The 57,671-nt window shown below is 32.7% G+C and carries 48 protein-coding genes (1 of these 48 running past the window's edge); 25 read left to right on the forward strand and 23 right to left on the reverse strand.

Annotated elements, in window-relative coordinates; translation table 11 throughout:
• Nucleotides 1-2,711: PKD domain-containing protein (locus Q0822_RS15425; RefSeq protein ID WP_299125317.1), on the reverse strand; the 2,711-nt coding region annotated here is incomplete at its 3' end.
• Between the two features lie 10 nt (nucleotides 2,712-2,721).
• Nucleotides 2,722-3,183, reverse strand: coding sequence for a hypothetical protein (locus Q0822_RS15430; RefSeq protein WP_299125318.1), 462 nt, complete (start codon nucleotides 3,181-3,183; stop codon nucleotides 2,722-2,724).
• A gap of 194 nt (nucleotides 3,184-3,377) precedes the next feature.
• Here Q0822_RS15430 and folE point away from each other — a divergent pair, with 194 nt between their 5' ends.
• From folE to Q0822_RS15455, 5 genes are all read left to right on the forward strand, one after another.
• On the forward strand, nucleotides 3,378-4,055 hold the full coding sequence (gene folE / locus Q0822_RS15435; RefSeq protein ID WP_299125320.1) for a GTP cyclohydrolase I FolE: 678 nt from the start codon (nucleotides 3,378-3,380) through the stop codon (nucleotides 4,053-4,055).
• A gap of 57 nt (nucleotides 4,056-4,112) precedes the next feature.
• Complete coding sequence (gene cysS, locus Q0822_RS15440) at nucleotides 4,113-5,594, forward strand: cysteine--tRNA ligase (RefSeq protein WP_299125322.1); 1,482 nt, start codon at nucleotides 4,113-4,115, stop codon at nucleotides 5,592-5,594.
• A gap of 2 nt (nucleotides 5,595-5,596) precedes the next feature.
• On the forward strand, nucleotides 5,597-5,830 hold the full coding sequence (yidD, locus tag Q0822_RS15445; RefSeq protein ID WP_299125324.1) for a membrane protein insertion efficiency factor YidD: 234 nt from the start codon (nucleotides 5,597-5,599) through the stop codon (nucleotides 5,828-5,830).
• Between the two features lie 65 nt (nucleotides 5,831-5,895).
• A complete protein-coding gene (lgt, locus tag Q0822_RS15450) occupies nucleotides 5,896-6,720 on the forward strand; it encodes a prolipoprotein diacylglyceryl transferase (protein ID WP_299125326.1) in 825 nt (274 codons plus the stop codon).
• Nucleotides 6,720-7,220, forward strand: a complete 501-nt coding sequence (locus tag Q0822_RS15455; RefSeq protein WP_299125328.1) for a DUF192 domain-containing protein — start codon at nucleotides 6,720-6,722, stop codon at nucleotides 7,218-7,220. The genes lgt and Q0822_RS15455 overlap by 1 nt, the downstream gene beginning before the upstream one ends.
• A 71-nt stretch (nucleotides 7,221-7,291) precedes the next feature.
• Here the strand turns inward: Q0822_RS15455 and Q0822_RS15460 are convergent, their stop codons facing one another.
• From Q0822_RS15460 to Q0822_RS15490, 7 genes are all read right to left on the reverse strand, one after another.
• Nucleotides 7,292-9,304, reverse strand: coding sequence for a PKD domain-containing protein (locus Q0822_RS15460; RefSeq protein WP_299125330.1), 2,013 nt, complete (start codon nucleotides 9,302-9,304; stop codon nucleotides 7,292-7,294).
• A 232-nt stretch (nucleotides 9,305-9,536) separates the two neighbouring features.
• Nucleotides 9,537-12,575 carry a protein translocase subunit SecDF gene (gene secDF / locus Q0822_RS15465; protein WP_299125332.1) on the reverse strand — a complete coding sequence of 1,013 codons (3,039 nt, stop codon included), beginning with the start codon at nucleotides 12,573-12,575 and terminating at the stop codon, nucleotides 9,537-9,539.
• Nucleotides 12,576-12,728: 153 nt separating this feature from the next.
• The gene (locus tag Q0822_RS15470; protein ID WP_299125336.1) at nucleotides 12,729-13,340 is read right to left on the reverse strand and encodes a hypothetical protein; all 612 of its coding nucleotides are present in this window, start codon (nucleotides 13,338-13,340) and stop codon (nucleotides 12,729-12,731) included.
• A gap of 72 nt (nucleotides 13,341-13,412) precedes the next feature.
• The gene (locus tag Q0822_RS15475) at nucleotides 13,413-14,339 is read right to left on the reverse strand and encodes a malate dehydrogenase (protein WP_299125340.1); all 927 of its coding nucleotides are present in this window, start codon (nucleotides 14,337-14,339) and stop codon (nucleotides 13,413-13,415) included.
• A 130-nt stretch (nucleotides 14,340-14,469) separates the two neighbouring features.
• On the reverse strand, nucleotides 14,470-15,486 hold the full coding sequence (locus tag Q0822_RS15480) for a DUF6588 family protein (protein ID WP_299125342.1): 1,017 nt from the start codon (nucleotides 15,484-15,486) through the stop codon (nucleotides 14,470-14,472).
• A 155-nt stretch (nucleotides 15,487-15,641) separates the two neighbouring features.
• Nucleotides 15,642-17,591 carry a DNA topoisomerase (ATP-hydrolyzing) subunit B gene (gene gyrB, locus Q0822_RS15485; protein ID WP_299125344.1) on the reverse strand — a complete coding sequence of 650 codons (1,950 nt, stop codon included), beginning with the start codon at nucleotides 17,589-17,591 and terminating at the stop codon, nucleotides 15,642-15,644.
• 258 nt (nucleotides 17,592-17,849) lie between these two features.
• A complete protein-coding gene (locus Q0822_RS15490) occupies nucleotides 17,850-18,512 on the reverse strand; it encodes a hypothetical protein (protein WP_299125346.1) in 663 nt (220 codons plus the stop codon).
• A gap of 183 nt (nucleotides 18,513-18,695) precedes the next feature.
• On the opposite strand from Q0822_RS15490, the gene Q0822_RS15495 reads away from it, so the two are divergent.
• Together Q0822_RS15495 and Q0822_RS15500 are read left to right on the forward strand one after the other, a co-directional pair.
• Nucleotides 18,696-19,670, forward strand: coding sequence for a helix-turn-helix transcriptional regulator (locus Q0822_RS15495; RefSeq protein ID WP_299125348.1), 975 nt, complete (start codon nucleotides 18,696-18,698; stop codon nucleotides 19,668-19,670).
• 193 nt (nucleotides 19,671-19,863) lie between these two features.
• Nucleotides 19,864-22,332, forward strand: coding sequence for a T9SS type A sorting domain-containing protein (locus Q0822_RS15500; RefSeq protein WP_299125350.1), 2,469 nt, complete (start codon nucleotides 19,864-19,866; stop codon nucleotides 22,330-22,332).
• 53 nt (nucleotides 22,333-22,385) lie between these two features.
• On the opposite strand, the gene asnB is transcribed toward Q0822_RS15500, so the two are convergent.
• A complete protein-coding gene (gene asnB / locus Q0822_RS15505) occupies nucleotides 22,386-24,047 on the reverse strand; it encodes an asparagine synthase B (RefSeq protein WP_299125352.1) in 1,662 nt (553 codons plus the stop codon).
• Nucleotides 24,048-24,283: 236 nt separating this feature from the next.
• Between asnB and Q0822_RS15510 the strand changes: the two genes are divergently transcribed.
• Complete coding sequence (locus Q0822_RS15510) at nucleotides 24,284-24,829, forward strand: DUF2911 domain-containing protein (protein WP_299125354.1); 546 nt, start codon at nucleotides 24,284-24,286, stop codon at nucleotides 24,827-24,829.
• A 52-nt stretch (nucleotides 24,830-24,881) separates the two neighbouring features.
• Here Q0822_RS15510 and Q0822_RS15515 read toward each other — a convergent pair whose 3' ends face one another.
• Nucleotides 24,882-25,514, reverse strand: a complete 633-nt coding sequence (locus Q0822_RS15515; RefSeq protein WP_299125356.1) for a 7-carboxy-7-deazaguanine synthase QueE — start codon at nucleotides 25,512-25,514, stop codon at nucleotides 24,882-24,884.
• A 38-nt stretch (nucleotides 25,515-25,552) separates the two neighbouring features.
• Nucleotides 25,553-25,999: a Rid family detoxifying hydrolase gene (locus Q0822_RS15520; RefSeq protein ID WP_299125358.1), complete on the reverse strand. Its 447-nt coding sequence runs from the start codon at nucleotides 25,997-25,999 to the stop codon at nucleotides 25,553-25,555.
• A gap of 61 nt (nucleotides 26,000-26,060) precedes the next feature.
• Here Q0822_RS15520 and Q0822_RS15525 point away from each other — a divergent pair, with 61 nt between their 5' ends.
• The 7 genes from Q0822_RS15525 (at nucleotide 26,061) to Q0822_RS15555 (ending at nucleotide 31,653) form a co-directional block, all read left to right on the forward strand.
• Nucleotides 26,061-27,596, forward strand: a complete 1,536-nt coding sequence (locus tag Q0822_RS15525; RefSeq protein ID WP_299125360.1) for a helicase HerA-like domain-containing protein — start codon at nucleotides 26,061-26,063, stop codon at nucleotides 27,594-27,596.
• Nucleotides 27,597-27,617: 21 nt separating this feature from the next.
• Nucleotides 27,618-28,175 carry a hypothetical protein gene (locus tag Q0822_RS15530; protein ID WP_299125362.1) on the forward strand — a complete coding sequence of 186 codons (558 nt, stop codon included), beginning with the start codon at nucleotides 27,618-27,620 and terminating at the stop codon, nucleotides 28,173-28,175.
• A 13-nt stretch (nucleotides 28,176-28,188) separates the two neighbouring features.
• Nucleotides 28,189-28,554, forward strand: a complete 366-nt coding sequence (locus tag Q0822_RS15535; RefSeq protein WP_299125364.1) for a cupin domain-containing protein — start codon at nucleotides 28,189-28,191, stop codon at nucleotides 28,552-28,554.
• A 1-nt stretch (nucleotide 28,555) separates the two neighbouring features.
• Complete coding sequence (locus tag Q0822_RS15540) at nucleotides 28,556-29,380, forward strand: alpha/beta hydrolase (protein WP_299125366.1); 825 nt, start codon at nucleotides 28,556-28,558, stop codon at nucleotides 29,378-29,380.
• A gap of 23 nt (nucleotides 29,381-29,403) precedes the next feature.
• Nucleotides 29,404-30,171 (forward strand): 23S rRNA pseudouridine(2604) synthase RluF, encoded by a 768-nt coding sequence (rluF, locus tag Q0822_RS15545; RefSeq protein ID WP_299125368.1) that lies wholly within the window; start codon nucleotides 29,404-29,406, stop codon nucleotides 30,169-30,171.
• A 63-nt stretch (nucleotides 30,172-30,234) separates the two neighbouring features.
• Nucleotides 30,235-31,185 carry a DUF4440 domain-containing protein gene (locus Q0822_RS15550; protein ID WP_299125371.1) on the forward strand — a complete coding sequence of 317 codons (951 nt, stop codon included), beginning with the start codon at nucleotides 30,235-30,237 and terminating at the stop codon, nucleotides 31,183-31,185.
• Nucleotides 31,186-31,230: 45 nt separating this feature from the next.
• The gene (locus Q0822_RS15555) at nucleotides 31,231-31,653 is read left to right on the forward strand and encodes a VOC family protein (RefSeq protein ID WP_299125374.1); all 423 of its coding nucleotides are present in this window, start codon (nucleotides 31,231-31,233) and stop codon (nucleotides 31,651-31,653) included.
• Here Q0822_RS15555 and Q0822_RS15560 read toward each other — a convergent pair.
• The 5 genes from Q0822_RS15560 to Q0822_RS15580 form a co-directional block, all read right to left on the reverse strand.
• Nucleotides 31,639-32,361, reverse strand: coding sequence for a TIGR02206 family membrane protein (locus Q0822_RS15560; protein ID WP_299125377.1), 723 nt, complete (start codon nucleotides 32,359-32,361; stop codon nucleotides 31,639-31,641). The two genes, Q0822_RS15555 and Q0822_RS15560, sit on opposite strands and share 15 nt — an antisense overlap.
• A gap of 8 nt (nucleotides 32,362-32,369) precedes the next feature.
• Complete coding sequence (locus tag Q0822_RS15565; RefSeq protein ID WP_299125379.1) at nucleotides 32,370-33,254, reverse strand: tetrahydrofolate dehydrogenase/cyclohydrolase catalytic domain-containing protein; 885 nt, start codon at nucleotides 33,252-33,254, stop codon at nucleotides 32,370-32,372.
• A 64-nt stretch (nucleotides 33,255-33,318) separates the two neighbouring features.
• A complete protein-coding gene (locus Q0822_RS15570) occupies nucleotides 33,319-33,690 on the reverse strand; it encodes a four helix bundle protein (RefSeq protein WP_299125382.1) in 372 nt (123 codons plus the stop codon).
• A 48-nt stretch (nucleotides 33,691-33,738) separates the two neighbouring features.
• Nucleotides 33,739-35,070, reverse strand: a complete 1,332-nt coding sequence (ffh, locus tag Q0822_RS15575) for a signal recognition particle protein (protein WP_299125384.1) — start codon at nucleotides 35,068-35,070, stop codon at nucleotides 33,739-33,741.
• A 184-nt stretch (nucleotides 35,071-35,254) separates the two neighbouring features.
• Complete coding sequence (locus tag Q0822_RS15580; RefSeq protein WP_299125386.1) at nucleotides 35,255-38,152, reverse strand: hypothetical protein; 2,898 nt, start codon at nucleotides 38,150-38,152, stop codon at nucleotides 35,255-35,257.
• Nucleotides 38,153-38,256: 104 nt separating this feature from the next.
• Here Q0822_RS15580 and Q0822_RS15585 point away from each other — a divergent pair, with 104 nt between their 5' ends.
• The 5 genes from Q0822_RS15585 to Q0822_RS15605 all read left to right on the forward strand — a co-directional run bounded on the left by Q0822_RS15585 (nucleotide 38,257) and on the right by Q0822_RS15605 (nucleotide 43,912).
• On the forward strand, nucleotides 38,257-38,772 hold the full coding sequence (locus Q0822_RS15585) for a sigma-70 family RNA polymerase sigma factor (protein WP_299125388.1): 516 nt from the start codon (nucleotides 38,257-38,259) through the stop codon (nucleotides 38,770-38,772).
• A gap of 80 nt (nucleotides 38,773-38,852) precedes the next feature.
• Nucleotides 38,853-39,749, forward strand: a complete 897-nt coding sequence (locus tag Q0822_RS15590) for a FecR domain-containing protein (RefSeq protein ID WP_299125390.1) — start codon at nucleotides 38,853-38,855, stop codon at nucleotides 39,747-39,749.
• Complete coding sequence (locus Q0822_RS15595; protein ID WP_299125393.1) at nucleotides 39,742-42,057, forward strand: TonB-dependent receptor; 2,316 nt, start codon at nucleotides 39,742-39,744, stop codon at nucleotides 42,055-42,057. Before Q0822_RS15590 ends, Q0822_RS15595 begins: the two co-directional genes overlap by 8 nt.
• A 32-nt stretch (nucleotides 42,058-42,089) precedes the next feature.
• A complete protein-coding gene (locus Q0822_RS15600; protein ID WP_299125394.1) occupies nucleotides 42,090-43,370 on the forward strand; it encodes an acyloxyacyl hydrolase in 1,281 nt (426 codons plus the stop codon).
• A complete protein-coding gene (locus Q0822_RS15605) occupies nucleotides 43,367-43,912 on the forward strand; it encodes a YfiT family bacillithiol transferase (protein WP_299125396.1) in 546 nt (181 codons plus the stop codon). The genes Q0822_RS15600 and Q0822_RS15605 overlap by 4 nt, the downstream gene beginning before the upstream one ends.
• A gap of 52 nt (nucleotides 43,913-43,964) precedes the next feature.
• On the opposite strand, the gene Q0822_RS15610 is transcribed toward Q0822_RS15605, so the two are convergent.
• From Q0822_RS15610 to argS, 3 genes are all read right to left on the reverse strand, one after another.
• Nucleotides 43,965-45,263: a carboxypeptidase-like regulatory domain-containing protein gene (locus Q0822_RS15610; protein ID WP_299125399.1), complete on the reverse strand. Its 1,299-nt coding sequence runs from the start codon at nucleotides 45,261-45,263 to the stop codon at nucleotides 43,965-43,967.
• 101 nt (nucleotides 45,264-45,364) lie between these two features.
• A complete protein-coding gene (locus Q0822_RS15615) occupies nucleotides 45,365-46,423 on the reverse strand; it encodes a helix-turn-helix domain-containing protein (protein WP_299125401.1) in 1,059 nt (352 codons plus the stop codon).
• A gap of 56 nt (nucleotides 46,424-46,479) precedes the next feature.
• On the reverse strand, nucleotides 46,480-48,267 hold the full coding sequence (argS, locus tag Q0822_RS15620; protein ID WP_299125403.1) for an arginine--tRNA ligase: 1,788 nt from the start codon (nucleotides 48,265-48,267) through the stop codon (nucleotides 46,480-46,482).
• 517 nt (nucleotides 48,268-48,784) lie between these two features.
• On the opposite strand from argS, the gene Q0822_RS15625 reads away from it, so the two are divergent.
• Both Q0822_RS15625 and Q0822_RS15630 read left to right on the forward strand, forming a co-directional pair.
• Entirely contained in the window at nucleotides 48,785-50,833 is a 2,049-nt protein-coding gene (locus Q0822_RS15625) for a tetratricopeptide repeat-containing sensor histidine kinase (RefSeq protein ID WP_299125405.1), read from the forward strand.
• Nucleotides 50,834-50,871: 38 nt separating this feature from the next.
• On the forward strand, nucleotides 50,872-51,498 hold the full coding sequence (locus tag Q0822_RS15630) for a chromophore lyase CpcT/CpeT (RefSeq protein ID WP_299125406.1): 627 nt from the start codon (nucleotides 50,872-50,874) through the stop codon (nucleotides 51,496-51,498).
• Here the strand turns inward: Q0822_RS15630 and ctlX are convergent.
• Complete coding sequence (ctlX, locus tag Q0822_RS15635) at nucleotides 51,495-52,427, reverse strand: citrulline utilization hydrolase CtlX (RefSeq protein ID WP_299125409.1); 933 nt, start codon at nucleotides 52,425-52,427, stop codon at nucleotides 51,495-51,497. The genes Q0822_RS15630 and ctlX overlap by 4 nt on opposite strands.
• Nucleotides 52,428-52,538: 111 nt before the next feature.
• Here ctlX and Q0822_RS15640 point away from each other — a divergent pair, with 111 nt between their 5' ends.
• Nucleotides 52,539-54,290 (forward strand): M14 family metallopeptidase, encoded by a 1,752-nt coding sequence (locus Q0822_RS15640; RefSeq protein WP_299125412.1) that lies wholly within the window; start codon nucleotides 52,539-52,541, stop codon nucleotides 54,288-54,290.
• A gap of 105 nt (nucleotides 54,291-54,395) precedes the next feature.
• Nucleotides 54,396-54,809, forward strand: coding sequence for a hypothetical protein (locus Q0822_RS15645; protein ID WP_299125415.1), 414 nt, complete (start codon nucleotides 54,396-54,398; stop codon nucleotides 54,807-54,809).
• 152 nt (nucleotides 54,810-54,961) lie between these two features.
• Here Q0822_RS15645 and Q0822_RS15650 read toward each other — a convergent pair whose 3' ends face one another.
• Together Q0822_RS15650 and Q0822_RS15655 are read right to left on the reverse strand one after the other, a co-directional pair.
• Nucleotides 54,962-55,660 (reverse strand): LytTR family DNA-binding domain-containing protein, encoded by a 699-nt coding sequence (locus tag Q0822_RS15650; RefSeq protein ID WP_299125418.1) that lies wholly within the window; start codon nucleotides 55,658-55,660, stop codon nucleotides 54,962-54,964.
• A complete protein-coding gene (locus Q0822_RS15655) occupies nucleotides 55,657-56,475 on the reverse strand; it encodes a histidine kinase (protein ID WP_299125421.1) in 819 nt (272 codons plus the stop codon). Before Q0822_RS15655 ends, Q0822_RS15650 begins: the two co-directional genes overlap by 4 nt.
• A 215-nt stretch (nucleotides 56,476-56,690) precedes the next feature.
• On the opposite strand from Q0822_RS15655, the gene Q0822_RS15660 reads away from it, so the two are divergent.
• Nucleotides 56,691-57,671: the 5' portion of a metallophosphoesterase gene (locus Q0822_RS15660; RefSeq protein WP_299125423.1), read on the forward strand. 195 nt of this gene lie beyond the right edge of the window; 981 of the gene's 1,176 nt are visible here — the first part of the coding sequence; the start codon lies at nucleotides 56,691-56,693; its stop codon lies off the right edge, out of view.

Raw genomic sequence — 57,671 nt, forward strand, 5'->3', positions numbered from 1 at the left:
CAGGTGGTGGTCGTGTTTTCTAAACGAACAAATAGCGTTTGGGCCGTCATTGCCGTATTGGTGTAACCATCAAATACCTCTGCGGTAGCTGTATCCGCCCCTACTAAGGTTTCATGGAACGATACCTCTACACCTGTTTGGCCATTTAATAACTCCGCTACTTTGGTGTCTAATGGAAAACTTACAAATCCATCCATATCATCATCACAAACCTGTAAAGGGGGCACTGCAACAACCTGAGGTAACGGGTCTACTACTAAATCGAAACTGGTAGTGCTATAACAGTCTGGATGTAAAGAATCTTCTACTCTGACGTATATGGTCTCTTGGTTTGAGGTACTGTTTGGATAGCTTGTTGATATTGCTGATAGATTAGAATCCGCATCCGACTGGCTATTATGAAAGGATACATTATAAATGCTTGGGTCTTGTCCACCTAAAATATCTGATTCTTGGGTGCTCAAATCAAACGTTGCCAGACCGTCATTGCTAGGATCATCGCATACCACCATATTCGTTGGTGTATTAGCAATCGCTCTAGTATTGACCACTAAATCAAATACAGCTGTCGCTGAGGAATTGTAACAGTTAGAATCCCCTACATTTTCCACTCTTACAAATATAGGCTGTGGGTTCATGGTATTGGTGTATGAACTTGGTAATGCGTTTGTGCCTGAATCCGCATCTGCAAAATTTAAGTAATACGTTACTGCATAATCCGTAGAGGGCTGACTACCCAATACTGCTGCCGATTGCAAACTCAAATCAAACTCCTCTACACCATCATTACTAACGTCATCACACAACTCTAAATCAATAACTGGATTAATCGTGGGTTGTCCCGCTACGTTCAAAGTGAAGGATAAAACTTCATAGCAACCAGAAACTAAATATTCTACTCTAATAAATATTGTTTCACCATCAGTACCAGAATAACTACCTGCACCAGCAATTGCCGCTGAATCAGAATCAGCATCGGCTAGTGAATTATGATAAGTAACTACTAAATCAGAAGTATTAGTTGCACTAGCAAGAACGATAGTCGTATTAGAATCTAAGTCAAAAATATAAGGAGGGCTACCAGTATCGCAAACAAATAAATTATTTGGAGTTTCTGTAACTATCTCTGGTAATACATCTATACAAACTTCTTCCGTATATTCACAACCAAAATCATCTGTAGCTCTGTAAGTATAACAGAATTGTCCTGCTGTGGTAGGTTGCACAGTTATTACATTACCAACTGTATTTGTTATTGTAGGATCAGTATCCCAAGCTTCAGAAGTAATCACTGGTGTAAAAGACAATTCTGGTGGTTGCAAAGCAGGGTCGAATTCAATACTCCAAGCAAAAATATGACCATTGTCAGCACCAATATTATCAACTACTCTAATCGTCCAATCACCGTTAAGAGGTGAACCTAATAAACCATCTAATGGGTTAACAGAACTATAATTTCCAGCAGGCACAAAAGAATCCGTGTATGTACCAGGTCCATTACCATCTGGAAATGTACCACCCGCTTGTATACCACCAACTAAAGTTGGAAAGCTTCCAGTTGGAACAAAACAGTATTGGCTTCCTGTTCCTGGTGTAGTATTATTACTTTGACCATCTACAGTGCCAGTTGCCCATGGAATACCCAAATTGGCACTACCACCTCCTTGATCATGCATTCTAACAACCTGTCCATTAGGAGAAATAATTTCTATATCTAAATCCCCTAGATAGGAATGTTCCATGGTTAAACATATACTTACTAATTGATTTACATCTGTTAACGTTTGTGCAGAGTCATAACAATCTACAGTAACCGATGTCTCATAAGTAACTCCGTTTCCATCAGGAAGAAATGTAATACCACTTACTGGTGGAGTACAATCATTTATAAATTCTACAGCTTCTACCTCACCAGTAATATCTGTACTTTCACCAAAACACAGCGTAGTATTAGTAGCTTCTGTACCCATAAAATTTGGTTCAGTAGCTACTTGAATAACTTGATTAATTAAATTATTATTTTCACACCCTAAGGGATCGATTGATGTATTTGCATCACGGATATTGAGATTCACAATATATACACCTGGATCTGGATAAGAAAATGTAGCTGTTTGACCAGAAGCTGTATTTCCATCACCTAAATCCCATTCATAAGTAGCACCAGTTCCGTCGATTGAAAACACTCCACTTCCTGTTAATGTAATCTCTTCATTTGGACATACTCTTATATAATTATTTGCATTAGGAGTTGGACTAGCAGAATCAATTTGCGAATTAATAGTTTGACACGGAGTTAAACATGAAATATTTGCAGCCCAACCATCAATTGTACCTGAAGCATTAGACACAAATTGAATTGTAATACAACCTGAGGTATTATCTTGTGTGGCTTGAACCAATCCTGGACTATTTGTTCCTGAAAATTGACCAAAAAGAGGTTCTGTAACAGAATCACCATTATAAATAGTCATTATATCTTGATTCAACTGCGTAGAGAAAGCAGTAAAATCTATTTGTATTTTCTGACCTGCATTTTCAGGACATATGGTCAATACGAAGTCTTCATTATCTGAGTAGAAACCAAACTCCCCACCAGAATCGTAAAACACACCACCACATTGATTAACAGTAGCAGTTTGCATATTTACATCTTGCGCCAATAATAGCGATGAAAATAGAAGAGGGATTATAGTAAATAAATATTTCATGCTAGAAGTTTTATTGATATTGGGACTTAATAATGATATAATAATTGGTGTTATCTACATGATACATACCTGCAGCTCTAGAATGAAACTCAAAATTATATTTTAATGGATTAAAACTATCGGGATTAAATATTTTGTCACGCTCTAAATCTGAAACGAAACCTGTAAGAATAGAAACCTCAGATAATTTTGTACACGGTTTCTTATCATTTTCATCTGTTATCAATTTAATTACTACCCTATTTCTAAGAATATGCTTTATACTCTTAAGCATATTTGGGTCACTAAAAACATACTTTTCAGCATAATTACCATAAACCTCAATAATTTGAGCGCGTTCTTTTACTGTTAAAGGCAATTTTACATTATCATTATACTTTGCTAACGGCAGAGGATTTCTTTGCTTTGACTCTTGACCGCCAACAAATAATGGGATGAGAATCAAAGTAAGAATTGTTAGTAATTTTTTCATGGATTAATCTGAATTATTGAATTTCGAAAATTAAGAAAATTTTAGGTAAACCGCTGTTAGTTCGTCAATGATATTAGCATTTTAACGGTTTTAACTATATAACAGTCGTAATATTAAAACTCCTACCTCAATGAAACTATTTTTATTGTTTATCTTTGGCTCTTATTTTAAAAGTTGATTAATAATTTTTTACGATGAAAATTGAAAGTGATTTTAATGATATAGATGCTTTAGGTGATGACCATTTAGGCTCGTCTAGCGAAACTCCTTTGAGAGCTGATGCTTTTAAATTATCTAACAGCGAAAAAGTAGATATTATTAAAGACGACGTAAGACATATATTAGAAACCTTAGGTTTAGATCTTAATGATGATAGTCTTAAAGGAACACCTAATCGTGTTGCAAAAATGTTTGTTAATGAAATTTTTGGCGGTTTAAATCCTGATAAAAAGCCTAACGCTTCTACATTTGAAAATAAGTATAAATATGGTGAAATGCTGGTAGAAAAAAATATCACAGTTTATTCTACTTGCGAACATCATTTATTGCCAATTGTGGGACGAGCACACGTGGCCTACATTTCTAACGGCACTGTGGTTGGCTTGTCTAAAATGAATAGAATTGTCGATTATTTTGCAAAACGTCCTCAGGTACAAGAGCGTTTAACTATCCAAATTGTAAAAGAGCTACAAAACGTGTTAGATACTGAAGACGTTGCTTGTGTTATAGATGCTAAACATTTATGTGTCAATTCTCGTGGTATAAAAGATATAGAAAGCAGCACAGTAACTTCAGAGTTTGGCGGAAAATTTAAGGAAAAGACAACTCGTCGTGAGTTTTTAGACTACATACAATTAGACACTAAGTTTTAACTTGGTTTCTGCAAGTTAGTTTTTTAGCTTTGTTTATACATTTTTCAAATTTGCATCATGCCGTTATACGATACACATACTATTAAAATATACAATTCACTTTCGGGTGAAAAAGAGATTTTCAAACCTATAACTAAAGGTTATGTAGGTATGTATGTTTGTGGTCCAACCGTATATAGCAATGTGCATTTAGGTAATGTTCGTACCTTCATGTCCTTCGATATGATTTTTCGCTACTTTAAACATTTAGGTTATAAAGTAAGATATGTTAGAAATATTACAGATGCAGGACATTTAGAAAACGATGCCGATCTTGGCGAAGATAAAATTACAAAGAAAGCACGATTAGAGGCTATAGAACCTATGGAAATTGTGCAGCGATATACTGTAGATTTTCATAATGTATTAAACACTTTCAATTTCTTGCCACCTAGTATAGAACCTACTGCAACTGGTCATATTATTGAACAGATTGAGTTAATTCAAACCATAATAGATAATGGTTTTGCTTATGTTGTAAATGGTTCGGTCTATTTTGATGTACATAAATACAATGAAACTAACGAATATGGCATTTTAAGTAAACGTAAACTTGAAGATTTAATTCACAATACGCGCACGCTTGATGGTCAAAGTGATAAAAAAAATCCACAAGATTTTGCACTTTGGAAACGCGCAGAACCAACACATATTATGCGTTGGCCTTCACCTTGGAGTGATGGATTTCCTGGATGGCATTTAGAATGTACAGCAATGAGCACCAAATATCTTGGGGAACGATTCGATATTCATGGTGGTGGAATGGATTTAAAATTTCCGCATCACGAATGTGAAATAGCCCAAAATAAAGCGGCAAAAGGACAAGATCCTGTAAAATACTGGATGCATGCTAACATGCTTGAGCTTAATGGTGCTCGTATGAGTAAGTCTACAGGAAACTATATTAATCCTGCAGAATTGCTTTCTGGTGAAAATGACATCATGTCTAAAGCCTATAGCCCAAGTGTGATTAGATTTTTTATGATGCAAGCGTCATACAAAAGTGTATTAGATCTAACTAATGATGGTTTGCTTGCTGCAGAAAAAGGTTTCCATAGACTAATGGATGCTATTAATTTAATAGATAATTTAAAAACTAGTGACTCATCATCATTTGATGTTGCTGCATGGAAACAGAAATGTTATGATGCCATGAATGATGACTTTAATACACCTATTCTAATAGCCCATTTGTTTGATGCTGCAAAATTTATTAATCAAATAAAAGATGGAAGTGCTAGTATAACATCAGAAGATTTAGAGCTTTTAAAACAAACTATTGAAACTTTTGCTTTCGATATTTTAGGTTTAGTCAATTTTTCTAAAGATAATTATGGTACAGACAAACTTTCTGGAGCAGTAGAAATTTTAATCAACCTCAGAAAGGAGGCTAGATTGAATAAAGACTTTGCATTGTCTGATAAAATAAGAGATGAGTTAGCTGAAGCTGGTATTCAACTTAATGACAGTAGGGATGGGACGACTTTTACGACTAACTAATCGTGAAAAAAATCCTTACATATCCTCTTTTATTTCTTATTAAAGTTTATCAATCTTTAATTTCGCCTATCACACCAGCGACTTGCCGTTATCAACCTACCTGCTCTCATTATGCCAAAGAAGCATTAGAAGTTCATGGGTTTTTTAAAGGAGGTCAATTGGCTATAAAACGAATTTTTAGTTGTCACCCTTGGGGAGGAAAAGGTTTTGATCCTGTACCACCAAAAGAAGATTAATATTACGTTAATCTCATTTTGAATATCTTTCAAAATATTATATTTACCGCATAAATAGAATATATATGTTTTTATTACAGATGGATTGGGATCCAATAAAGTATATTGATTTAAGCTTCTTTAAACTTCATTTTTATAGCATGATGTGGATAATTGCCTTTATATTAGGCTTCTACATTACAAAACGCATATATAGAAACGAAGGACAATCTGATGAATCATTGGATTCGTTATTCATATATTCTGTGCTCGGTATTATGCTTGGTGCTAGACTGGGACATGTTATATTTTATCAGTCAGAATTAATTACAGAAGATTTTTTTAGCATTTTTCTGCCATTTAAATTTAAAGGTGGTTTTGAGTTTACTGGCTTTCAAGGATTGGCAAGTCATGGTGCAGCAATTGCCATGATTATCTCCATGTACATTTACAATAAAAAAGTATTACATAAAACGGTGCTTTGGATACTAGATCGTGTGGTGATTCCTGTTGCTTTAGGTGCTGTATTTGTTAGGATAGGAAACTTTATAAATTCTGAAATTATTGGAAAATATACAAATAGCGATTTTGGTGTTGTATTTGTTCAACTCAATGAAACTAAACCAAGACATCCTTCACAATTGTATGAAGCTTTCTGTTATGTTTTTGTCTTTTTAATCCTCTTTTATTTCTATTGGAAAACAAAGAAGTCTGAACAGCTAGGTTTCTTATTTGGACTATTTTTAGTTTTACTTTGGTCTGTTAGATTTGTTGTGGAATTCACAAAAGAAGCTCAAAACATTGAGCGAGCGGATTGGGTGTTGAATACCGGACAACTATTGAGTATTCCATTTATTTTCATAGGACTTTACTTTATGTTTATCTATAAACCGAAAACGACATTGAGCTAATGCGATTACAACTGTTTTCAAAATATTTAATATTAATTGTTGGGCTTGTAGTTTTTTCTTCATGTAAAGAAGAAAAGGCAATTAAAAGACAAGAAAAAGTTGTGGTTAACTTTAAAAAAGAAGGTGTACTTACCATAAAAAAAACAGATTCGGACTCTATTATAAAGACGTTAGATATTGAAATTGCAGACAATGAATACGAAACCCAAACAGGTTTAATGTATAGGACAAAGCTTAAAACCAATCATGGTATGTTATTTATATTTCCTGATGAGGATTTTCGAAGTTTCTATATGAAGAATACTAAGATTCCTTTGGACATCATATATATTGATACAAACAAAACCATAGTTAGTGTTCAAAAAGATGCTCAACCTTTTGATGAGACTTCTCTGCCATCTGATTCACCTGCAAAGTATGTTTTAGAGATTAATAGTGGACTTTTTGATGAGTGGCAAATTAAAGTTGGAGATATTATTGAATTTTCAAAAATTAATTAAAAAAATCACTGAGCTTTAAGCGTCAGAAACTGCTTTCATAAGTAAACCTTTTAGGTTTAACTAATAAGAATCTATAATTTAATTAATTTCTTTATAACATTTAGACCGAGCTTCTTATTAGATAATTCTAATAAATATGTAGCTTTTTCTAACCTATTGAGATTACCAATTCTAAGTTGACCATTACTATCTATCAGTATATTTTCATAGACAGTACGACCATTCAAATCGTAAATACAAATACTTAATGGGGTTCCTGTTAAACTAGATGGTATATTAATTACTATGCTGTCATTAAATGGATTTGTTATCACCTTAATATCATTAACGAGAATATCATCTATACTAAGAAGATCACCATCAACACCATCACAATTCTCATCGATTCCATTACCTTCAGAATCAGTAGCATCTGGATTTATACCGTTATTTGTATCGTTACAATCTAAACCATTAATAGCATAGCCAAAAGGAGGTATATTAGAACAATCTTCTATTGTAATATTAGGATCTCCATAACCATCACCATCTAAATCTTCATAAAAGGTAGTAGGCGGTTGACCTTCGGCCGTCATCGTAACACATATATCTTCTGCATATTCACAACCAAATTCATCTACAGTCCTAAAAACATAACAATGCTCACCTGCAGATTGAGGTGCTACAGTAATTATATTTCCGTTTATTTCTGTAATACTTGGGTCTGCATCCCAAGACTGAGATACAATTGTTGGAATATAACTATAATCTTCTAAAGCTAAACCTTCATCAAAGTTGAGCTCCCAAGAAAAAATATAACCATTATCTGCGCCCAGATTGTCAACAATAACAATATTCCACTCACCATTTAATGGTGAACCGATAAGGCCATCTAGCGGATTGATAGAACTATAGCTACCTGCAGGCACAAAAGAATCAGTATAAGCACCTGGACCATCACCTTCAGGAAATTCAATAGTTCCTTGAATACCACCTACTAAAGTTGGAAATCCACCATTAGGTACAAAACAATAATCTGACCCTACTCCAGGTGTAGTATTTGCACTATTACCATCAACAGTACCTGTAGCCCATGGAATACCTAGATTAGCAGAACCTCCACCTTGATCATGCAGCCTTACAACTTGCCCGTTAGGAGATATAATTTCAATATCTAAATCCCCTAGATAAGAATGTTCCATATTTAAACAGATACTCTCTATTTGACTTACATCAGTTAAAACTTGTGAAGCTTCAAAACATGTTACATTAATACTAGTGCTATATGCTACCCCATTTCCATCAGGTAAAAACGTTACAACGCTTTCTGGTGGTGGGCAATTATAAACCAAAGTCAATGGGGTTACGACACCTTCAATTGTTGTAGTATCACCAAAGCATAATGTATTATCCGCAGCTTGAGTACCCATAAAATCAGGACGACCAGATACTCTAATAATTTGATTAACCGTATTAGTATTTGGACAACCATCCATAAAATTATCCATGTTAGCATCTCTTATATTTAAGTTTACCAAATATACTCCAGGTGCATTATAAGAAACATTAACACTCTCACCAGAAACAATATTTCCATCTCCTAAATCCCAATTATAACTAGCCCCTGTTCCATCAACCTCAAAAATACCGCTTCCATTAAGGCTAATCATATCACCTGTACAAACTTCTATAATACCTTCTGTATTTGCAACTGGTGTCGTTGAGTCTATTAGTGCAGTTATATCTTGACAAGGTGTTGTACATGAAATATTAGCTGACCAACCTACAACATTACCAGAATTGTTAGAAATAAATTCAATAGTTAAACAACCACTTGTATTGTCAAAACCAGCAGCAACTAGCCCTGGTGACTCTGATCCTGAATAAGTTCCTATAATTTCTGCTGTGGTACCATCACCATCATAGATATTCATGAAGTCCCCGTTTAGCTGGGTCAAAAACTCCTGAAAATCCAGCCGCGTTCGTCCTTCTGCATTGTCTGGACATATAGTTAATATAAAACTTTCATTGTCAGAATAATTAGAAAATTCCCCTCCAGAGTCATAAAATATACCTGAACATGTCGTTACCGATCCATTTTGCATAATTATATCTTGGCTAAAACAAAAGCTTGAAATTATAGAGAGTAATAGGAGTAGTTTTTTTTTCATGTTGATTATTGGATTGATTAATTAGAAAAGTAAGAGTTTTATCTTACTAATCTTTTATAAGATGGATAAAACGTAAAAAGGTTGCGTCTAAATACAAAAATGCCTCTCAATTAAGAAAGGCATTTTAGATTCTGAAATAAATTCAGATGACGATTTTATCAAAGACTTAATCTTCGTCTTCTTCTTTTACTTTATTCTTTAAAGATTCAGCGGCATCTCCTTTTTTAGCAGTATCGTACATTAACGGTGTTGCAATAAACATAGATGAATATGTACCAACGACTACACCAACTATTAATGCGAATAGCAAACCTCTTAATGAATCTGCACCAAAAGCAAACATAGCTAATAACACCACTAACGTAGTTACAGATGTATTTAAGGTTCTACTTAAAGTACTATTTAATGATGCATTAATGGTTTTTCCAAATTCCCATGATGTATGTTCGTTTAAGAATTCTCTAATTCTATCGAACACAACAACCGTATCATTCAGTGAGTAACCAATAACCGTTAAGATTGCTGCAATGAAAGCTTGGTCAATCTCCATACTAAATGGCATAAACTTCCATGTTAATGAGAATATTCCTAACACAATTAATACATCATGGAATACTGCTGCTACCGCACCAAGTGAGAATTGCCATTTCTTAAATCTAAATAGGATATACAAGAATACAACTACTAACGAGCCTAATACTGCCCAAAATGAAGACGCCTTAATATCATCCGCAATTGTGGGACTCACTTTACTGGAAGACATTTTACCAATTTTTGCCTCACCAGACCCATCTAAGAATTCATCATAAGTAATTCCTGCTGGAAGATACTTTTGTAAAGCTCCAAACAATTTAGACTGTACTTCTTCATCTACTTCAGTAGAGTTTTCGTCAACCTTATATTTTGTAGAAATCTTTAATTGATTATTACCACCAATAGTTTTAACTTCAGCGCTTCCAAAAACAGTATTAAGATCACCTTTTACTTCTTCAACACTTACTGCCTGGTCAAAACGTACTTGATATGTTCTACCACCAACAAAATCAATACCTTGATCTAATTTGTTAGTAAATAAAGACCCTAAACTAGCAATGATAAATACTCCTGAAATCACATAAGCAATCTTACGCTTCTTTAAGAAGTTGATATTAACATTCTTAAATAATCCTTTGGTCATAGCCGTAGAGAAATCTAAAGATCCACCTCTATTTGTCCACCAGTCAATCAATAAACGTGTAATGAATATTGCAGTAAATAATGATGTTAAAATACCAATGATTAATGTTGTTGCAAAACCTTTAATTGGCCCTGTACCAAATACAAATAAGATTAAAGCTGTTAAACCTGTTGTAATATTTGCATCTAAAATTGATGATAATGCATTAGAAAAACCATCTTTAATAGATTCTTTTTGAGATTTGCCTTTTGCCAATTCTTCTCGAATACGCTCAAATATAAGGACATTAGCATCTACAGAAATACCAATCGTTAAAACGATACCTGCAATACCAGGTAATGTTAACACAGCACCTAAACTAGATAATACACCAAAAATTAAAAGAATATTGAATAATAAAGCAATATCGGCAAAAATACCTGCCTTGCCATAGTAAAATATCATCCATAATAAGACAAATGCTAAGGCGATAAGAAATGATTTCATACCACTATCAATTGCTTCTTGTCCTAGCGAAGGCCCAATTTCTTCTGCTTGCTCAATTTCTGCAGAAGCAGGTAATTTACCAGCTCTTAAAACGTTGGCTAAATCTACAGCTTCTGTTAATGAAAACGATCCAGATATTTGAGAATTACCACCTGATATAGGTCCAGTAGAAACACTTGGTGCAGAATACACAATATTATCTAGAACAATAGCTATATAACCTTGTGTTTCATATGCCTTCTTGGTCATTTCTTCCCAGATCTTAGCCCCTTTAGCATTCATACTCATACCTACTGCAGGACGACTTACTTGGTCATATTCCTGTCTTGCATCAGTAATTACAGAACCACTTAACGGTGGAATATTGTCTCTGTTTGTTTTAAGAGCATATAAATCTGAAAACTCAGAATCTTTTTCCTGAATTCCCCAAACGAATTTTACATAGCGCATATCTGGTGATAATTTTGCTCTGTTTTTAGGGTCATTTAAGTTAGCCATTACCTTTTCTCTATCCTTAGATAAAAAAGTACCAACAACAGATCCACCTCCGTAACCCTGAAGACCTAATGGGTTTGTTTCTGCAACACTTGTAGAATCTGCTTCAATTTGTCCTGTTAGTTCATCTATAGCATTAGATGTGCTATCTTGTACTTCAGTTGCTTCTGTAACCTCATCTTTAGTTTCTTTTGCTTTGTTTGCTTCAACCAAAGCTTGATTTACTTGTAAAATATAAGGCACAATTTCTTGATTCTTATACGTTTCCCAAAACTGTAATTGTGCTGTCTTTGTTATTATATCTACAACACGCTTTTTATCTTTTGCACCTGGCAATTCAATTAAAATACGACCAGAATTTCCAAGGCGTTGAATGTTAGGAGACGATACGCCAAAACCATCAATACGATTACGTAAAACCTCAAATGCAGAGACTATAGATTCATCTATCTTTGTTTCAAGGACACCTTTTACTTCGTCATCAGACATATCGAATTTAATTACATCACTCAAATCACGATTTGCAAAAATATCTGGAGATGCCAATTTTGTATCTCCCTTAATAGCATCAAAAGCTCTAAAAAATGACTCTAAGTAAGATTCTTGAGCATTTTTTTGTAATTCTTCTGCATCATCTAATGCTTTATTAAATACAGGATCTTTACTATTGTTAGCTAATCCTTTTAAGATATCCTTTACAGAAATTTGGATAATTGCATTAATACCACCTTTAAGGTCTAAACCTAGTTTCATGGCATTGTTTTCAACTTCAGAGTAAGTATATTGTGATACACCTAAGTTGTAAACTTCTATAGGTTCAAGTTCTTCACCTACTTTTACTTTAGTAGTCTTAAGAGAATCTAGATAACGAATTTCTTCTGTATTTCTCTTAGACTGATAATCGTCTTCTGTATCAGCATACTTCGCTACTGCTACTTCTTTTGCTTTATCTTCTATCTGGTTCGCTTTGAAAGTAAATGATAATTGGTAGATACTTACCAAACCAAATAAAAGTGCAAAAAGTTTAATTATTCCTTTGTTTTGCATTGTTATTATTGTTTAATGTCGAATATTATAAAACGCGCAAATATAGAGTTTACACTATTAATCGACAATGTTTTTAATTAAATAGATTTTAGCCTTTTGATTGATAAAAAAGACTTGAAATGAAGTGGGAATTATTTCAGATGTTATAATTCCTTAAACGATTGGTCCTGCTCTAACTTCAGGAATTTTATAAGATGCGTTATCTATTGCAATTACAATAGTAGTATGACACTTAATAGCAATATTAATTATACTATTACTATGTTTAGTATTTATGTATTCACCTGAAGTCTTAACTTTATGATTATAAGAATGCTCGCTTTTTTGATTAAGCTCTACAACTTCAATCGTTTCAAAATCCCAGTTAACATCACTATTGTTCTGAATTTCAGAAATATTGAGTTTATAATCCTTTGATATTTTTTCTGAAGGAAAATCATTTGAACTCTTACTTTGAGAGTCATTGGCTAATTCTAAACCTTCAGCACTAGAGAGAATGTGTTGAATTTTATCTACATCTGCATTGCTGAAATACGTAATCTTTAGTTGACCATTTTCACTCTGACCAATTTGAATTTGTTCAGCGCCAATCCTTTGTAGTTTTGCATGAATGGCTTCAATAGTATTTTCGGCATCTTCTACAGAAATATTCTCATCCGAAAACTGAATAACCATCTGTTGATTAGGCACAGTAGAGTCCTCTAATTGCCTACTTAAAAAGGCTAAGAGTAAAACTAAAATTCCAAACTGCAATTTGGTTTTCATGCGGCAAATATAAAAAAATAATCCCGATAGCTATCGGGATTATTTCTACAGTCTTAATTAATTATAAAGAATTTATAATTCTAATAAACCATTAGTTTTCTTAACGCCTTCAGCGCTTTCTGCCATATGTGCTTTCTCAGCAGCACTTAATGGTACATCTACAATTTTTTCAATTCCATTTCTACCTAAAATTACCGGTACACCAATACATAAATTACTTAAACCATATTCACCTTCTAAAAAGGTAGAACAAGGGAACATTTTCTTTTGATCACAAGCAATGGCTTGTACCAATCCACTTACAGCAGCTCCAGGAGCATACCAGGCAGAAGTTCCTAATAATTTGGTTAATGTTGCTCCACCAACCTTTGTATCTTCTTTTACTTGATTTAAACGTTCTTCTGAGATAAATTCAGAAACGTTAATACTGTTTCTAGTGGCATGAGATGTTAAAGGCACCATTCCTTTATCACTATGTCCGCCAATTACCATACCGTCAATATCGCTAATCGGAGCCTCTAAAGCTTCAGCTAATCTATATTTAAAACGTGCAGAATCTAATGCTCCGCCCATTCCTATAATTCTATGCTTTGGTAAATCTGTTGTTTTATGAACCAAATATGTCATCGTATCCATAGGATTACTCACAACAATTAAAATTGTATTAGGCGAATGCTCAACCAAGCTTGCAGATACAGATTTCACAATACCAGCATTAATACCAATTAATTCTTCACGAGTCATTCCAGGCTTACGAGGAATACCAGAAGTGATTACACAAATATCACTATTTGCTGTTTTAGAATAATCGCTTGTGCTTCCTGTTATTTTTGTATCAAATCCATTTAAGGATGCACATTGCATTAAATCCATTGCTTTGCCTTCAGCGTAACCTTCTTTAATATCTAAGATTACAACTTCTGAAGCAAAGTTTTTTATAGCAATATACTCTGCACAACTTGCTCCAACTGCGCCTGCTCCAACTACTGTTACTTTCATTTGTTATTTTTATTTTAATGTGAAACTACTTGTTAAAAAGGATTGTAAATTTACGAATAAAATTGCTGTAAAAGAAGAAAGCACAAGAGTAAATCTTGTGCTTTTTTCATGTTTTAAAATTTGTATTTAATTATCTAAATCCGAAACTTATACCTGCCGAAAATGTATCGAATTCTGACAAGTTATATTCAGCATTTAATCTAAAGAATCCTAATTTTAGTTTTGTTCCTATAGTAGCTCTTAAAGCAGTAATATCGCTAGATACTGAAAATGGATCGACAATATTTTCTGAAGTTAATGGTCCGTTAGTTACTCTGTAGGTTCCTAATAAATCTGATTCTGAGGTTCCGTTGATATAACCTATACCTCCATAAAAGTTAATTATTGGTAATTTTGTAGAAGCGACTAGTTGAAATAACCATGTATTTGTGTTATTTTCTAAACGTTGATTTTCTCCTTCAATTCCAGAAGATTCAGTAATATTATAAGAACCATCTAAATGATTATATGTAATTACACCAGATAATGCCACAGGCCAAAGTTTACTTGCTGGTAACCAATCCGAAATTTCTAATTGTACGCCAGCACCATACATACTTAAACTGACATCGTCTCTATCTATTTTAGGAACATAACGGGCTTTTATTTCAATGCCACTACCTAAACCAATTGCACCTTGAATAAATGCAGTTGGTAAAAGATTTTTACTCGCATCACCGATTCCTTGTGGTAATTCTAATTCTACGGTTTGAGAACCAAAAATAGGATCATCATACTCTACCTCTACAAATATAGCTGGATCGTTCTCACCTAAAACAGAAGCAACCATCTGAGAAGCTGGCCCTTGTACAAATTGAACATTATTATAATCTGCTGTATTAAGATTGAATATTTTATTTTCATCTTTAATCAAAGCAGCATTTGCAATAATCGATATTTCAAAACCACCTAGCGGTTTTACTTTAGCAGAATTAAACCAATTTGCACTCATACTGTGCATTAGACCATTTGTACCTGGTGCTAAGTAGTCATTGGCAAAACGTTGAGCATCTTCAACACCTGCTGTTAGTAAAACATCTAAATCATTTTGGGCTTGGGATATTAGAGATCCCATGCACAATGTCATTAAAAGGAATATCTTTTTCATTTGGTTAAGTTTTAGATTAAGGTTACAAATATATCAAAATATCATTTAAAATGCACTTTATCGTGTTTTATTGCGTTTTATCGTTATTTTAAAAACAAAAAAAGCAACTACGTAATTTACGTAATTGCTTTAAATTCAGTTTTGGAAGTGTTTATTTATGCATCAATATTGGCATAGATAGCATTCTTCTCGATAAACTCTCTACGTGGTGGCACTTCATCTCCCATTAACATAGAAAAAACTCGATCTGCCTCTACACCATTTTCTATTTGCACCAAACGCATGGTTCTAAACTCAGGGTTCATAGTAGTGTCCCAAAGCTGCTCAGCATTCATTTCTCCAAGACCTTTATAGCGCTGAATCTTAGCTCCATCACCAAACCCTTCAATAATTTCATCACGCTCCTTATCTGACCAAGCATATTGCTTTTTCGCTCCTTTTTTAACTAAATATAAAGGCGGAGTAGCAATATAAATATGTCCATTCTCCACTAATTCTTTCATATATCTAAAGAAGAATGTTAAGATTAATGTCGCAATATGACTACCATCAATATCGGCATCACACATAATGACTACTTTATGATATCTCAATTTTGAAAGGTTTAATGCCTTACTATCTTCTTCAGTACCAATAGTCACACCTAATGCTGTGAAAATATTTTTTATCTCTTCATTTTCAAACACTTTGTGTGTCATGGCTTTTTCAACATTAAGAATTTTACCTCTTAATGGCAATATAGCTTGAAATGCTCTATCTCTACCTTGCTTAGCAGTACCACCTGCCGAATCTCCCTCTACAAGGAATACTTCGCACTTTGCAGGATCTTGCTCAGAACAATCCGATAATTTACCCGGCAAACCACCAATACTCATAACAGTTTTACGTTGCACCATTTCACGGGCTTTCTGCGCTGCATGACGTGCTTGAGCTGCCAAGATTACTTTTTGTACAATGATCTTAGCATCGTCCGGATGTTCTTCTAAATAATCCGTAAGCATTTCTGAAACAGACTGACTTACGGCTGCAGAAACCTCTCTGTTTCCTAATTTAGTTTTTGTTTGTCCTTCAAATTGTGGTTCTTGTACTTTTACAGATACAATAGCCGTTAAACCTTCACGGAAATCATCACCTGCAATGTCAAACTTTAACTTGTCTAACATTCCAGATTCATCAGCATACTTTTTAAGCGTATGTGTTAAACCACGACGGAATCCAGAAAGATGTGTTCCACCTTCGTGAGTATTAATATTGTTTACATATGAGTGTAAATTTTCTGCATATGAGGTGTTATAAACCATAGCAACCTCAACTGGCACACCATTCTTTTCACCTTCAAAAGCAATAACATCCTTCATTAAAGGTTCACGATTACCATCTAAAAATTTGATAAACTCCTTTAAACCTTCCGTAGAATGAAAAGTTTCCCCTTCAAATTCACCATCATCTTTTTTATGACGCTTATCTACTAAATGAATTGTAATGCCCTTATTCAAGTAAGCCAATTCTCGTAAACGACTCGCTAAAGTATCATAGCTGTACTCTAAGGTTTGTGTAAAAATTGTTGGATCTGGCTTAAAAGTAACCGTCGTTCCTCTTTTGTCTGTATCACCTGTTTGTTTTACAGGATACATAGCTTTACCACGTTCGTACTCCTGCTCATAAACTTTACCTTTTCTATAAACCGTTGCTTTTAGATGTTCGGATAAAGCGTTAACACAACTTACACCAACACCATGCAACCCACCAGAAACTTTATAAGAATCTTTATCAAATTTACCTCCAGCACCAATTTTAGTCATTACAACCTCTAATGCAGATACTCCTTCTTTTTTATGTAAATCTACCGGAATACCACGTCCATCATCTTCTGTGGTGATAGAATTATCCTCATTGATGGTTACTGTAATGTTATCACAATGACCGGCTAAGGCTTCATCAATTGAGTTATCTACTACTTCGTATACTAAATGGTGTAAACCACGTGTACCAACATCACCAATATACATTGAAGGACGCATACGCACGTGCTCCATTCCTTCTAAAGCCTGAATACTATCTGCTGAATAATTATCTTTATTAAATTCTTCTCTTTTTTCGCTCATTATTTTGAATGATTTTAGTTCGATTTATGGCATAAAAAAATGACACCATTGTATCATTTTTGAATACTAGCAAATATACGAATTAAAGACGCTTTTTGAAAGCTTTTTATAGACTGAATACGATAATTATCAACATTTGTTAATTACTTAAAAGTGTCTTAGAATGACTAAAAAGTGGTTTAAATTAGATTTTAGTGATTTTTTATATGCTCTAGAAAATAAAATATACAAAAGTGGCTTAGAAGCGAAAAATTTAAATTATTTTAATCTAAAATTCTGCTTTTTGAAGCGGTAAAAACATCTTTTAAATCTTCTGAATTTTTTTCTGATTTTAAAATCGGAAGCAATACCGAATTCCACTTCATTTTCTAATAAGCCTAAACGACCAGACATAAACTCTCTCCACATGATATTGTATAGCATATTTGGTTCTGAATCGTGGTAAATTGAACAGTTTAAAGCTAAATTCTTATAGCCTTTATTAATTTTGAATTTTAGATCATCTTCTAAATTCACAACAAAGAAACTTGAATGACCAAAAAAGCTTGATTCGCTTTTAATTTGTCTTAATAAATCAAAGTGAATATAGTATTGATTAATATCAAATAATAACAACAAATCTGCCTTATTCAACCTTGTGTTATTTTCCCAATGGGTAACACGTTCTGCCCATTCTGTAACTCTTTCTCTAGCCCATTTCTCTTCCATAACAAAATAATGAATCTCTGGCTCATCTTCCGAAGCTTCGCTAATAATTCGATTTTGAGTTGCAATATGCTCATTACAGAATTGCTGATTAACATTATAAAGGCAATAACCAATGTTATGAGGAGAGTCTAGAAGCTTATCCCAATCTTCCTTGGTTTGTGAATAACTTACTACACTGAAAAAAAATAAGCCATAGAAGAATAGGTATTTCATATTATGAAAATAAAACAATATCTTGTTATTATAATGACATTTAACATATACAACAGTCTTATATTAGCCGGAATTATACAAGGTTTCATCTTTGTAATAGTTGTGTTGCTTTCAAAAAAATATAGATCAAAAAGTATTTATTTCTTAGTTGCTCTTATTCTATGCCTTACACTTAGTAATCTAATGCATTTTATTCCTGATGTCAGTTTAATTACACTAACAGAAATGTATAAATACGTCTATATACCCTTGGCTGCATTGTTTCCACCATTTTATTACTTCTATGTTATAAATTTTTTATACCCAAACCATAAAACAACCATTAAAGAAAAACTCTTGTTTTTACCTTTTGTTGTTTTTTTAATACTTAACATCGCTTGGAGAATCGGCATATTAATTAACTATGAAAAGGAGAGTTTTTATACATTTTTTGGAAACGTTTTAAATTTTATTGAAATATTTTCCAATGTTTTTACTATTGTAATGCTTATTTACTTATTGAAAAAGTCATTTGATTACGAAAAACAACACAAATCTTTCAATATTAACACTATATATAATCGAATTAATTGGTTAAAAATCACATTGTTTATTCTTCTTACAATATCATTTTTATGGTCGTATTTAGTATATAAAAATCTAGCCTACGGCATATCTTTTTACTCATTATGGATATGTATGTCTGCAGTAATATATTGGCTAGGTTATCTGGGTATCTACAAATTCGGAATCATCGAAGATCGAAAAAATATAAGATTACACCATAATTCTCACATCACTAGTTCCAAAGAAAATATCACAAAAAACAAACATATAATAGCATTAGAACAGCTCTTAAATGTTGACAATATATACTTAGACCCTAATTTAACATTAGATAGTGTCTCTAATGCTCTAAATGTTAGTTCTGGACACTTATCTAGAATTATAAAAACTGAACTAAATACCAATTTTAACGATTACATAAATAGTTATAGAGTTAATCAAGCGAAAGCTTATTTAAAAAATCCTGAGTTCTCAAAATACACAATTACTGCTATAGGACTTGAAGCTGGTTTTAATTCTAAATCTGCATTTTATTCTGCATTTAAAAAAGCGACTGATAAAACTCCGTCAGCTTTTAAAAAAATGACATTAAATCAAGTTAAAATCGCTTAATATATTTATTAGGTTTTCTCATCAAAATCTTCATTTCACACCTTTTTATTTAGTTCTAATTTCTGATAATATCAAAATCTAGGAGTCCAAATACCATTACTGTAATTACTTTACCATAGTCTTAGCAAGAATATAATAGATAAGGAGCTAGACAATTTTATTTTGATCAACTCTACATTTAAAAACTACACTCATGAAACGATTTTTACTCTTCTCAATTATTTATTTAGTTCCTTTAATAGGCATTGCACAAACTTTTAATGGTAACGGTGATGGCACCTCATGGTTTGATCCCGATAATTGGAGTGGTGATATGGTTCCCATTAGCAATGGCAATCCGGTAATACCATCTGGATTTACAGTTAATCAAAACGGACCATTTATATCGGTAAATTCCATAACGCTACAAGGGTTTTCTGTATTAAACACAAACAACCAAATATCCACAACAGGCACCTCAACTTTTGGTCCAGATTCCACAATAAATGTTAGCGGTAATAGCTTTGGAGGAAGTGGAATAATTAATGCACAAGGGACAATAAATATACCTGCGACGAGCGCTTTTTCGGGAACTTTAACGGTAAACAATACTGGTGTGATTCTAATAAATGGTGGAGCATTACAAATTAATACTGGTACATTAAACAACTTACCATCAGGAACTATTGAGATACAAAGTGATGGTGGAAATATCACTGCTTCAAATTTTGGTATTGTAAATAATGAAGGGCTTATAAAAAAAACAACCACCACCGGATCAGCTAATCTACAATGTTCACTTAACAATGATAATGGAACGATACAAGTAGAGAATGGTACCTTGGTCATTGGCAGTTCTCCTGGAGGAAATTTAACCAACGGAACATATAATGTCTCTCAGCAATCAATACTAGATTTAGCTCTTACTTTCTCTATTTCTGGAACACTACAAGGTAATATCGATGGCACATTTAATCTCGGAACAACAGGCCTTACAAGTATTTTTAATATCGCCCCTAACACAGAAGCTATTTTTGATTTTTCGGGCAACGGGTCCATTAATTTTGTAAATCCAACATTTCAAGGAGGAGGCACTTTTACCAATAAAAATGAGGTTAACCTTATTTCAGTTGCATCAAAAAGAATTGAAGAAAATACAACCTTTAATAATGAAAATACTATTCATATTTCATCGATTGGAGACTTCGTTATCAATGATGGCACATTTAATAATTTACCAAATAGCGTCATAGATATGCAAGCCGACATGGGAAATATCACTTGGACTAATGGACCTACACATGTTTTAAATAATGAAGGGATTATAAAAAAAACAACGTCATCTGGTGAAGCACGAATACAAGTTGAATTGAACAATAATAATGGTGAAATAAGTGTTGAAAGTGGAACTTTAACCTTTCTAGGCACTAGTATAAAAAACTTAATTGATGGTACCTACAACGTCAATTCCAATGCGGTTTTCAATTGGACTTCAGATGTTCATCTGAAAGGGAATATCTCAGGGATTATTGATGGAGATCTAAATTGGAATAATGATGTTATCGTTACAAGTCCCAATTCAGCAACATTCAATTTTACAGGTTCAGGAAATTTTAATTGGACTAATAACGCTCTGAGAGGTGGAGGCTCATTAACAAACAATAGTGTACTTAACCTTACTGGTTCTGGATTAAAAAAGATTCTTGAAACGACTTATTTTCAAAATACCAATACCATTAATTTTACTTCATCGGGAAGATTAGATATTGCCGACGGGTTCTTAACCAATTTCGCTTTTGCCTTGATTGATTTACAAGTAGGTAATGGTAGCATTAGTGGTGCACAGATTACAACTTATCCATTTACTAATAATGGCACCATAAGACGATCTAACACAGCTGGAAGTTTCTTGATTTGGGCACCAACTATTAACACTGGATTTATTGAACTTTTAACAGGAGAACTAGAATTTTTTGGCACCAATGTTTTTGAAAACACCAACAACAGCTACATTACAGGTATAGGTGCTATAGATGTGCCTCAATTAACTGATTATATCAATGATGGAACAATTTCACCTGGATTATCACTTGGATTATTACCAGGAACATTGACAATTGAAGGTAATTTTCAATCTTCAAGTGCGAGCGATTTATTGATAGATATTAATGGTCACACCTCAGGTACTGAATACGATGTAATGCAAATTCAAGGCATCGCTAGTGAGGGGAATGCAATATTTGAAGGCACCATTTATGTCACTCTTGGTTTTGAACCCTCTATAAATGATGAATTTGTTATCGCAACTACCACAGGGATTATCTCCGCTTGTAATTTAACAAGCCCGACTATAGCATCATTTAATGGAAATCTCTTCACTTTTGATGTCATTTGTCGAAATAATAACGAAGTGGTTTTAACTGTCGTTGATCCATTAGAAGTAAATGAATTTGATGAAGAAATTATTTCCATCTACCCCAACCCAACAAAAGACGTATTACTTATTGATGATGTAAAAAACAAGATAGAAACCGTAGAGATTGTTTCTCCAGCAGGCCAACTAGTTTTAAGAGAGAAGTTAGCCGGAAATAGGATTTCACTGTCACAGCTATCTAAAGGTATTTATCTCATTAGACTGCACAGCAAGGGATCGTTGATTACCAAAAAAGTAATCAAACTCTAACAGAACAAAAAAGACCAACAAATGTTGGTCTTTTATATTTTATATTAATTACCCTAATACGCCTCATCATGTACATTAGCAATAGCTCTACCAGAAGGATCATTCATGTTCTTAAATGCTTCATCCCATTCTAAAGCAGTTGCAGTACTGCAAGCCACACTTGCTTCTTGTGGTACACTTAATGCCGCAGCATCGCTTGGGAAGTGTCCTTCAAAAATAGTTCTATAGTAGTACTCTTCTTTATTTAGAGGTGTATTTATTGGGTAACGGAATTTAGCATTTGTCATTTGCTCATCAGTCACTTCTTTCTCTACTAATTCTTTTAAGGTATCAATCCAGCTGTAACCTACACCATCACTAAACTGTTCTTTTTGTCTCCATGCTACGCTTTCAGGTATCATATCTTCAAAGGCCTTACGTACAACCCATTTTTCCATGCGTTCTCCGTTAATCATTTTATCTTTTGGATTGATACGCATTGCTACATCCATAAATTCTTTATCTAAAAAAGGCACACGACCTTCAATTCCCCAAGCTGCTAAACTTTTATTTGCTCTTAAGCAATCGTACATGTGTAACTTATCTAATTTACGAACGGTTTCATCATGAAACTCTTTAGCATCTGGCGCTTTATGAAAATATAAATACCCTCCAAAAATCTCATCTGCTCCTTCTCCTGAAAGTACCATTTTAATACCCATAGACTTAATAACTCTAGCCATTAAGTACATTGGTGTTGACGAACGTATCGTCGTAATATCATACGTTTCAATGTTATAAATTACATCTTTAATGGCGTCTAACCCTTCTTGAATTGTAAATTTAATTTCGTGATGAACAGTACCTATGAAATCTGCTACTTTTTTTGCTGCAGCTAAATCTGGTGAACCTTCTAAGCCAACGGAAAATGAATGCAGTTGAGGCCACCACGCTTTTTCTTTATCATCAGCTTCTACACGTCTCTCAGAATATTTTTTAGCAATTGCAGAAGTTACTGAAGAATCTAAACCTCCGGATAATAAAACTCCATAAGGCACATCACTCATTAATTGTCTATGCACAGCATCTTCTAAAGCCTGCTTAACTTCTGCAATACTTGTTTCGTTGTCTTTAACTGCATCATAATCTGTCCAATCGCGTTTATACCATTTTACAAATTCGCCGTCTTTACTAGACATGTAATGTCCTGGGGGAAATAATTCAATTTTTGTACAAACTCCTTCTAATGCTTTTAACTCTGAAGCCACGAAAAATGTTCCGTTTTTATCCCATCCAATATATAATGGGATAATTCCCATATGATCTCTAGCGATAAAATATTCATCCTTTTCAGTGTCATAGATAGCAAAGCCAAAAATACCATTCATATCATCTACAAAGTCAACACCCTTTTCTTGGTATAACGCCAAAATTACTTCACAATCACTTTCAGTCTGAAAATCATAATCAGGAAATTGTTTACGTAATTCTCTATGGTTATAGATTTCTCCATTAGCCGCTAAGATTAATTTCTTATCTGGACTAAACAGAGGTTGCTTACCAGATGCTGGATCAACAATTGCTAGACGCTCATGAGCCAAGATAGCTTTATCATCGCTGTAAATTCCACTCCAGTCTGGTCCGCGATGACGAATCGTTTTTGCCATTTCTAAGACTTTTGGTCTTAAATCGTCAGTTTTTTGTTTTATATCAAACGCACATACTATTCCACACATAACTATTTTTTTAATTATTAATTATGAAGCAAATATGATGCTAAACTTTCATATTTTAAATACATATAACTAAAATGATTACAAATAATAACTAATAAATAGTTTTTAATTCTAATTATAAATAATAGAGCTGTAAAATTGATACTTTAACTTTTAATCTGTAAACTTTAATATTTAATTACGACCATTTGCCATTATTACAATTACTTTTAACAAAACAATACACACTACTAATTATGAAAAAATCGAATTTTATTACCTCAATTACTTTTGCATTTTTAATGCTTTTATCTTTTAGTACAAATGCTCAAGAGTTTAAACCCTTAGACAAAAGTCCTATGGATGCTGCTTCTTACCCAAGTTCTTATAAAGAATCTGATAAACTTGCGAAAATTACGTATAGTCGTCCTCAATTAAAAGGACGTTCTGTAGATGAGTTAGCACCTGAAGGAAAAGTATGGAGAACAGGAGCAAATGAAGCTGCAGAATTAACATTATACAAAGACATGAAATTAGGTGACACAACAGTAAAAGCTGGTACTTACACCTTCTATGTGATTCCTGGTGAAGATGAATGGACTGCAATAATAAGTACGGATTTAAATGTATGGGGAAGTTATTTTTATAAAGAAGAGAACGATGTAGCTCGTTTAAATGTTCCGGTGTCAGAAGGAAAGGATTCATTAGATGCATTTTCTATTGCTTTCGAAGAATCAAGTGATGGTATTCATATGCACTTAGGCTGGGGAACAGTAAGAATTGCAGTACCTTTTACTAAATAAATAAAAGATTTATTAATAAGAAAACGCCTTGATCTCTCAAGGCGTTTTCTTATTATGGAATATTCAAATACTTATGAGTCTGTAATGAGACTTTCCATTTAGGATTCTTCATCACATAATCTACAATCTGGGGCATCATTTTATCGCGCTTGCTCCACTCAGGTTGCAAATAAAGAATACAATCTTTATTTAATTTAGCCGCTTGCTCTTCTGCAAACTTAAAATCATCTTTATTGTAAATGATACACTTAAGTTCGTGTGCCTTTTCGTAAATCTCTTCGGTTGGTAATTTCATCTTTTTAGGTGAGAGACAAATCCAATCCCATTCGCCTGTTAATTTATAAGCACCAGAGGTTTCAATATGGGTTTGTACTCCTTTAGCTTTTAGCTGTGTCGTTAAAGGGTTCATATCCCACATTAAAGGCTCACCACCTGTAACCACAATGATGTCACTATATTTTACGGCATTCTCAACTATCCTTGTAGTCTCCGTAGCAGGATGCAATTCTGGTAACCAACTCTCCTTAACATCGCACCAATGACAACCCACATCACAGCCTCCAATTCTAACAAAATATGCTGCTGTCCCTTTATGATAACCTTCACCTTGTATGGTGTAAAACTCTTCCATTAAAGGCAATAAATGCCCTTGGTCTATAAGGGCTTGTTTTTCTCTTTTCGTCATAGTCGGCAAAGATAGTTTTTAAAGTTAAAAGATAGAAGTTATTTAGCAGCGATAACATCAATCTCAATACTTGCACCACCTGCTAAACCAGCTGCAGCAAATGTAGTACGCGCTGGTTTCTTTTTGAAATAAGTTGTATAAATAGAATTGAATTCTTTAAAATCTTCAATGTTTTTAAGGATAACTGTACATTTCACCACATGATCTAAAGATAGATTGTGATGCTCTAACACGTCTTTAATATTTTCTATGACTTGTTTGGTTTCTGCTTTTATACCACCCTCAACCAAGCTACCTGCTTTATGATTTTTACCTATTTGCCCAGTTAGAAACAATAAATTATCTGTTTCTACAGCATCACTAAAAGGCACATCTGCTCGACTTGGTTCATGAGATTTATGAAAAATAATTTCTGATTCTGAATTTTCGCAAGATTGAAAACTCATCAAAATAAAAAGACTTAAAATTGAAAATATTGACTTCATTCTATTTGGTTTTAAACTTGACTAAAATTACAGTATTTTTATGCAAATTTTCTGATTGATTATGAATTCTGATACTTTTATAAAAGATATTGCTGATGGCAACACATTCAAAGGTGATTATATCACTTTAGGATCTGCGATGTTAGATGGTGAAACGATGACAAATGCGTATGTCAATGTACCATTAAAAACCATGAATAGACATGGTTTAATTGCTGGTGCAACAGGTACCGGAAAAACAAAAACACTTCAAGTTTTAGCAGAAAATCTTTCAGAAAAAGGTGTCCCTGTTTTGTTAATGGATATAAAAGGTGACTTAAGTGGCTTAGCAAAACCGAGTCCAGGTCATCCAAAGATTGATGAACGTCACAAAAAAATAGGCTTACCATTTGAGCCAAAAGCATTCCCTGTAGAAGTGATGACACTTTCTAAACAAGATGGTGTTCGTTTAAGAGCTACAATTAGTGAATTTGGACCAGTATTGATCTCAAGAATACTAAACGTAACTGAAACACAAGCAGGAATCATTTCTGTGATTTTTAAATATTGTGATGATAATAAACTACCTCTTTTAGATCTCAAAGATTTCAAAAAAATGCTGCAATATGCTACAAACGAAGGCAAAAAAGAGTTTGAAGATTCTTATGGTAGAATATCTACTGCTTCAACAGGAGCAATTCTTAGAAAACTTATAGAGATAGAGCAACAAGGTGGCGATATATTTTTTGGAGAAACTTCTTTTGATACGCAAGATTTACTTAGAGTTGATGAAAATGGTAGAGGATACATTAACATTATCAGGCTTACAGATATACAGGATAAGCCAAAGTTATTTTCAACATTTATGTTGAGTTTACTGGCTGAAATTTATTCAACATTCCCTGAGCAAGGAGATAGTGGACGACCAGAACTTATTATGTTTATTGATGAAGCACATTTAATTTTTAATGAAGCTTCAGATGCTTTACTAAATCAGATTGAAAGTATTGTGAAACTCATACGTAGTAAAGGTGTTGGTTTATATTTCGTAACTCAAAATCCAACTGATGTGCCTGAAGCAGTTTTAGGACAGTTGGGGCTAAAAGTTCAACATGCTCTAAGAGCATTCACAGCAAAAGATAGAAAAGCTATTAAGTTAACTGCTCAGAATTATCCTGACACTGAATATTATGACACAGCAGAGGTATTAACCTCTTTAGGAATTGGAGAAGCGTTAGTTTCTGCTTTAGATGAAAAAGGAAAACCCACTCCACTCGCTGCTACCATGATGCGTGCACCAATGAGCAGAATGGATATTTTAACTGAAGCTGAATTGGCAAACTTATTAGCACAATCTAAACTCGCAAAAAAGTACAATAAAGAGGTAGATAGAGAAAGTGCTTACGAAATGCTTAATGGAAAGATTGAACAAGCAGAAGCTGAGGAAGCTAAACAAAAAGCAAAAGAAGAAAAAGAAGCACTTAAAAAGGCAGAAAGCAAACGAAAAACAAGCTCTAGTAGAAGACGAAGCTCTAGACAAAACCCTATTGTTAAAGTCCTTTCTAGTCCAACAGTAATACGCAGTGTTCTAGGCATACTAACCAAATTACTTAGATAATTAAACCCTAAATCTTAAAATATGAAAAATACACTTTGCGCCCTTTTAATATGTGTACTACTACTAGCAAGCTGTGCTAAAGACGCAGCACCAAATCCGTTTTTAATTTCTAAAAATCATATTGGATTACTAACAGATTCTACTCAAGTAAGAGATTTAGAGACTATTTTTAGTAATGATTCTGTAGTACGATATATTGCTGGAGATGAATTTACTGGATCTGTAAATACTATCGAAGTTTTTGAAAAAACTGGTAAAAAATTGTTAGACTTATCTCCGAGAGAAGCACTAGATTCTACTTCAGTAATTTCTAGCGTTAGAATAATTGATGAACGTTATAAAACAGAAAAGAATATATCAACGCTAAGTACGTTTAAAGATATTAACGAAACTTATAAAATTTCAAAAATCGATAATCTTATCAATGCTATAGTAGTTTCTGTAAATGAAATTAATGCTTCATTTACTATAGATAAAACAGAACTACCAGCAAGTTTGCGATTTGATATGGATATGACAATTGATCCGATTCAAATTCCTGGAAAAGCGAAGATTAAATTTTTTATGGTGCATTGGTAAGTCGTAAGCAAAAATGAAAAAATACAAAATTCAGAACTCGCCATTCATAGTTCCTACTGATGATGGTAAGATCATAAAGGAACACTTTGGAAATGCTAGTGATGGTAATTCTGAAATCAGTATTGCGCATATGGTTGCACCTGCGGGTTGGAGCGAACCCTTTCAAACTCCAGAGTTTGATGAATATACTTTTATTATCAAAGGCAAAAAACAATTCGTTATTGATGATGAAACCATAGTGTTAGAAGCTGGTCAATCCATTAAAGTAGAAAAAAACACAAGACTCCAGTACTCCAATCCATTTACCGAACCTTGTGAATATATAGCAATCTGCTTACCTGCATTTTCTATGGATTCTGTAAATCGTGAAGATCAATAATATGAGCAGTTTCGTTATTAAATCTATAGGAAATGTACTCAATGCCACGAGTTTTATTTCGTCAAAATATGCTACAAAAAAAGCTTTAAATTTATTTGCCTCACCTCGTAAGGGACGTTACACTGATGAACAAATACCAACTATAGAATCAGCTTTTTTTGAAGAGTTGGATTTTGATGGTGGCTCTATAGCTACTTATCGCTGGATTGGCAAAAACAAGACTATTTTATTGGCTCACGGTTGGGAGAGTAATTCTTCTCGTTGGAGTTATACCTTAAGCGCACTAAAAGCAGAGGATTATAATATTATAGCTTTAGATGCTCCAGCACATGGAAAATCTAGTGGACGTCAATTTAATGCTGTTTTATATTCAGAATGTTTAGCTCTAGTGGCTCAAAAATTTAAACCTGAAGTTATCATTGGTCATTCAGTAGGCGGTATGGCTACAATATTTAGTATGCATAACCATGATTTACCTTTCGTAAAAAAGATTGTTTTACTTGGTGCACCTGCACATTTTACGGGTGTTTTTTCACGCTATAAATCAATGATGGGCTTCAATGGTAAAATCTCTAATGGTTTAGATCGCTTGGTTTTAGAACGCTTTAATAAGCCTGTGGATTATTTTTCTGCTGCAAACTTTTCTGAAAACATATCTGCTGAAGGTTTAATTATTCATGACAAAAAAGATAGAATCATCCCTTATGAAGATGCTTTGCTTTTTGCTAATCGTTATAAAAACTCCGAGTTGATTAGTACATCTGGCTTTGGTCATAGTCTAAAAGACACTTCTTTAATTCCAAAGATTATTGAGTTTATAAACTAGATTAACTATCGTACTTTTACATTATGTCACAAGAACTAAAACGTCTCAATAAATATCTAAGTGAAGCTGGTTACTGTTCGCGTAGGGAAGCTGATCGTTTAATCGATGCTGGTAGAGTAACGATTAACAATGTGGTTCCAGAAATGGGTACTAAAGTAGCATCAGATGATGTAGTGAAAGTTGATGGTGAAATTATTGGTCAGCGAGAACAAGATTTTGTCTATCTGGCTTTTAATAAACCTGTCGGTATCGTTTGTACAACAGATACTCGTGTAGAAAAAGACAACATCATAGACTATATTAATTACCCTAAACGTATTTTTCCAATTGGTCGCTTAGATAAACCCAGTGAAGGTTTAATCTTATTGACAGATGATGGCGATATTGTAAACAAAATTCTAAGAGCGAGTAATAATCACGAAAAAGAATATGTTGTTACAGTAGATCAGCCTATTTCGCAAACTTTCATTGAGCGTATGGCTGGAGGAATTTACCTTGAAGATTTAGGAAAGCGCACAAAAAAATGTGAAGTAAAAAAGGTTGATAAATTCACTTTTAGCATAATACTTACTCAAGGTTTAAATCGTCAAATCCGTAGAATGTGTGAGTATTTGAATTATGAAGTTCAGACATTAAAACGGGTTAGAATAATGAATATTAAACTCGATATGCCGCTGGGAAAATACCGAGAACTTACCAAAGAAGAGTTTAAAAAATTGAGCGAATTAATATTAGATTCTAAAAAAACCTTCGAAGCCCAGCAACATACTCCACGTAAAGATAGACGTTAATTAAATCCTAATTAACAGAGATATTGAGCACACGATTTTTAATTTTAAGAAAATCAACTCAATATGAAATCAATAACTTATCTAATTCTACTATTCTCTGTAGTGGGCTTTTCTCAAAACAATTATTCAGCTTCTGACACAAATCCATATGGCTTACCCAATCCAGAAGCACCCGAACAAATTAAAGATTACGAAGCTTTAATAGGCAAGTGCAATTGTAAATCTGTAGCTAGAAATCAAGACCAGACATGGGCAGATGCTGTTGATATGACTTGGGAATGGAAATACATAATGAATGGCATGGCTGTGCAAGACGAAACCATAAAAGCTGACGGCAAACATTCTGGAAGCATACGTCAATTCATTGCAGATAGTAGCAAATGGTATGTACACTATTATGCTTCAGGTTCACCTTCAACTAAATTACCAACTTGGGAAGGTAGTAAAACCGAAGATGGTAAGATTGTTTTATATCGTGATCAAAAAGCACCTAATGGCACTGAAGGTTGGTTCAGATTAACATTCTACGATATTAGTGATTTAGGCTACAAATGGGTAGGAGAATGGACAGATAAAACTGAAACTACAACATTTGCAACATGGAAAATTGATTGTAAAAGAGACACCGGAAATAGTTCGGATTTAGAAGTAATAAATAAAAATATATCAGCATTCTCACAAGCCTATATGGATGGAGATATTGCTGGTTTAGTGAATATGTACACTGATGATGGAATGATATTTCCAAATAACAGAAAAATCATGGTAGGCAAAACAGATTTGTTGTCTTACTGGACTATTCCTGAAGGTGTAACAATTCTTCATCATAAGGTTACACCAACCGAAATACATATTGAAAACGAGACTGCTTATGATTATGGTTATTACGAAGGAAAAACATTAACTAAAGACAAAAAAGAAGTGTCTTGGCAAGGCAAGTATGTCATCGTCTGGAAAAAAATAAATGGGATCTGGAAAATATATTTAGACATATGGAATAGTGTTGCTAATTAATTTTTATTTTTATTTTTAATGATAATCTATTTCAATTCTTAAAAAATGTCAAAAATATCCCCTTTTCATCTGGCAATACCTGTTCATAATTTAGAAGCATGCCGTAATTTTTACACTAACATTTTAAATTTTGAAGAAGGTCGAAGTGGTGACCATTGGGTTGACTACAACTTTTTTGGACATCAATTAGTTATTCACTACAAACCAAAAAGCAAAGAAGATTTACACACTAACACAGTAGATGGTAAAGATGTACCTGTTCCCCATTTTGGAGTTGTTTTAGATTGGAAAATATTTCAAGAATTTGCTGAATTATTAAAATCTAAAGGTATTATATTTATTATTGAACCTTACATTAGATTTGAAGGGCAAGTTGGTGAACAAGCTACTATGTTCTTTAAAGACCCATCTGGCAATGCTTTAGAATTTAAAGCTTTCAAAGACATGAGTCAGTTATTCACTAAGTGATTTTCTTTCTGAAAGATAAAATGGCAAATAGATTATTAGAAATAGTGGAATAATAATTAACTGACCAACCAGAATATAATATGGCCATTCACCAAAATAATCTAAAACAGAAGCTGATTTAGGTTTTTCATTTAAGTAGAAATAATTGGCATCTAAAATGTAATTTACAACCATCATCAACACTACATATACCTGAAGTGCTAAAAAGGATTTGAATACACTTTTAAATTTTGGTTTCATTTTAAATGCAAAAATGAAGTAAAATATAATAACGAGTAATCCTAAATGTGCAATCCAATATCTAAAATAATCAAAGCTAGGGAAGCCATCTGTGATATCTGGAGTAATAACAGCTTGCAGTGTTCCGCCTATAATCCAAAAGACTAAAAACTCAAACATAAGGTATTTACGATAATATGTGAATACAGGAATGAATAAAGCCATTAAACTACAGAGATAAAGCGGTAAGTCGGTTTTGAAGTTATAGTTATCGAAGAACATCCGATACAAATGAAAACTAACAACTGTAATAGATACAAACCAAGCAAAATAATGAATTACTCTTTGTTTCTGAACTTCATTAAAATTGTGATTAGAATATCTTATTAACCATATTGTAAAACCAATTGTAAAAATTATTGGCAACAAATGTTGTATACTTCCTATCGATACTGAATTTAGTGCGATAGAAAGTAGCTTAATAAACATAAGAAAGATTATCTATTATGCATTCTGTGTTGCTCTCTCGCTAATAACGTATTCTTCAATAACATGGCAATAGTCATTGGTCCTACTCCACCAGGAACTGGTGTAATAAAACTTGCTTTTTTACTGACATTTTCAAAATCGACATCACCAGTAATATGGTAGCCTTTTTCAGAATCATCTGGCACTCGCGTTATACCAACATCAATGATTACAGCATCATCTTTTACCATTTCCGCCTTTAAAAAGTTTGGTATACCCAATGCAGAAATAACTATATCTGCCTGTGAGGTAATTTGAGTAATATTTTTAGTATGACTATGTGTTAAAGTCACTGTAGAATTGCCCGGAAAGCCTTTGCGTCCCATTAAAATACTCATAGGACGACCAACGATATGAGAGCGACCAATGATAACCGTATGCTTTCCATCCGTTTCAACACCATAGCGATCTATTAATTCTAAAATACCAAAAGGTGTTGCTGGAATAAAGGTTGACATATCCAATGCCATTTTCCCAAAGTTGGTAGGATGAAAACCATCTACATCTTTATTAGGATCTACTGCCATTAGTACTTTTTGAGTATTAATTTGGCGTGGTAGTGGTAATTGGATAATAAAGCCGTCGATATCGTCATTTTTATTTAGCTCATCGATTTTATCCAACAACTCAATCTCACTTGTTGTATTAGATAAGCGGACCATGGTAGATTCAAAACCCACACGCTCGCAAGCTCTCACTTTACTACCAACATAGGTTAAACTAGCACCATCATTACCAACAATAACAGCAGCGAGATGTGGTACTTTCTCTCCATTAGCTATCATTTTATCAACTTCAGCTTTTATCTCATCCTTTATATCTCTGCTGGTTTTTCTTCCGTCTAGAATTGTCATGCTTTTTTAGTTTTCAGTCGCAGTCGCAGTTTTCAGTTGCTTTCTCTTATGTTGAAAATAGAAATTATTCTTCTTTTACTCCGAATTTGCCTGGATTGTTAATCATATAATTTATTAATTTACCAACTTCGAGTCCTCGGTTTGATAAATTTCTGTGTTCTTCTATTGAAATATAGTTACATTCTAAAGCAAAATCTAACCAAGTGCTTGTTTCAGAATTTTCACTATCTGCATCTGTAAGTTTACTAACAAAATGTTTAGGATATCTTCTTTTCCTATATGATTCAGATATATTAGCACAAACCGATCTAGAACTTCTTCTTACTTGGTCAGTTAAAGAATAGGTTTCTTCTTTAGGAAAAGACTTCGAAACTTTAAAAATATACATAGCCAAATCAAATCCTTTTTGATAAGCTAATAATTTCTTGAAATCCATATCTTTTAGTTTATTAATACTGCAAACTGAGACTGAGACTGCCGACTTCTAGCGCGGCATATTTTTCATAGCCTGCATCATACGTTTTCCGCCTCCGCCTTGCATCATTTTCATCATTTTACTCATTTGGGTAAATTGCTTCAATAATTGATTTACTTCTTGTACTGATGTACCAGACCCTTTTCCAATTCGTTTTTTACGACTTGCATTTATAACTGAAGGGTTAGAGCGTTCTTCTGGAGTCATAGAATGAATAATGGCTTCAATACCTTTAAAAGCATCGTCGTCGATATCCACATCTTTCATCATTTTTCCAGCTCCAGGTATCATGCCTATTAAATCCTTCATGTTACCCATTTTCTTAATTTGCTGAATCTGCTTTAAGAAATCATCAAACCCAAACTGGTTTTTAGCAATCTTCTTTTGAAGTTTGCGTGCTTCTTCCTCATCAAACTGCTCTTGTGCACGTTCAACAAGTGAAACAACATCTCCCATTCCAAGAATACGATCTGCCATACGAGATGGATAGAACACATCAATCGCTTCCATCTTCTCACCAGTACCAATAAACTTAATAGGTTTATTAACTACAGATTTAATTGAAATAGCTGCACCACCTCTCGTATCACCATCTAATTTTGTAAGGATAACACCATCAAAATTTAAAATATCATTGAAGGCTTTTGCTGTATTTACAGCATCCTGACCTGTCATAGAATCTACCACAAATAAAGTTTCTTGTGGCTGAATAGCTTTATGAATATTAGAGATTTCAGTCATCATAGCTTCATCAACAGCTAAACGACCAGCTGTATCTATAATAACGACATTATGTCCATTGGCTTTTGCATGCGCAATACCTGCTTGGGAAATTGCTACAGGATCATTGTTACCTCTATCACTAAAGACCTCAACACCTATTTGATCACCAACAACATGCAACTGATCTATTGCCGCAGGACGATAGACATCACAAGCCACCAATAAAGGTTTTTTTGTTTTTTTGTTTTTTAGGTAATTGGCAAGTTTACCAGAAAATGTTGTTTTACCAGAACCTTGTAAACCAGACATTAAAATAACGCTTGGTGTACCCGAGAGATTAATACCTTCAGCATCTCCTCCCATTAATTCAGTCAATTCGTCCTTAACGATTTTAACCATTAATTGACCTGGCTGAAGTGTAGTTAGTACATTTTGACCTAAGGCTTTTTCTTTAACTCTACTAGTAAACTCTTTAGCAATTTTAAAGTTAACATCGGCATCTAAAAGCGCACGTCTTACTTCCTTTAGAGTTTCGGCAACATTTACTTCTGTAATACTACCATGACCTTTCAGCACATGTAACGCTTTATCTAACTTATCGCTTAAATTATTAAACATAATCTTTATCTCTTTTTACAAGTTGCAAATTTAAGAATTTAGAAGAGATAAACGAATTCGATATACATAATTATATCTCTAATATGCTGAGAATTTTATAACAGAAAAGAGCTGCCTGGCGGTTGGCAACTCTTTTCATCAACTTAAACATACTAAAATTACTAACTTCTAGCGGTTCCTTTTATTAATTACAGTTTCTTTCTAAAACCAAAATATCATTTTCTCTATGCAGTTCTAATCTATCGGCTTCACATTCTACAACTAACCATTCTCCACTTATAGCCTGTATATTTGGACCAGCAACATTAGAGAATGTTACAATTACTCCTTCATCAGATTGTGATGTAGTCCACACGGCATCAATGGTGATTTCATTTGTGTAAATAACTACAATTTGACTATTGGTCTCAAAGTCGAAATTGTACTCCATTAAGTTATCACTTCCGTTATAATTAACAGCATTCCATATACATTCTGTTAGAAATGAATCTACATCTGTTTCAGAACAAGTTTCATTACAATTTATTACGAACAATTGTATAGGAAAAACTTCAATTTGATTATTGATTTCGACTCTAGTATAGATGGTTGACGAAATATCAGCTGTATTATATTCCGAAGGATTTACAATCGCATTTGTACCAGCGTCAGCATCTGCTTGTGTTTGATGATAGGTTACCACATCTGCGCTTGGTGTACAATTTGCAAAAGCTATTGTAAGGTCAAATGAATTTGGTCCATCAGTACCATTATCGCAAATTTCTATTACTGCATCAAAGCTTTGGAAACATTCAAAAAGGTTACAATTTTCAATAATTAAGGAGATTGTAAATATGTGCTCAACTGTATTAGTACTAACATTAATTACGGCACCGAAAACTGTAGTTGGATTTGCTGTATTTGTGTATGCTTGTGGATTAGAAATTGGATTCATATTATTTTGTGCATCGTTTAGAGTTTCAAAATAATAAATTCCATATATGGCAATATCTGGACCACATTCTTGGTTTGCAACAGTTAAATCAAAGGTTGCAAAATCCTCGTTATTCTCGCTACATGCAGTAATTTCGGTATCCACAAAACAGTCAAAATTATTGCACTCTTCAGTATTTAGATATATTGTAAAAACTTGGAAATTTCCACTTTCAGCTTCAATTCTTAAATATACCTCACCTTGTGCCGACACATATGATTCTGTATTTGAAATCGCATTGATATTATTCTGTGCATCAATTAAGCTTAAATGGAAAGATGCTAGAAAACTTGCATTACAGTCTATTAAACCAATTGTATTTGCACTTAGGTTGAATTCTGCTTCACCATTGGCAGTAATGCACTCTACAAGTTCAAAATCACTAAAGCAATTAAAAACTTCGTAGTCATTTTCTAAATCACAATTTTGATCTAATAGGATATAATTATTTCCGCTAACCAGATATAATTCTCCTTCTTCGCATTCAACAATTTGCCATTGTCCGTTTAAGACTTCAAATCCTTGTTGTAGTGTAAACTCAACAAATAGATTTGAAGCAATAGAAACTAAACTCCAAGTTCCTATTTCATTTTCTGTTCCATCATTGTTATCAGATAAGACTTGACCGTTAGGTGTAAAATAAACATATATAGGAATGACAGAATCTATGAGATTTGTTTGTAACTCCCATGCACATTCCTGAAGGTTAACTTGTATGTAATCTATAGAGCACCCTAAATCACCTTCACAATCTTGTTCTAGAACGAATGTGGAATCACCACGACTAATTTCTATACGATCATCATCACATTCTACTATTAACCAATCACCTCCTAGACTATCTTGAAAAGCCGTTAATTCCGAAAGTGTTAATATTAAACCATTATCTGTAGCTGACAAACTCCAAGTTCCACCAATTGCAGATGTTGCTGCTCCTTCAGTAATTAATAATTCGCCATTGGCATTAAATATCATTTGATAATTATTAAAATTACCTGTATCATTACTGAAATCCCAAGGACATTCTTGTAAAATACCACTGATTTCAGCTAGTGAACAATCTAAATCATCTTCACAATCTTGATCAAAAAACAAACCAGTTCCATCTACTGTGAGATGTTCAAATTTTAAGTCGTCATCGTCACATTCTACAACTAACCAATTCCCAAACTGTTGTTCGAAATAATAGAAAGAAGCGATATTAAGTTCTAAGCCATTATCGGTTTCAGTAAGTGCCCAAGTCGTAGTATACGAGTCTGCAAAAACTCCTTCTATAATTACATTCCCATTTTCATCAAAGTTAAATGTATAAGGACCGCTTAAATTCTCTAAATCATCATTGCTGTATAAATAGACTTCCCATGGACACTCCACTAAATTTAAAGCTACTTCTTCTTCGATACATTCATCTTCCTCTTCGCAATCGTCACTAGCTGCTTCAATAGCGTCTGCTAGTTCTTGGTTGGTGCTAACCTCAATAGTTTCTCCATTAGCATATTCTAGTGATACAGGATAGTTTAAACTTACAATCAATACATTTTCATCATCCTCTAATTCATCTAAGAAATTATACAAGGCTTCATCATTTTCAATAGTAACTGTATCGATTAAGTTAAACTGTGAATCAAATACTGAAAATGAAATCGGATAGACAAAATCTACACACTCAATGACATCATTTTCATCATCGCTACACTCATCAATTAAGTTTTCTAATTGGTCTTCGTTTTCTATAACCAATTCTGAGTAATCGCTAAAAATAATCGTGATTGGAAAGACAAAATCTAAAAAATTATTATCTTCATTAAAATCATCGAATAAATCCTCTAATAGTTCTAAATCTGTTTCGGTTTCAATTACGATAGTGATATCACTTACTATTATGGTTACTGGCAATTCTATAGAAAAACAACTCGACCCATCTAAAATGTTATCTGTAGCACCAAAGTGAGCTGATGTCCTACTCATAAGGTTAGACAAAGTAGAATTTGAAACAATGGTTTCTTGTGCTGTAGGATTATCAACATCTGATATCTCATCTTGACAGGTTGTAAAACTTAAAAGAGCAAAAAGGGCAAAAAGGGATAAGTAGTTGATTTTAGTTTTCATAGCTCAAATCTTTTAATCGATTTATTATAGAACAGATGAGACTAATATTCTCCTACCCTCTTATTTAAAAAATTTATTTATAATTTGTAACGGTCAAAACAACTATGAGCCAACCCATAAAAGATAACATTTGCGACGATTTGCTATTTGAGCGTTTATATAAAAAGCATTCAAAGAATCTCCATGATTTTCTATATTATAAATATGGTGATCATTTAAATCCGCAAGATAAAATGCAAGAAGCATTTATAAAGCTATGGCAAAATTGTGGCAAAATTATACCATCAAAAGCAAAGAGTTATTTATTTACCACAGCAAATAATCTAATGCTAAATGCGGTTGCACACCAAAAAGTTGTATTGAGATATAGCAAACGGCCTCAAAAAAATTCTACTAACGAATCACCAGAATTTGTACTACAAGAAAAAGAGTATCATGAAAAATTACAAAAAGCATTAAGTAATTTAACCGAAGCTCAACGTACTGCTTTTTTACTCAACAGAATAGAAGGCAAACGCTTTAAAGAGATCGCTATACTTTTAAACATTTCTAAAAAGGCCGTTGAAAAACGTATTTATGGAGCTTTGAAAAAGTTGCGTGAAGATATTGATGGAATTTGAAAAGTTTTAAATCTCAACTTTGGAATTTACCAAGGGTAGGATTTTTTTAGATTAAGCTGTTATATAAATGAAATCATGTTATGAATAGAGAAGAACTCATAAAAAAATGGTTAGATAATAACCTTAATACTGAAGAGCAAAAAGCTTTTGAGCAACTAGAGGATTATAACAAATTAATCCAAATGGATAATGCTCTGAAAGATTTTAAAGCCCCTAAATTCTCAGTTGATGAAACCTACAAAACCTTACAACCCAAACTTAAATCAAGTTCTACAAAATTTAATCGTTGGCTCAAACCGTTGCTAAAATTAGCCGCAGTTTTAGTGATTGGTATTACTATAAATTATTATACTTCTGCCATTGATACTAAAGTAGATACAAGTATAGCTCAGAAAACCTCAATTGAATTACCTGATGATTCTAGCGTAAAATTAAATGCTAATTCCTCAATAGCATTCAATGAAAGCAAATGGCAAGATAACAGAGTAGTAAAATTACAAGGTGAAGCTTTCTTTAAGGTAGCAAAAGGGGAAAAATTTGATGTTATCACTAATGATGGTATAGTTGCCGTATTAGGTACAAAATTTAATGTAAAACAACGCGAAAACTATTTTGAAGTGACATGCTACGAAGGTTTAGTTGCTGTAACTCATAGCGACAAAACTGTAGAATTAAAACCAGGATATACCTTTCAAATTATAGATGGGAAACTACTTGCAAATGAAAAAGAAAACACTACGCAACCTAGTTGGTTGCGTGATGAAAGTAGCTTTAAAAGTGTCCCTCTAAAGTATGTTATTTCTGAATTTGAAAATCAATACAATTTAAAAGTTAGCTCAGGAGATATTGATACATCACGATTATTCACAGGAAGTTTTACACACAAAAATTTAGATTTAGCATTGCAGTCTGTTACAATACCTTTAAATTTAAGCTACAGCAAATCTGGAAAATCTATCTTACTAAAGCGTGAATAAACTATTACAAGGTTTAGTTTTCTATTTTATCTTTATTACCTTTTGTAATCTTTCTTACAGTCAGACCCAACAGGAAAAACAGCCACTTGCTCAAATTCTTATTCAACTAGAAGAACGTTATGATATTAAGTTTTCTTTTGAAACCAAAACAATAGAAGGCATAATCATTGATTCTTTATATCCAGAACTTTCATTAGATCAAGCATTAAAGCAGCTTAGACAAGTTACTAATCTTAAATTCGAAATATTAAGTGATCGTTTTATAGCGATTACACCAAAAAAAGATGCTGAATTGAAAACAGCTACTCAACGTTTAGAAGAAGTTGTAGTCACTAATTATCTTACTAAAGGTATTTCTAAAACTAACAGCGGAACTATAGAAGTAGATACCAGAGCTTTCAATATTTTGCCTGGTTTAATAGAACCAGACGTCTTACAGATTGTACAAAATCTACCTGGAATTATAAGTGTAGATGAGCGTATTTCTAATATCAATGTAAGAGGTGGCACTAATGATCAAAATCTTATTTTATATGAAGGCATAAGGATGTACCAAACAGGTCATTTTTTTGGTTTAATTTCTGCATTTAACCCTTATTTATCGGAAGAAATTAACATCTCTAAAAATGGTACTAGTGTTAAATATGGTAATGGCGTTTCAAGTACAATTTCTATAAAAAATACGGACAATCTAGATCAAAAATTTAATGCTGGCATTGGAGGAAATCTGCTGAGTGTTGATGGGTTTGCTAAAATTCCGACATCTAATAAAACAGAGTTACAATTATCTCTTAGGCGCTCTTTTACTGATATTGTTGCTTCAACCACATATGATGCATACTTTGATCGCATTTTTAGGGATTCTGAATTAAATACATCAAACAATATTAATACATTGTTATCACTAGACGAGCGCTTTTTATTTTACGACTTTAACGCTAAATTTTTATATGACATAGATAAAACATCTAAGCTACGCATCAATGTGCTGAACATGTACAATAATTTGGATTACAATCAGGTATTTACAACTAATGAAAATAATTTTCAGGAAACTAGAAGCGCTCTAAACCAGATAAGTTATGGTATTAGCGCAAATTATTCAAAAGCATGGAAAGACGATATTAGTACTTCCGTTGAAGCCTATTATTCCAATTACGATTTAGATGCTGAAAGTAATGATGTTACAAACGAGCAACGCTTAAGACAAGAAAATAAAGTTGAAGATTATGGTATTCGTTTAGATATTTCTAAACTGGTCAGTGATGCTACTAAATTTAATGGAGGCTATCAGTTTAATGAAGTTGGTGTGACTAATTTAGAAGATGTTACAAATCCTAATTTCACAAGTTTAATAAAAGAGATTATTAGAACCCATGCTATATTTGGAGAGATAGAATGGTATTCTCCATCTCGCGACACTTACATACGCGCTGGCTCAAGAATTAGTTATTTTGAAAAATTATCTGAAGTATTAATAGAGCCAAGATTTACTATAAATCAGAAATTAGGGAAATACTTTAGATTAGAAATTTTGGGTGAACTAAAAAGTCAATCTATTGCTCAGATAATTGATTTACAACAAGATTTTTTTGGTATAGAAAAAAGGCGTTGGCAACTCGCCAATGGGAGTGATGTTCCTTTAATAACAAGTGAACAGATATCTTTAGGTGTGAGTTATAATCAAAATAATTTGTTGGTTTCTCTAGAAGGCTATTACAAAGGGGTAAATAATATTACATCTCGTAGTCAAGGTTTTCAAAACCAGTTTCAATTTACAAACGAAATAGGCTTTTATACTGTTAAGGGTATTGACTTTCTCATCAATAAACGCTTTAATGATTTTAGTACTTGGTTAAGCTATTCTTACAGTAAAAACGATTATCAATTTCAGAATTTGAATAGTGGCAATTCTTTTCCAAATACTTTAGATTTAAGACATGTTGCCAATACATCTTTAACTTATAATATAGATAATTTTAAAGTTGGTTTTGGCATCAATTGGCATTCCGGAAGACCATATACAACTCCTTTAGTGGTTCAAAATGATAGTAATTCTTCAATAGAATATGAATCTCCTAACAACTCAAGATTACCCGATTATTTTCGAACAGACATTTCAGCAATTTATGATTTTGAACTTTCTAGGGGTATAAACGCGGAAGTTGGAGCTTCAATTTGGAATATATTTAATCAAACCAACATTATTAATCGTTACTACACGTTCGATTCTGGTAATTCTGTAGTTGAAATTAATAATAGATCTTTAAAATTTACTCCTAATTTAAGTTTTAGAATCAATTTTTAGTTGTTAATTGTAACACCAACCAACCTTAATCAATGCGTATTAAAAGTTTTTTTAGACTCTTTATAACCTTCGCTGTACTCTATTCTTATCAAAATTCTTTTGGGCAAACAAAGGTTGATAATGACTATAAATCTATCTTTTATATACCCGAAATTCTTATCGGAAAAACATTAGACGCCAACTCGTTTTTTCCTGAAACTAAGCTACAAAAAAATCTTTTTTTAAGTATTGGACGTTATAACTTTGATAAAGACAAAGAATGGGCTGCTAGATTAAACTATCCGAAAACTGGAATTTCTTTTGGCTACACAGACTTTGGAAATTCTGTTAAAGTAGGCCATGCCTATTCCATATTACCATTTGTAGAATTTTCAATATTAAAAAAACGAATTAAAGGTTTAAACTTACAAATTGGTTTTGGTGCCTCTTATATGGATACACAATATAATGCCACAACAAATGAATTTAATAAAGCCATTACAACTAAAGTTAATTGGTCTTTTAGATCCTTTTTGTATTACGATGTTTTTAAATCTAATAAAATAACCGATTGGAGATTTGGACTAGGTTATCTACATCATTCTAATGGACATACCAGATTACCAAACCAAGGGTTAAATTCACTGGCCGCAAGTGTTTCTGCTAAAATAGATACTAAATCTGGTGAAACTACAAACTTAGAAAAACCATCTTTCACCTCTAAATCACAAAACTATTTATCATTTAGGTTTGGTATAGGACAAAATGTTCTTTCAGAAAAGTTCAATGTAAAAAAAGAGGTTTTCACCATTTCCGCTTCAGCTGGTAAAATTCTGAACAATACATTTAAATTTGGTGGTGGATTTTACTATAGGTTTTACGAACATTACTACGATTACATAAAAAATAATGAGACACTAGTTGATGAACAATTACCTCATTTTAAGGATAATCCTTATGGCTATGCCACAAATTTTGGGCTTTTCGCGACATCTGAATTATTACTAGACCACATCGGTTTTGAATTTGACCTTGGTGTAAACATATACAAACCATTTTACAAAATAGATTGGCAACTTAACCAAGGTTATTCGTATGAAAATGCAAATGGTGAAACCGTTGAAATTTTAGGAGAACTAGATTGGTATTACGAAATAAAGAGAACCGTATCTGCTAGAATGGGATTAAAATATTATTTATGGACAACTAACAAAGCACCTAAACATAATATATTTGTCGGAGCGCATATAAATGCCAATCTTGGTCAGGCAGATTTTACTGAATTAAGTATTGGTTATGTTTATCGTTTTAATTTAAAAGATTCAAAATTATGACAGAACAAGACTTATATAAATTAAGATTTCCCATTGGCGAGTTTAAAAAACCGGATGTAATAACTCAGCAATATATTACTGACTGGATAACATCCATTGAAGCTTTACCAAAATCTATTATCGCATTTACAAAAGGCCTCAGCGAAGAAGAATTGAATTATAAGTACAGACCAGATGGATGGACTATCAAACAGGTAGTTCATCACTGTGCAGACAGCCATATCAACAGTATTTTACGATTCAAATTGGCACTAACGGAAGATACACCAACCATTAGACCTTATTTCGAAGACCGTTTTGCCAAATTAGCTGATTATGATACATCAATAGACACCTCAATTTCCATTCTTACAGGCGTGCATCAAAAATTAGCTATTCTACTAAAAAAATTAAATAAAGAAGAGTTGAAGCGTGAGTTTGTTCATCCAGAACATGGTAAACACTTTTCTTTAGAAGAAACGATTGGAACATATGCTTGGCATAGTAATCATCATTTAGCACATATCAATCAAGCATTGAAGTATAAAGGAAAATTCAAATAAAAAACCCTGAAATAAATTCAGGGCTTTTTAATAAACATATATTGCTAATTAGTTAAGGTCTTCCATTAACAGTTTTAGACTTTTCCTTTTCTTTTTGCTTTTTGATATTTTTTCTAATTTTCTCAATAGCGGTTTCTATAGACTTATCTGGTTCAATTAAATTATATTCACCCCAAAAATTTGGATCTGAAAACCCAGAAATAGCATCTGTTATTATAACAGTTGGTCTCAGTTTATCTTTATTCTTAATTCGAATATCATTAGTATTAATTTCCCAATCAGTTACAGCCATTTCACTTGATAGAGTATATACTTTATTAAATATTTCTCTTTTTTTATTCACTTTGAACTTTAAGCTTAAGTTAGAATAACTGTAATACCATTTGTTTCCTTTAGCTTTATAATCTACTTTGTAAAGTGCCTCTAGAGGATATACTACCACATCACTAGGTTTCTTTTTAACTAATAAGTTTTTAGATTTTTTCATATTGCTAACGTCTAGTGCATAATTAGCACTAACTAATGCCAACGTTTGAACGTCTACAAACAACTTCCCGTTGTAATTAGCACTTAAGCTATTATTCTTGGATGAGAAATTAACAACATAAACGTTTCTGTTATTTATAGTAGAAGGTTCATCGAAAGAAAAATAATAACTAGGAATTGTTTCTTCTGTAAAAATATATTCAGGATACTTCATCACATCCAAATATATAGTAGAAAACGGACCACCTTGCAGTTTTACAGAAACCGTATCTAAACGTCTATAATCTGTACTTTTCCTAGCTTTACTTAGCTGTATAGCGTCACGTTGTTCTGATGCATTAGGTTGCTTTAAAATATTTACAACAGCCTCAGTTAAGGAAACATTTCTATTACGGCGCTTAATAGTTTCTCTGTAGAAAGCAGTCATATAAACTGACTCTTTATCCTTATTTCTATTCTTTTCCTCAAATATTCTTCTTACTAAATGCTCTGCATTTTTATAGGCAGAAACACTCACAGGAGATAATTGTGTTACAGCTTTATAAAGCTTTATTTTGTTATCTGTTCTAGACAGTTCAGATAAAGGTATAACACGTGTATTATAACCCAATGTTGACACCATAACTTTTGAATCTAGATATTTATTTAGCACCTTCAGTGTAAATTCTCCTTCGGAGTTTGTAATGGTGCCAATATTAGTTTCATTTATATTGAGACTTACTGCCTCTAATGCTTTATTAGAACTACCGTTAATTACTTTTCCACTAAACTCAGTAAAATCTACCTGAGCATGTAATGAAAACGCAACGAAAAACATGGCAAAGCATGTGCTGGCATAAAATTTTAAAAAGTGATATTTTTTCATAACAATTCTCATTTATTAAACAATTAAATTAGTCTATACTAAGATACGATAAAAGCATCAAGTTCTTCGTTTACAAAATGTTAAACTGTAAACAATAATTATTATTCACTCTTTTTTTGTTTTCTGAATGCAGAAGGTGTTTGATTTGAAAACTTTGTAAATGCCTTATAGAATGTCACCTTATTATTAAAACCACTTTCTAATGCAATGGCTTCAATCTTAAAATTACTGTACGCTGAGTCATGTAAATATTTTTTAGCAATTTCTACACGATGTTTATTAAGATAATCGTTAAAACTCTCAGATACATATTCTGAAAATGTTTGAGAGACATGATGCGGTTTTTCATCCAAAATCTTACCTAGTTTCGAAATGCTTAAGCCGCTATCTAAAAACAATAAATCCTCAGTAAATGCAGTTTCGATTTTAGATGTAATACGTTGCATGTCCTTTACTGAGAGGTTAGAACCAAAGTATTTTTTTCGTATTTGTTTTAAAAAATCTGGATTTTTAAAAAGTAGATAACCAACACCAAAAATTAAAAGTGTGAGAATTAGATAGTACGACGCAAAATCCCTCCAGTTATTTGCAAAATGCGTTAAATAAGAAATTAATATTGTAGAACAAACATATGCTAACACCATAAATAGTGAATAATTTTGTTGCTTTTTTGTTAGCTCAAACCTTTTAAGATAAAGCAAAAATGAACATCCTATAGCATATATTACCATTTGAAAAACCAAAAAGTAATTCCATAGCATTGTCCTATTGATAAAGTTTTCATTTATATATTCTCCACGTAACTTCCCCTCCATTAATAACACATCGCCATAACCAATCCAAAAAATTAGTATTGGAAGCAAGTGCAATGCATCTATAAATCGTAATTTTTGTTTATTCTGAATTAAACACTGCAAATGAACAAACAACAAAGGACCAAAAAGAAAAGCAACTTCATAATAAAACCAGCTTCTAAACTCTGGATATAACAATGAAAGTGAGCCAGAGCCGTAAAGGAATAATAAAATATGAAAACCTACCAAAGCAATGAGCAAAGACAATGTAGTAATTCTAAGCGTACGCGCTTTAAAAAACACACCTCCAGCTACAAAAAAGGCAATAAAAACTTGAGTAAATAATATGTAGCGAATAATTTCCAATGTGTCCTATTTGAGTTAACACAATGTAATATTAAATTTTGGAGTTGACAAGAAGTCTACATACGCTCAGGCACGTCTATCCCTAAAACACCAAATGCATTTTTAATGATTTGACTAACGGATTTAGACAATGCAACTCTAAAATCTCTTTCCACATCAGTATCTGCTCCAAGAATAGAAACATTTTGATAAAATGAATTGAAATCTTTCACCAAATCATAAGTGTAATTGGCAATCAATGCAGGACTATGTTGCTCTGCTGCATTTTGTATCACTTCAGGAAACAGCTCCAGTTGCTTTATTAGTTGTTTTTCTTTTTCGTGTAAGACAATCTGGTTGTTAAGCGAATTCGAAGCTTTATCTAATTTAGAATCAGCCTTTCTTAAAATAGACTGAATTCTAGCATAAGTATATTGAATAAATGGCCCTGTATTCCCTTGAAAATCTATTGATTCTTTAGGATCGAATAGAATTCGTTTTTTCGGATCTACTTTTAAGATATAATATTTCAAAGCTCCTAAGCCAATAGTTTTATAAAGTGTTTTCTTTTCGTCTTCTGAGTAGTCTTCGAGTTTACCTAATTCGTTAGAAATCTCTTCTGCAGTATCTGCCATTTCTCGGATTAAGTCATCAGCATCTACAACAGTTCCTTCTCTACTCTTCATTTTCCCACTTGGTAAATCTACCATACCATAACTTAAATGAAATAGATGTTTTGCCCAATCGAAACCGAGTTTCTTTAATATTAAGAACAACACCTTAAAATGATAATCTTGTTCGTTACCAACAGTGTAAACCATTCCGCCAACATCTGGATAATCCTTAATACGCTGAATAGCTGTACCAATATCTTGGGTCATGTACACGGCTGTACCATCACTACGCAATACTATTTTTTCATCTAATCCATCTTCGGTTAAATCGCACCAAACCGAACCATCGTCTTTCTTAAAGAAAACTCCTGTTTTAAGTCCTTCCGCAATGAATTCTTTTCCTAACAAATAGGTTTGGCTTTCGTAATAATATTTGTCAAAGTCAACACCAATATTTTTATAAGTTTCTTCAAAACCTTCATATACCCAAGCGTTCATTTTTTCCCAAAGAGCAACGACGTCTTCATCACCGGCTTCCCATTTAATAAGCATTTCTTGGGCAGCAAGCAAAATTGGCGCACTCTTTTTAGCTTCTTCTTCAGATTTACCTTGAGTTACTAATTCTGAAATTTCAGCTTTGTAAGCTTGGTCAAACTTTACATAATAATTACCAACCAGCTTATCACCTTTTAATCCAGTGGATATCGGTGTTTCACCATTTCCAAATCGTTCCCAAGCTAACATACTCTTACAAATATGAATGCCTCGATCATTAATGATTTGGGTTTTGTAAACCTTCTTACCTGAGGCTTTTAAAATTTCAGCTACACTATAACCTAAGAGCACATTTCTCACATGTCCTAAATGCAAAGGTTTGTTGGTATTTGGTGAAGAGTATTCTACCATAATGGCTTTATCATCCTTTGGTTCAGCAAAACCATAATTTTGATTACCATTTATACTTTTAAAAAAGTTAATGTAATACGAATCATCAATTTCAATATTTAAAAAGCCTTTAACAACGTTGAACCCTTTAACTAAATCTACATTATCCTGCAGATACTGTCCAACTTGCTCGCCAATTACAGCTGGATTTCCTTTTACCACACGTAACATTGGGAATACCACAACCGTAATATCTCCAGCAAACTCTTTTCGAGTGGCTTGAAACTCTACCGATTCTAATTCTGATTGAAACAAAGCTTTTATGGCTGCTTTTACGTGTAATTCTAAAGTCTCTTGAAGATTCATTCCTTGCTTCTGTTTAGGTATTTAAAACGCTTGCAAAGATAGAAGTTTTATTAAGATTTTATACATCTAAGTTTCTTAACTAGATAAGACTGAAATATGACTAAATTCGAATAAGAATTATCGGTTTAACTCTACTATTAAAAATTGAAAATTAAACAGAAACCCAACACTCAGATCATGTTAAATAACTATATATCAACATTTTAAATAAACCATGCATTTCATCGATGATTGTGTAGTTTTTCTATGATTTATGCCGTTAATCGATAGAGCATTTTTTTTCTGAATTTCGTCTGTCACTTCGTCTAATTTATTGGTAGTAAATCCTAAATATTAGTATATTCGAGCACTAAGTGGCACTTTTGGAAGGCTATTAATCAATGTCCCAAACATTAATGAGGCTTAATTATAAAACATTAACCCAGTTGTTATTGTTTAGTGTTGACTTACTTTTGGCATCCCTCTATAAAAGTTTTACACACCAAAACATCGCAATTCGTTTTAACGCTATCAAAGCATGAGGCAGTTACTGACATTAGCTGCTAGTATTTTGTCCTTATTTATTTTTTCACAAAACGAAAAGATAGATGAGCTAAAGGTGCAGTTAGCGTATCAAAAACAAGACTCTACTAAGGTGGATATGTCGTTAATGCTCATTAGCGAACTATATGCCATAGAAGATTATAATATAGCACTACTCTATGTTAATGAAACCTCAAAACTTTCTGAAGAAATAAATTATACTAAAGGACTTGCAGAAAGCAACTATTATAGAGCTTTAATATATGCAAATCGCAACGATTATTTTAACGCCATAGATAATTATAACAAATCTAAATCGTATTATTCTCAGATTAGAGATACTCTTGGAGTAGCTAGAGTGAGTAATAGCATTGGTCTCTTAGAGATTAAGCGTGGAAATTATGGAGTTGGTCTTCAAAACTCGTTATCTGCAATTGATATTTTTGAGAAACAAGATTTAAAAGAGGAATTAAGTACAGCTTATAACAATCTTGCTGAAGCTTATTTCAAAACCAATCAAAATGATAAAGCGATAGATTTTAATCTCAAAGCACTCGAAGTTCGCGAAAAAATTAATGATAAAGCTGGTATTATAACTTCTACTAAAAATATAGCGGAATTGTATTCCATACTCAAGGAGCACCGTAAATCTATTGAATATTACGAAAAGGTATTAGACCTTTTAAATCCTGAAACTGATAAAGATTTACGAGGTGAAATTCTTCCTAAGCTAGGTAGTGAGTACTTGCGTTTTAAAGAATATGATAAAGCGTCAGAATATTTGGTAGAAGGTTTAAAATATAATAGAAAACAAGGTAATAGTGAAGGCATTTTAAGAGCCTTGAATGCCATTGGAAATTTAAATCTTCAGAAAAAGAAAGTAAAACTAGCTGCACAACAATTAGATGAAGCCTATAAAATTGCTCAAAAAATTGATAATAAAACCGAGCTTTTAGAGAATTATAAACTTCATGTAGCATTAGATTCTACTCGTGGCTATTTTGAAAATGCATTCTTCTGGAAAAATAAATATCATAGTTTAAAAGATTCACTTACTCTGGTCGATCAACCTGTTTTCCCAACAGATATAGATCCACTGGATTTAAAAATGAATAATCCTATTGAAGAGAATATTAATAACTTCGAAAATAAAACCTCAAAAACCACCTGGCTTAATAATCCTTGGGTATTATATGGAACTATTGCAGCACTAGCAGTTTTATTATCACTTTTGATATTTAGTCTCTTAAAAACTAAATCTCACAAGGACGAACTAATAAAGCAAAAAGATATGCTGGCCAAAGAACAGAAAAGAAGTGAAGCTATTTTAGAACAAACTCATCATTTAGAAGAAGTTAACCAAGTAAAGGATAAATTATTCTCTATTGTTTCTCACGATTTAAAAGATTCTATTTCATCAATAAAAGCATTTTTAGACTTATTGAAAGAAGATAGTATTTCTAAAGATGAATTTTACGAATTGATCCCAGAATTAAGTGAAAATGCCAATAACGCATCTTCGCTTTTATTTAATTTATTAAACTGGTCTAAATCGCAAATGCAAAATTTAGAACCAAAACCAGAGCTGTTTAATATTCAGGACGTATTTCATAATAAAATAGCATTAGTTGAGCAAAAAGTTGAAGACAAACGAATTGTGCTTATTGATGAGTCTCAGCACGATTTAATCTACGCAGATAAAAGCATGGTAGAAATTGTTATTCAAAATTTAATTACTAATGCTGTTAAATTTAGTAGAACTGGAGATGTGATTACAGTATCCAACCAGGATGTAAATGGTAAAGCACTCATATGTGTGGAAGATACTGGAGTAGGTATTTCTAAAGAAAATATAGACAAACTCTTTAATGCCAACAAAAACTTTACTACTGTTGGTACTAAGAACGAAAAAGGTACAGGTTTGGGCTTAACTATTGCCAAAGATTTAGTTGAACTAAATAATGGTAGAATTTGGGTAGAAAGCACTCAAAATGTAGGCAGCAAATTCTTTGTTGAACTTCCAAAAACTACACCAAAGGCTTAGTAAATATTGTCTATATTTAGATTCTAAAATATAGAATCATGAAAAACTTATTTCCAATTTTAATTGTACTTTTTTCTATTTACGGTTGTAAGAACGAAACAAAAGCAGAAGCCAAAGAAGATGCTGAACTCAAGGAATTATTCGCTTTAATGCAAGGCTCATTTAATTCTGAAATACAAGCACAAGTTGATTCTTCATATTATAATATATCTCTTCACATGTATCCTATATGGGAAGAAAAAGGAAATTTTCTATATGTAGAACAAGCAATGAATAGCAGGCAAAGTAAACCTTATCGTCAACGAATCTATGAAGTGACTAGGCAATCAGATACTACATTTAGCTCTGCTGTCTATAAGCTGGATGTAGATTCATTATGGATAGGTAAATGGAAAACACCTAAAGCTTTTGATTCTATCTCATTAAAAGATATTGCCTTAAAAGAAGGTTGTGAAGTTATCCTTAAACGTATTTCGTCAAATCATTTTATGGGGAAAACTGGAGATGACACTTGCTCAAGCACAATGAATGGAGCATCCTTTGCTCGAAGTGAAGTTGAAATCTTAGAAGATAAGATTATTTCTTGGGATCGTGGTTTTGATGCTAATGGTGAATACGTTTGGGGAGCTGAGAAAAGTGGTTATATTTTTAATAAACTAGACTAAACTTTAGGTAAAAATACCTCCGCCATCATACAACGTGCACTTCCGCCTCCACAAGTTTCAATAGTCTCCAACGAACTAGATAGTATAGGGCAATATTTTTCTATACTTTTTACTTGGTTAGGAGTTAAACTGTTATGAGCGGCTTCGCTCATCACCAAGTAACGTTTATCGTTATGACCCCTTAGCTGTAGCATATTACCTGCAAATTGATGCATTTGTGTTTCGGTAATAGAAATGATCTCTTTACCATCTTGCTTTAAATGCTTTACCACATTTTTGCGTTCTTTTTTATCATCGATAGCATCTAAACAAATTACAGCAAAGTTCTCAGCCAAACACATCATTACATTAGTATGGTATATAGCTAAACGCTTCTCTTCAACAGTTTGATATGCTGTAAAGATCACTGGAGTATACTCAAAGTCTTCACAAAATTCTATAAATAAATCCTCGTCGGCTCTTGGAGATAATGCACAATAAGCTTTCCTATTTGCACGATCTAAAACTATACTTCCTGTACCCTCTAAAAAAATCCCTTCGTGCTCGGCAGAGGTATAATCGATAATGTTTTCAATTTTAAAGCCCTCCTCTTCTAACCTAATAAATACTTCATCTCGTCGCTCTCGTCTCCTGTTCTCAGCAAACATTGGATATTTTGCCACATCACCGTTGCTATGAAAACTCACCCAGTTATTAGGAAAAATAGAATCTGGAGTGTCCATTAATTTATCATCATTTTCTACAATCACATTAATACCAACAGCTCTTAGTTTTTCAACAAAAGCATCAAATTCCTTCTGCGCTTTTTCATTAATTTCAGTGTTTTTTAAACTTAAATCTTCCTGAAAATAATTGTTTACAGCCGTTTGTTCATTCATCCTAAAATTTACAGGACGAATCATTAAAATAGTATTTGTGGTTTGTTGCATTTCTAGAATTTTGAAGGTGATGCAAAATTAATCTTTTTTACGATTTGAAAATCACCTCAACCCGCTTTATTTAGTTAAAATCATTAAGTTTGAAGTACAATCTAGTACATCATGAAAAAACTCTTAATTCTTTTTTTATTAATCACCTCATGTTCAGATAAAAACGAACAAAAAAATAAAGCTGAATCAAATACAGATTTTACAACTGTTTTTGAAAAAAGTAACGGACTGGAAACTGCGACTTACGATGAAACGATTAAATATTACAGCGACTTAGGAGATAGTTATGATGAAATTTCAATTCAAGCCATTGGCGAAACCGATTCTGGAAAACCTTTGCATATCGTTACTTTAAATATGAATGGTTCTGAAGACGATTTTGAAACTATTAGAAAAAATAACAGAATACTTCTGATAAATAATGGTATTCATCCTGGAGAATCTGATGGTATAGATGCTACCATGATGCTCTACAGAGATATTGTACAGGGCAAAATTAAAGCTCCTAAAAGCACAGTTTTAGTAACAATTCCTATTTATAATGTAGGAGGAAGTCTAAACCGAAATTCTGGAACACGAACCAACCAAAACGGACCAAAAGAATATGGCTTTAGAGGCAATGCTCGTAACTATGATCTCAACCGAGATTTTATAAAATCAGATACTAAAAATGCCAGAGCTTTTGCAGAAATTTTCCATTTAGTCCAACCAGATGTTTTTATAGATAACCATGTAAGTAATGGTGCCGATTACCAATATACATTAACGCATTTATTTACACAGCACAACAAATTAGGTGGTCAACTAGGTAATTATATCCATACCGAAATGATGCCAAAATTAGAGCAAAAACTAGAAGCAAAATCTTGGGATATCACACCTTATGTAAATGTATTTAATCGTACACCAGAATCTGGGTTTAGACAGTTTATGGATTCACCGAGATATTCCACAGGTTACACCACATTGTTTAATACGTTAGGAATGATGGTAGAAACACACATGCTAAAACCATACAAACAACGTGTAGAAGGCACATATGAGTTAATGAAAAGCATGATTGAAATTACCGAAGAACAAGGTGATAAAATCACACAGCTAAGAAAAGAACAAGCTAAAACATGGTCCGCCGGAAAAACATATCCTTTAGCTTGGACTATTGATACCACAAAATCCTCTACCTTAAAATTTAAAGGTTACGAAGGTAATATGATACCAAGTGAATTGACAGGAGCGCAACGTTTAAAATATGATAGAACAAAACCGTTTACTAAAGATGTGACTTACCAAAACTATTTTAAAGCCAAAGACTCAGTTACTATACCAAAAGCATATGTAATACCTCAAGGCTGGCATAATGTGATGGATTTATTAAAGTTGAATAATGTAGAGTTTACCCAATTTAAAAAAGATACCATATTTAAAGTGGATTCATATAAAATTGAAGACTATGAAACGCGCAGAAATGCTTATGAAGGCCATTATGCTCATTATAACACTAAAGTAAAAACCATTGAGCAAAAATTAACTTTTAGAAAAGGTGATTATTTGATTTCAACAGATCAAAAAGCGATGCGTTATTTATTGGAAACTCTAGAGCCAACTGCACCAGATTCGTTTTTTAACTGGAACTTTTTTGACACCATCTTACAACAAAAAGAAGGCTTCTCTCCTTATGTTTGGGAGGATAGAGCTCAACTACTTTTAAAAGCAAATCCAAAACTACAAATAGAATATAATATCAAAGTAAGCTACGACGAAGAGTTTGCTAACAATTGGTTTGCTCAACTCGACTGGATTCATAAAAAGAGTAAAAACTACGAAAAAGCTCATTTGCAGTATCCTGTGTATCGCCTAAAGTAAGCTTGACTATGTAAAAATTTTCAACTAACTTCATTAACGTCTGATATTAAGTCATTAAAACGGATTCATATCACTAAGTTAGCATTAATTTGGAGTAACAATACGATGGAAATACCAAAATTCAAACTACAAACTGTTAATCCTATTGAAAAAAGCAAAGTTGAAAAATATTTCAATCCACTAATTGAATTAAATGGAAACCGAAATTCAGAACTTTATTTAGCTAAAGATGGTTTTCTTCTTAAGTTTATAAATACTGAAACTAAAAACTCTCTTATTGTTGAAATTCATTGCGCAATAAAACCATTGGAAAAGTCTGCTGGATATAGTTTATTTGGATTAAAACATTTTTTAGTTTTCTGCCAAGCAAATCAAACTGGAATACTCAATATTCAAAGCGGAATTGAAGTCCAAGCTTCTGAAGGTGCTTTAATGTCTGATTTTTATACATTTTTTAGTTCGAATAAATTTAGAAAAGCCAAGCATTATTTAATGAATCCTAAAGACAGGAAAGAATGAAAAACCAATGCTAACAACGTGTATAATTAATTGCTAGGTGACTGCCGACTTACGAAAATTCCGCTGGAATTTTCTATCTGTGATTTGTTTATTAACTTAGTTGCTTAACCACGCAACTAACCATACACAAACACGTTAACGAACTTCAAAAATCATCCAAGCAAATCATTCACATTAGTCTTATATGTCTTACCAATAGGTATATAACTATCCTTAATTTTTATACGATTGCCTTCAATGATTTCAATATGTGATTTAGATACAACATAAGATTTGTGTACTTGTATAAAATTCTCTTTAGATAAGCGTTGTAGTAAGTCCGATATTTTTTCTCTTGTTAAGAGTTGTTCTTTTGTAGTTATTACTTTCACATAGTTTCCAGCAGCTTCAATGTAAAGAATGTATTTAATCTGTACTTGTATATATTTCTTATCTTCATAGATAAATATATGGTTCTGAGCCTTTTTAGATTCCTTTGTAATTGATTTGGTTTCACTAGGCTTTACTTCAACAGCTTTTTGTATCGCTTTTAAAAAGCGCTCAAAACTAAATGGCTTTAGTAAATAATCTACGATATTTAATTCGTAACCTTCTAGCGCATATTCTTGGTATGCGGTAGTTACAATAACTTTTGGAGGTGAGACTAAAGTTTTAAGAAACTCGAAGCCTTTTAACTTAGGCATGTTTAGATCTAAAAACATTAAATCTACTTGGTGTTCTCGTAAATAATCTAAAGCTTCTAATGCATCATAACAGTGCTTTGCTAATTGCATGTTTGGCAACATATTGCAATAGCCTTTTATAATATCGTGAGCAATATACTCATCATCTATAATAAGATATGTTATCATAACTGAAGCTCTAAATTTGCTTTATAAACGTCATCACTTTTAGTAAAAGTAAGCTTATGCTTATTAGGATAAACTAATTCTAATCTCCGCTTTAAATTTTTAATACCAATACCAGAAGTATCTGGTAATAGCGAAACGTCAAAATTATTTTCAATTTCAAAATAAACGGTGTTGTTGTCAGACTTTAAATTGAGATATACAAAAGAGGTATCTCTTAAATTCTCTATACCATGTTTAAAAGCGTTTTCTAAAAGAATGATAAACAACAAAGGCATAATTCTAAGATTATTATCTTCAATATCTATATTACATTGTACATCTATAGCCTTATGATAACGCATACGATGTAATTCTATATAATTCTTTAAATACTCTACTTCTTCTTCTAATGACACTGTATCTTTTTCGCCTTCATAAATACTATAACGCATCAACTCAGATAGCTTTAAAATAAGTGCTTTTGCTTTTTCAGGATCTACATCTACTAAACCATATAGATTATTCAGCATATTAAAGAAAAAATGAGGGTTTACCTGACTTTGAAGATGTAATAATTCGTTTTTAGTTTTTTCATTCTTTAGTTTAAGAACAGATTTCAATTGTATGACTATCCAAAGAACACCTGCAAGCAAAAGAATACCATAATACACCAACACAATAATTGCGACAGCTGGGTGAAAATCACCAAGAAACAATACTGTATCTTTTTGAAGTACTATAATTTCATAAGCCGTAATGCCTAATGGAACTAATATGGTTATTACGATTATAACCTTTAGCAAAATCCAATTATTCTTCTTTAGAATTACAATCATACTGCAAAGTAAAAAGAATCCTTTTGCCTTTCTACAGAAAAGTGACAAACTCAAAATTCAGCATCATTAAACTTTTAGTTCTAGGGATAAACGTCAATACTATCATTACAAATAAATAAGAAACAGGTTCATCACATAAATTTATTTAGAAACAACTTTAAAGTCACATTTGTACCAATCAAAAAACGAACAGTAATCATCATAAATCTATTACAATGAAAAAAAGAATCTTACGCTATTTGAAGCACATCGTTGGAACTATAACTGTCCTTTTACTAATTGCTATTTCAATTTTACTATATGAAAATGGAAGTGTTCACTATGGAGACAATCCACAAAAAATGAATTGGGAGAATGAAGGGCCATATGTTTTTTACAAAAATGATAGTACTCTAAATATCAATTACATAAAAGGGAATAAAAAAGATGGCTTTTATGTAAATCAAAATAATATTTCTACTAATGAATCTAAATCTTTGAGTTGTTTTTTTCCTTTAGATTCAACACACTTTAATTTTAACCTCAATACAAATTTTAAAGTACCAAAATCAATTTACAATGACAATCAAAAAATTATAGCCATATCCGATATTGAAAGTGGTTATAAAACTTTTAGAGATTTCTTAATCAATAATAATGTTATAGATCAAAATTTAAACTGGACATTTGGTAAAGGACATCTCGTCTTAGTTGGCGATTTTGTAGATAGAGGCTTTTCTACAACACAAGTTTTATGGTTTATTTATAAACTAGAGCAAGACGCAAAAAAACATAGTGGTAATGTCCACTTTATTATAGGAAACCACGAACTAAAAAATATGTATGGCGATTTTGGAGCGGCATCTTTAAAATATACTTTTGTAACTTCAATCTTAGGTAAAACTCAAGCGAACCTATATGATAAAAACTCATTTTTAGGCAACTGGTTATCCAACAAAAATGCAATAGAATCTATTAATGGATATTTATTTGCTCATGGTGGTTTACATCCAGATATTGCAAAAGTTGACATGTCATTAGATGACATCAATGCCTTTTTAAGAACCACTTATTATACGGCACCTTACCCCAAAGTAAAGAAAAGCAAAACTGACTTATTAGTATCGTCTAAAACAGGTATTTGTTGGTATAGAGGTTACTTTAAAGATGATAACTTAACCCAAGAGGAAGTTGATTTAGGTTTAAATAAATTTGAA

The sequence above is a fragment of the uncultured Winogradskyella sp. genome, assembly GCF_947496485.1.
In the GTDB taxonomy this organism is placed as follows: domain Bacteria; phylum Bacteroidota; class Bacteroidia; order Flavobacteriales; family Flavobacteriaceae; genus Winogradskyella.

Bases quoted from the DNA above. Each gene is read 5' to 3' on its own strand.
- Q0822_RS15430 (WP_299125318.1), bottom strand. From the start codon at position 3,183: ATGAAAAAATTACTAACAATTCTTACTTTGATTCTCATCCCATTATTT.
- folE (WP_299125320.1), top strand. From the start codon at position 3,378: ATGAAAATTGAAAGTGATTTTAATGATATAGATGCTTTAGGTGATGAC.
- cysS (WP_299125322.1), top strand. From the start codon at position 4,113: ATGCCGTTATACGATACACATACTATTAAAATATACAATTCACTTTCG.
- lgt (WP_299125326.1), top strand. From the start codon at position 5,896: ATGTTTTTATTACAGATGGATTGGGATCCAATAAAGTATATTGATTTA.
- Q0822_RS15455 (WP_299125328.1), top strand. From the start codon at position 6,720: ATGCGATTACAACTGTTTTCAAAATATTTAATATTAATTGTTGGGCTT.
- Q0822_RS15460 (WP_299125330.1), bottom strand. From the start codon at position 9,304: ATGCAAAATGGATCGGTAACGACATGTTCAGGTATATTTTATGACTCT.
- secDF (WP_299125332.1), bottom strand. From the start codon at position 12,575: ATGCAAAACAAAGGAATAATTAAACTTTTTGCACTTTTATTTGGTTTG.
- Q0822_RS15470 (WP_299125336.1), bottom strand. From the start codon at position 13,340: ATGAAAACCAAATTGCAGTTTGGAATTTTAGTTTTACTCTTAGCCTTT.
- Q0822_RS15475 (WP_299125340.1), bottom strand. From the start codon at position 14,339: ATGAAAGTAACAGTAGTTGGAGCAGGCGCAGTTGGAGCAAGTTGTGCA.
- Q0822_RS15480 (WP_299125342.1), bottom strand. From the start codon at position 15,486: ATGAAAAAGATATTCCTTTTAATGACATTGTGCATGGGATCTCTAATA.
- gyrB (WP_299125344.1), bottom strand. From the start codon at position 17,591: ATGAGCGAAAAAAGAGAAGAATTTAATAAAGATAATTATTCAGCAGAT.
- Q0822_RS15490 (WP_299125346.1), bottom strand. From the start codon at position 18,512: ATGAAATACCTATTCTTCTATGGCTTATTTTTTTTCAGTGTAGTAAGT.
- Q0822_RS15495 (WP_299125348.1), top strand. From the start codon at position 18,696: ATGCATTTTATTCCTGATGTCAGTTTAATTACACTAACAGAAATGTAT.
- Q0822_RS15500 (WP_299125350.1), top strand. From the start codon at position 19,864: ATGAAACGATTTTTACTCTTCTCAATTATTTATTTAGTTCCTTTAATA.
- asnB (WP_299125352.1), bottom strand. From the start codon at position 24,047: ATGTGTGGAATAGTATGTGCGTTTGATATAAAACAAAAAACTGACGAT.
- Q0822_RS15510 (WP_299125354.1), top strand. From the start codon at position 24,284: ATGAAAAAATCGAATTTTATTACCTCAATTACTTTTGCATTTTTAATG.
- Q0822_RS15515 (WP_299125356.1), bottom strand. From the start codon at position 25,514: ATGACGAAAAGAGAAAAACAAGCCCTTATAGACCAAGGGCATTTATTG.
- Q0822_RS15520 (WP_299125358.1), bottom strand. From the start codon at position 25,999: ATGAAGTCAATATTTTCAATTTTAAGTCTTTTTATTTTGATGAGTTTT.
- Q0822_RS15525 (WP_299125360.1), top strand. From the start codon at position 26,061: ATGAATTCTGATACTTTTATAAAAGATATTGCTGATGGCAACACATTC.
- Q0822_RS15530 (WP_299125362.1), top strand. From the start codon at position 27,618: ATGAAAAATACACTTTGCGCCCTTTTAATATGTGTACTACTACTAGCA.
- Q0822_RS15535 (WP_299125364.1), top strand. From the start codon at position 28,189: ATGAAAAAATACAAAATTCAGAACTCGCCATTCATAGTTCCTACTGAT.
- Q0822_RS15540 (WP_299125366.1), top strand. From the start codon at position 28,556: ATGAGCAGTTTCGTTATTAAATCTATAGGAAATGTACTCAATGCCACG.
- rluF (WP_299125368.1), top strand. From the start codon at position 29,404: ATGTCACAAGAACTAAAACGTCTCAATAAATATCTAAGTGAAGCTGGT.
- Q0822_RS15550 (WP_299125371.1), top strand. From the start codon at position 30,235: ATGAAATCAATAACTTATCTAATTCTACTATTCTCTGTAGTGGGCTTT.
- Q0822_RS15555 (WP_299125374.1), top strand. From the start codon at position 31,231: ATGTCAAAAATATCCCCTTTTCATCTGGCAATACCTGTTCATAATTTA.
- Q0822_RS15560 (WP_299125377.1), bottom strand. From the start codon at position 32,361: ATGTTTATTAAGCTACTTTCTATCGCACTAAATTCAGTATCGATAGGA.
- Q0822_RS15565 (WP_299125379.1), bottom strand. From the start codon at position 33,254: ATGACAATTCTAGACGGAAGAAAAACCAGCAGAGATATAAAGGATGAG.
- Q0822_RS15570 (WP_299125382.1), bottom strand. From the start codon at position 33,690: ATGGATTTCAAGAAATTATTAGCTTATCAAAAAGGATTTGATTTGGCT.
- ffh (WP_299125384.1), bottom strand. From the start codon at position 35,070: ATGTTTAATAATTTAAGCGATAAGTTAGATAAAGCGTTACATGTGCTG.
- Q0822_RS15580 (WP_299125386.1), bottom strand. From the start codon at position 38,152: ATGAAAACTAAAATCAACTACTTATCCCTTTTTGCCCTTTTTGCTCTT.
- Q0822_RS15585 (WP_299125388.1), top strand. From the start codon at position 38,257: ATGAGCCAACCCATAAAAGATAACATTTGCGACGATTTGCTATTTGAG.
- Q0822_RS15590 (WP_299125390.1), top strand. From the start codon at position 38,853: ATGAATAGAGAAGAACTCATAAAAAAATGGTTAGATAATAACCTTAAT.
- Q0822_RS15600 (WP_299125394.1), top strand. From the start codon at position 42,090: ATGCGTATTAAAAGTTTTTTTAGACTCTTTATAACCTTCGCTGTACTC.
- Q0822_RS15605 (WP_299125396.1), top strand. From the start codon at position 43,367: ATGACAGAACAAGACTTATATAAATTAAGATTTCCCATTGGCGAGTTT.
- Q0822_RS15610 (WP_299125399.1), bottom strand. From the start codon at position 45,263: ATGAAAAAATATCACTTTTTAAAATTTTATGCCAGCACATGCTTTGCC.
- argS (WP_299125403.1), bottom strand. From the start codon at position 48,267: ATGAATCTTCAAGAGACTTTAGAATTACACGTAAAAGCAGCCATAAAA.
- Q0822_RS15625 (WP_299125405.1), top strand. From the start codon at position 48,785: ATGAGGCAGTTACTGACATTAGCTGCTAGTATTTTGTCCTTATTTATT.
- Q0822_RS15630 (WP_299125406.1), top strand. From the start codon at position 50,872: ATGAAAAACTTATTTCCAATTTTAATTGTACTTTTTTCTATTTACGGT.
- ctlX (WP_299125409.1), bottom strand. From the start codon at position 52,427: ATGCAACAAACCACAAATACTATTTTAATGATTCGTCCTGTAAATTTT.
- Q0822_RS15640 (WP_299125412.1), top strand. From the start codon at position 52,539: ATGAAAAAACTCTTAATTCTTTTTTTATTAATCACCTCATGTTCAGAT.
- Q0822_RS15645 (WP_299125415.1), top strand. From the start codon at position 54,396: ATGGAAATACCAAAATTCAAACTACAAACTGTTAATCCTATTGAAAAA.
- Q0822_RS15650 (WP_299125418.1), bottom strand. From the start codon at position 55,660: ATGATAACATATCTTATTATAGATGATGAGTATATTGCTCACGATATT.
- Q0822_RS15655 (WP_299125421.1), bottom strand. From the start codon at position 56,475: ATGATTGTAATTCTAAAGAAGAATAATTGGATTTTGCTAAAGGTTATA.